General features: G+C 61.8%; 47 protein-coding genes (2 of these 47 cut by a window edge). 15 read left to right on the top strand and 32 right to left on the bottom strand.

All coding sequences use genetic code 11. From position 1 onward, the window contains the following. Positions 1-253, top strand: the end of a protein-coding gene (locus AC07OV_RS03405) for a glycerate kinase (RefSeq protein WP_495091547.1). 893 nt of this gene lie to the left of the window's left edge; the window shows 253 of its 1,146 coding nt (coding positions 894-1,146); the start codon falls outside the window, past its left edge; it ends in the stop codon at positions 251-253. 49 nt (positions 254-302) lie between these two features. Beyond that, the gene (locus AC07OV_RS03400) at positions 303-815 is read left to right on the top strand and encodes a GNAT family N-acetyltransferase (RefSeq protein WP_495091546.1); all 513 of its coding nucleotides are present in this window, start codon (positions 303-305) and stop codon (positions 813-815) included. Here AC07OV_RS03400 and AC07OV_RS03395 read toward each other — a convergent pair. Next, complete coding sequence (locus AC07OV_RS03395) at positions 812-1,504, bottom strand: aspartate/glutamate racemase family protein (RefSeq protein ID WP_495091545.1); 693 nt, start codon at positions 1,502-1,504, stop codon at positions 812-814. The genes AC07OV_RS03400 and AC07OV_RS03395 overlap by 4 nt on opposite strands. A 208-nt stretch (positions 1,505-1,712) precedes the next feature. Between AC07OV_RS03395 and AC07OV_RS03390 the strand changes: the two genes are divergently transcribed. Beyond that, complete coding sequence (locus tag AC07OV_RS03390) at positions 1,713-2,207, top strand: hypothetical protein (protein WP_494995823.1); 495 nt, start codon at positions 1,713-1,715, stop codon at positions 2,205-2,207. 263 nt (positions 2,208-2,470) lie between these two features. On the opposite strand, the gene AC07OV_RS03385 is transcribed toward AC07OV_RS03390, so the two are convergent. After that, positions 2,471-4,681 (bottom strand): tetratricopeptide repeat protein, encoded by a 2,211-nt coding sequence (locus AC07OV_RS03385; protein WP_494995822.1) that lies wholly within the window; start codon positions 4,679-4,681, stop codon positions 2,471-2,473. A 174-nt stretch (positions 4,682-4,855) separates the two neighbouring features. Between AC07OV_RS03385 and AC07OV_RS03380 the strand changes: the two genes are divergently transcribed. Continuing rightward, positions 4,856-5,527, top strand: coding sequence for a DUF3313 domain-containing protein (locus AC07OV_RS03380; protein ID WP_259171419.1), 672 nt, complete (start codon positions 4,856-4,858; stop codon positions 5,525-5,527). A 3-nt stretch (positions 5,528-5,530) separates the two neighbouring features. Here the strand turns inward: AC07OV_RS03380 and AC07OV_RS03375 are convergent, their stop codons facing one another. The 15 genes from AC07OV_RS03375 to AC07OV_RS03305 all read right to left on the bottom strand — a co-directional run bounded on the left by AC07OV_RS03375 (position 5,531) and on the right by AC07OV_RS03305 (position 23,393). Continuing rightward, positions 5,531-6,514, bottom strand: coding sequence for a DUF3829 domain-containing protein (locus AC07OV_RS03375; protein ID WP_495091544.1), 984 nt, complete (start codon positions 6,512-6,514; stop codon positions 5,531-5,533). Then, complete coding sequence (locus tag AC07OV_RS03370) at positions 6,511-8,124, bottom strand: J domain-containing protein (protein WP_495091543.1); 1,614 nt, start codon at positions 8,122-8,124, stop codon at positions 6,511-6,513. Before AC07OV_RS03370 ends, AC07OV_RS03375 begins: the two co-directional genes overlap by 4 nt. A gap of 43 nt (positions 8,125-8,167) precedes the next feature. After that, complete coding sequence (locus AC07OV_RS03365; protein ID WP_495091542.1) at positions 8,168-10,660, bottom strand: fused MFS/spermidine synthase; 2,493 nt, start codon at positions 10,658-10,660, stop codon at positions 8,168-8,170. A 115-nt stretch (positions 10,661-10,775) separates the two neighbouring features. Beyond that, the gene (locus tag AC07OV_RS03360) at positions 10,776-12,362 is read right to left on the bottom strand and encodes an arylsulfatase (RefSeq protein ID WP_176996058.1); all 1,587 of its coding nucleotides are present in this window, start codon (positions 12,360-12,362) and stop codon (positions 10,776-10,778) included. A gap of 75 nt (positions 12,363-12,437) precedes the next feature. Next, entirely contained in the window at positions 12,438-13,439 is a 1,002-nt protein-coding gene (locus tag AC07OV_RS03355; protein ID WP_176996059.1) for an HAD family hydrolase, read from the bottom strand. Then, positions 13,436-14,485 carry a hypothetical protein gene (locus AC07OV_RS03350; protein ID WP_495091541.1) on the bottom strand — a complete coding sequence of 350 codons (1,050 nt, stop codon included), beginning with the start codon at positions 14,483-14,485 and terminating at the stop codon, positions 13,436-13,438. The genes AC07OV_RS03355 and AC07OV_RS03350 overlap by 4 nt, the downstream gene beginning before the upstream one ends. After that, positions 14,482-15,948, bottom strand: coding sequence for a vWA domain-containing protein (locus AC07OV_RS03345; RefSeq protein WP_495091540.1), 1,467 nt, complete (start codon positions 15,946-15,948; stop codon positions 14,482-14,484). Before AC07OV_RS03345 ends, AC07OV_RS03350 begins: the two co-directional genes overlap by 4 nt. Next, entirely contained in the window at positions 15,935-16,930 is a 996-nt protein-coding gene (locus tag AC07OV_RS03340) for a vWA domain-containing protein (protein ID WP_495091539.1), read from the bottom strand. Before AC07OV_RS03340 ends, AC07OV_RS03345 begins: the two co-directional genes overlap by 14 nt. Then, the gene (locus tag AC07OV_RS03335; protein WP_494995814.1) at positions 16,917-17,381 is read right to left on the bottom strand and encodes a DUF4381 domain-containing protein; all 465 of its coding nucleotides are present in this window, start codon (positions 17,379-17,381) and stop codon (positions 16,917-16,919) included. The genes AC07OV_RS03340 and AC07OV_RS03335 overlap by 14 nt, the downstream gene beginning before the upstream one ends. Beyond that, complete coding sequence (locus AC07OV_RS03330; protein WP_176996064.1) at positions 17,378-18,301, bottom strand: DUF58 domain-containing protein; 924 nt, start codon at positions 18,299-18,301, stop codon at positions 17,378-17,380. Before AC07OV_RS03330 ends, AC07OV_RS03335 begins: the two co-directional genes overlap by 4 nt. Continuing rightward, the gene (locus AC07OV_RS03325) at positions 18,298-19,272 is read right to left on the bottom strand and encodes an AAA family ATPase (RefSeq protein ID WP_176996065.1); all 975 of its coding nucleotides are present in this window, start codon (positions 19,270-19,272) and stop codon (positions 18,298-18,300) included. The genes AC07OV_RS03330 and AC07OV_RS03325 overlap by 4 nt, the downstream gene beginning before the upstream one ends. A gap of 174 nt (positions 19,273-19,446) precedes the next feature. Further along, positions 19,447-20,499 (bottom strand): transporter family protein, encoded by a 1,053-nt coding sequence (locus AC07OV_RS03320; RefSeq protein ID WP_495091538.1) that lies wholly within the window; start codon positions 20,497-20,499, stop codon positions 19,447-19,449. A gap of 80 nt (positions 20,500-20,579) precedes the next feature. Then, positions 20,580-21,980: a DUF1254 domain-containing protein gene (locus AC07OV_RS03315; RefSeq protein ID WP_495091537.1), complete on the bottom strand. Its 1,401-nt coding sequence runs from the start codon at positions 21,978-21,980 to the stop codon at positions 20,580-20,582. Positions 21,981-22,043: 63 nt separating this feature from the next. Further along, positions 22,044-22,805 (bottom strand): hypothetical protein, encoded by a 762-nt coding sequence (locus AC07OV_RS03310; protein WP_494995809.1) that lies wholly within the window; start codon positions 22,803-22,805, stop codon positions 22,044-22,046. Between the two features lie 222 nt (positions 22,806-23,027). After that, a complete protein-coding gene (locus tag AC07OV_RS03305) occupies positions 23,028-23,393 on the bottom strand; it encodes a response regulator (protein ID WP_176996069.1) in 366 nt (121 codons plus the stop codon). Positions 23,394-23,648: 255 nt separating this feature from the next. On the opposite strand from AC07OV_RS03305, the gene AC07OV_RS03300 reads away from it, so the two are divergent. The 6 genes from AC07OV_RS03300 (at position 23,649) to AC07OV_RS03275 (ending at position 34,689) form a co-directional block, all read left to right on the top strand. Beyond that, complete coding sequence (locus tag AC07OV_RS03300) at positions 23,649-27,146, top strand: response regulator (protein ID WP_495091536.1); 3,498 nt, start codon at positions 23,649-23,651, stop codon at positions 27,144-27,146. Then, on the top strand, positions 27,147-27,977 hold the full coding sequence (locus tag AC07OV_RS03295) for a CheR family methyltransferase (protein ID WP_371319340.1): 831 nt from the start codon (positions 27,147-27,149) through the stop codon (positions 27,975-27,977). It begins immediately after the preceding gene. Continuing rightward, on the top strand, positions 27,974-28,579 hold the full coding sequence (locus tag AC07OV_RS03290; protein ID WP_495091535.1) for a chemotaxis protein CheB: 606 nt from the start codon (positions 27,974-27,976) through the stop codon (positions 28,577-28,579). Before AC07OV_RS03295 ends, AC07OV_RS03290 begins: the two co-directional genes overlap by 4 nt. Continuing rightward, positions 28,573-29,766 carry a hybrid sensor histidine kinase/response regulator gene (locus AC07OV_RS03285; RefSeq protein ID WP_495091534.1) on the top strand — a complete coding sequence of 398 codons (1,194 nt, stop codon included), beginning with the start codon at positions 28,573-28,575 and terminating at the stop codon, positions 29,764-29,766. Before AC07OV_RS03290 ends, AC07OV_RS03285 begins: the two co-directional genes overlap by 7 nt. 79 nt (positions 29,767-29,845) lie before the next feature. Next, the gene (locus AC07OV_RS03280) at positions 29,846-30,223 is read left to right on the top strand and encodes a response regulator (protein WP_494995805.1); all 378 of its coding nucleotides are present in this window, start codon (positions 29,846-29,848) and stop codon (positions 30,221-30,223) included. Positions 30,224-30,366: 143 nt separating this feature from the next. Further along, complete coding sequence (locus AC07OV_RS03275) at positions 30,367-34,689, top strand: Mcf1 protease effector domain-containing protein (protein WP_495091533.1); 4,323 nt, start codon at positions 30,367-30,369, stop codon at positions 34,687-34,689. A 39-nt stretch (positions 34,690-34,728) separates the two neighbouring features. Here the strand turns inward: AC07OV_RS03275 and AC07OV_RS03270 are convergent, their stop codons facing one another. The 4 genes from AC07OV_RS03270 to AC07OV_RS03255 all read right to left on the bottom strand — a co-directional run bounded on the left by AC07OV_RS03270 (position 34,729) and on the right by AC07OV_RS03255 (position 40,070). Beyond that, positions 34,729-36,324 (bottom strand): ATP-binding protein, encoded by a 1,596-nt coding sequence (locus tag AC07OV_RS03270; RefSeq protein ID WP_494996013.1) that lies wholly within the window; start codon positions 36,322-36,324, stop codon positions 34,729-34,731. Between the two features lie 74 nt (positions 36,325-36,398). Next, positions 36,399-37,898, bottom strand: a complete 1,500-nt coding sequence (locus tag AC07OV_RS03265; RefSeq protein WP_494995803.1) for an ATPase domain-containing protein — start codon at positions 37,896-37,898, stop codon at positions 36,399-36,401. Between the two features lie 143 nt (positions 37,899-38,041). After that, on the bottom strand, positions 38,042-39,100 hold the full coding sequence (locus AC07OV_RS03260; RefSeq protein WP_494995802.1) for a tetratricopeptide repeat protein: 1,059 nt from the start codon (positions 39,098-39,100) through the stop codon (positions 38,042-38,044). Between the two features lie 76 nt (positions 39,101-39,176). Beyond that, positions 39,177-40,070 (bottom strand): bestrophin family protein, encoded by an 894-nt coding sequence (locus AC07OV_RS03255; protein ID WP_495091532.1) that lies wholly within the window; start codon positions 40,068-40,070, stop codon positions 39,177-39,179. A gap of 224 nt (positions 40,071-40,294) precedes the next feature. On the opposite strand from AC07OV_RS03255, the gene AC07OV_RS03250 reads away from it, so the two are divergent. The 5 genes from AC07OV_RS03250 to AC07OV_RS03230 are packed head-to-tail and all read left to right on the top strand — an operon-like array spanning position 40,295 to position 45,849. Beyond that, positions 40,295-41,938 carry an AMP-binding protein gene (locus AC07OV_RS03250; RefSeq protein ID WP_495091531.1) on the top strand — a complete coding sequence of 548 codons (1,644 nt, stop codon included), beginning with the start codon at positions 40,295-40,297 and terminating at the stop codon, positions 41,936-41,938. Positions 41,939-41,959: 21 nt separating this feature from the next. Continuing rightward, entirely contained in the window at positions 41,960-42,727 is a 768-nt protein-coding gene (locus AC07OV_RS03245) for an SDR family NAD(P)-dependent oxidoreductase (RefSeq protein ID WP_495091530.1), read from the top strand. Positions 42,728-42,739: 12 nt separating this feature from the next. Further along, positions 42,740-43,924, top strand: a complete 1,185-nt coding sequence (locus tag AC07OV_RS03240; RefSeq protein WP_494995798.1) for an acetyl-CoA C-acyltransferase — start codon at positions 42,740-42,742, stop codon at positions 43,922-43,924. A 12-nt stretch (positions 43,925-43,936) separates the two neighbouring features. After that, positions 43,937-45,064, top strand: coding sequence for an acyl-CoA dehydrogenase (locus tag AC07OV_RS03235; RefSeq protein WP_495091529.1), 1,128 nt, complete (start codon positions 43,937-43,939; stop codon positions 45,062-45,064). Positions 45,065-45,075: 11 nt separating this feature from the next. Then, a complete protein-coding gene (locus tag AC07OV_RS03230) occupies positions 45,076-45,849 on the top strand; it encodes an enoyl-CoA hydratase (protein WP_176996084.1) in 774 nt (257 codons plus the stop codon). Between the two features lie 219 nt (positions 45,850-46,068). On the opposite strand, the gene AC07OV_RS03225 is transcribed toward AC07OV_RS03230, so the two are convergent. The 11 genes from AC07OV_RS03225 to arnA form a co-directional block, all read right to left on the bottom strand. Then, positions 46,069-47,220: an acyl-CoA dehydrogenase family protein gene (locus AC07OV_RS03225; RefSeq protein WP_495091528.1), complete on the bottom strand. Its 1,152-nt coding sequence runs from the start codon at positions 47,218-47,220 to the stop codon at positions 46,069-46,071. Between the two features lie 3 nt (positions 47,221-47,223). Then, positions 47,224-48,327 carry an enoyl-CoA hydratase/isomerase family protein gene (locus AC07OV_RS03220; protein WP_495091527.1) on the bottom strand — a complete coding sequence of 368 codons (1,104 nt, stop codon included), beginning with the start codon at positions 48,325-48,327 and terminating at the stop codon, positions 47,224-47,226. A gap of 131 nt (positions 48,328-48,458) precedes the next feature. Then, positions 48,459-49,169, bottom strand: a complete 711-nt coding sequence (locus AC07OV_RS03215) for an HPP family protein (protein WP_494995793.1) — start codon at positions 49,167-49,169, stop codon at positions 48,459-48,461. Positions 49,170-49,333: 164 nt separating this feature from the next. Beyond that, the gene (locus AC07OV_RS03210; protein WP_256349841.1) at positions 49,334-49,537 is read right to left on the bottom strand and encodes a type VI secretion system contractile sheath small subunit; all 204 of its coding nucleotides are present in this window, start codon (positions 49,535-49,537) and stop codon (positions 49,334-49,336) included. Positions 49,538-49,825: 288 nt separating this feature from the next. Continuing rightward, positions 49,826-51,448, bottom strand: coding sequence for an ArnT family glycosyltransferase (locus AC07OV_RS03205; protein ID WP_494995792.1), 1,623 nt, complete (start codon positions 51,446-51,448; stop codon positions 49,826-49,828). A 3-nt stretch (positions 51,449-51,451) separates the two neighbouring features. Next, positions 51,452-52,831 (bottom strand): UDP-glucose dehydrogenase family protein, encoded by a 1,380-nt coding sequence (locus AC07OV_RS03200; protein WP_176996089.1) that lies wholly within the window; start codon positions 52,829-52,831, stop codon positions 51,452-51,454. Next, entirely contained in the window at positions 52,828-53,241 is a 414-nt protein-coding gene (arnF, locus tag AC07OV_RS03195) for a 4-amino-4-deoxy-L-arabinose-phosphoundecaprenol flippase subunit ArnF (RefSeq protein WP_176996090.1), read from the bottom strand. Before arnF ends, AC07OV_RS03200 begins: the two co-directional genes overlap by 4 nt. Continuing rightward, positions 53,238-53,585, bottom strand: coding sequence for a 4-amino-4-deoxy-L-arabinose-phosphoundecaprenol flippase subunit ArnE (arnE, locus tag AC07OV_RS03190; RefSeq protein ID WP_495091526.1), 348 nt, complete (start codon positions 53,583-53,585; stop codon positions 53,238-53,240). Before arnE ends, arnF begins: the two co-directional genes overlap by 4 nt. Next, positions 53,582-55,237, bottom strand: coding sequence for a lipid IV(A) 4-amino-4-deoxy-L-arabinosyltransferase (arnT, locus tag AC07OV_RS03185; protein WP_495091525.1), 1,656 nt, complete (start codon positions 55,235-55,237; stop codon positions 53,582-53,584). The genes arnE and arnT overlap by 4 nt, the downstream gene beginning before the upstream one ends. Next, on the bottom strand, positions 55,234-56,118 hold the full coding sequence (arnD, locus tag AC07OV_RS03180) for a 4-deoxy-4-formamido-L-arabinose-phosphoundecaprenol deformylase (protein ID WP_495091524.1): 885 nt from the start codon (positions 56,116-56,118) through the stop codon (positions 55,234-55,236). The genes arnT and arnD overlap by 4 nt, the downstream gene beginning before the upstream one ends. Continuing rightward, positions 56,118-57,671, bottom strand: the 3' portion of a protein-coding gene (gene arnA / locus AC07OV_RS03175) for a bifunctional UDP-4-amino-4-deoxy-L-arabinose formyltransferase/UDP-glucuronic acid oxidase ArnA (RefSeq protein ID WP_494995789.1). The gene runs 438 nt beyond the window's last position; only the last 1,554 of its 1,992 coding nucleotides appear in the window; its start codon lies off the right edge, out of view; the stop codon is at positions 56,118-56,120. The genes arnD and arnA overlap by 1 nt, the downstream gene beginning before the upstream one ends.

The following is a 57,671-nucleotide window of genomic DNA, read 5'->3' as shown; positions in this document are numbered from 1 at the left end:
GACCCTGCGCGGTAAAACCCCGTTTGGCGTAGCGCGTATTGCCAGGCAGCACGGCGTGCCCGTGATCGTGATCGCCGGTACCCTGGGTGACGGCTACGAGCAGATGTATGCCCATGGCGTGGATGCGGCTGTTGCCTTGCCGTCTGGCCCGATGAGCCTGGAACAGGCGTGCAGCGAAGCACCGCGCCTGTTGCGTGAGCGCGCGGCGGATATCGCGCGGGTGTGGCGTGTGGCTGTGTTGCGCGCTCGATAGACGCGCCCCTACACTGGCCCGCCACGTGTCTTTCAAAGGATGAAACACAATGCACGCACCTGAACCCCACATCGTCATCCAGCGTTTTACCGAGGCCCATCTTGAAGGCGTCGCTGCGCTTTATAACGACCCGGCCGTGTGCCGTCAGGTGCTGCAGATGCCTTTCCAGGCCGTGGAGATGTGGCGCAAGCGCTTGGTGATGGACAACGAGCGGCGGCTACAACTGGTGGCGGTGCATGGCGGTGAAGTGATCGGCCAGTTGGGCCTGGAGCAGTACCTGCGGGTGCGCCAGAGCCATGTCGGTTCGTTCGGCATGGGCGTGGCGACGGCCTGGCAGGGCAAGGGCGTGGGTTCGCGCTTGCTGGCGGCCGCGCTGGACGTGGCCGACAACTGGATGAACCTGCACCGCGTGGAGTTGACGGTGTTTGCCGACAACGAGGCCGCGCAAAGCCTGTACCGCAAGTTCGGCTTTGAAGTCGAAGGCCGGCTGCGCGACTACGCGGTGCGTGATGGCAAGTATGTCGACACCGTGAGCATGGCGCGCCTGCGCCGGCCGGTTTAATCCTCCAGAGCAAACGCCACCGCAGCCTGCGCATGCAGCTCGGTGGTGTCCAGCAGCGGCAGGTCGCTGTGTTCCGGCTTGATCAGCAAGCCGATTTCCGTGCACCCCAGGATGATCGCCTGGGCGCCACGTGCGGCGAGGGACTCGATCACGCGTTGATAGACTTGGCGCGACGCGTCACTGATCACGCCCACACACAATTCCTCGTAGATGATCCGGTGTACCGCCTGGCGTTCGTCCGCCTCGGGCACCAGCACGGTCAGGCCCTGGGCGGCCAGGCGGGATTTAAGAAAGTCCTGCTCCATAGTGAACGCCGTGCCCAGCAAACCAACCGTCAGCGTGCCCGCTTCGACGGCCGCCGCACCCGCCGCATCGGCAATGTGCAGGAACGGAATCGACACCGCTGCCTCGATACGTGGCGCCACCAAATGCATGGTGTTGGTACACAGCACCACACACTCTGCGCCCCCGGCTTGCAGGCGCCGGGCGGCGTCTTCGAGGATCAGCGCGGTGTCGTCCCAGCGGCCAGCGTGCTGCGCCTGTTCCACCGGGCCGAAGTCCACGCTGTACATCAACAGCTGCGCCGAACGCAGCGGCCCCAGTTGGTCGCGCACGCGCTGATTGATGATGCGGTAATACTCGGCGCTGGACTCCCAGCTCATGCCGCCGATAAGGCCGATGGTGCGCATGCGATGCTCCTGACATGGAATGTCGCCTCACCTTACCCATTGGCCACGGATTAGTCATACGCAGTTGCCGAGCAAATGAACGGAGCAGTTCCTTCCTCCAGGCACCCTCTGTTCGGTGTTGTGCACTTGCACAGCGTTAACCGCACGCAGCACCCGCGTATCTGCCATGATCGACACTCGCAACCTGGCTCACCGGAGGACATTCGCAATGGACGACGTACAGCAACTGGGCGAGATGCTTCGTCATTACGCCGAGAGCGAAGCGCACAAAAAGCAGCAATTCGACGTGCAGTCGGCCCGTTGGGCGCAAAAGCTCAACGAGTTGTTCGGGCAGATCGAGCACTGGCTGGCGCCGGTCAAGACGGTGGGCTTGCTCGAAGTGCAGCGTGAAGCCTATGTGGCCAGTGGCCCGAGCGTGCCGGTGGAAGCCTCGATCTTCAAGACCGAGAAGCTGAATGTACAGATCACCGGAAAAACCGTGGAGTTCGTGCCGGATGTGATGGGCGCGGGTGGGTTGATTACGGTGGCGGTGATCGGTCTCACCGCCGCGCGCCACGGCAGCGTCTCGCTGGTACTGCCGGCGGATAAAAATGATTGGCTCTGGAAGAAAACCAACGGCCTCAAAGACCCGGACACCTTCGCCTTCGACGCCAACTTCCTCGCCGCCCAGCTCCAGAGCCTGATCCCGCGGGAACGTATTTAAGGCAACGGTTGCCATCGCCGGCAAGCCAGCTCCCACAGGTGACCGAGTACACCCGCTGACCTGTCCTCACTGTAGGAGCCGGCTTGCCGGCGATAGCGATCCATCAGCCAGCAGAGTTGCAGCTGACCCACCGCCATCGCTGGCAAGCCAGCTCCTACAGTAGATCTTCGTCGTTACGCAGCCCCCTGTGGGAGCAAGCTGTCGAGCTTTAGCGAGGCTGCGAAGACGGAGGTATTGGCGTTAAAGAGTGTTCAGACAAGCGCTTATTTCAGTGCCGGGTCGCCTGGGTTGAGGTTTTTCCAGGCTTGCATCACGACCTGGGCCTTGGGCTCCTGGCCGTTTTCCAGGTAGTACTGGATCAGTGACAGTCGTGCGTTACGGCTGTACGGCTGGCGCTGCAACAGCGACTCCAATTGTTGGCAGGCCTCATCAACCTTTCCACTGTCGTGCAACGCCACCGCCAGTACGTAGGCGTACTGGGCGTTCGCCGGGTCGAGGCGAGCGGCGTTGCGCAGGTGCGGCATCGCTTGGGCAGTGTCTCCTGCGCGGATCAACATCAACCCCTGGGTGTGTTGCAGCAGCGGTGCCTCAGGGTGCAGGACCAACTGATCGCCGATCAACGTGCGCGCCTCGTCCGCACGGCCATTGGCCTCCAGCCACTGAATCAGCGTTACCAATGCCGGGAAAAAGTCCGGATCACGCAGCAAGGCCGTGCGCAGTTGCGCCTCGACCTTGTCGCCACGGCCGCTGGCCTGGTAGAGCATCGCCAGGTTGAGGTTCGCTTCGGCACGCTCCAGCAGGCTCAATTGCACTTGTTCGTATTCGGCGATGGCGCTGTCCCACGCCGGCCCCAAGCCCTGGCTGGAGACACTCAATAAATCCCGCGCAGCAATGATGCGCACGGCGCGCACCGGGTCCTTGAGCAATGGCGTATACAGCGCAACCCGCTCTGGCGGCGGCAGCAACGCACTCACCGCACGCACGGCACTTTCGCGCACGTGTGGGGCAGGGTGACCCAGGTCCCGGGTGGCCAGCTTGAGCGCCTGCTCGCTGGGATAGTTGGGCAACTCCACCAGCAAGGTCGCTCGCTGGATGGCCGGCAGGTTGCTGCGTGCCAATTGGTCATACAGCGCTTGTGCCGCCCCCGGTTGGCCGCCGCGAATCAACAGCATGCTCTCGGCATAAGTAGGCGCCTTCAACGCGTCCCGTGCGCCGGCGGGGATGCTGAAACTATGGTCATGGCGCAAGTCATTGCCCATGTACACCTTGCCCGGCATATGGCAGTCGACACAGAACGAACCCGGCTGGCCCACCGGTTTGCCGGTGTGTTCGGGAGCATCGTAATTTTTGGCCTGCAGCCCACGCCCGTCCACCGTAGTAAACGGGGTTTTGCCGGCGCTGTTGTGACACTGTAAGCACACCGCATTGCCCGGCGCCTTGAGTTCGTTGCTGTGGGGGTTGTGGCAGTTGCTGCAGCGCACGCCTTTTTCGGCCATTTTGCTTTGGGCGAAGGAGCCATGTTCAAACACTTCGTCCTTGATCTTGCCGTCCAAGGCATACAGCTCGCGGGTCAGCACGCTGGGCAGGTAGTCATCCATCAAACGCTTGCCGACGGTAAACCCGTCACCCAACGGTGCGCGCCGGGCATGGCAGCGCGCGCAGGTTTCCAGCTCGACGGTGGCGTCCTTATCGTTGAGGTCCACGGCAAACCCGGCGTGCAGCAGGTCGCCTTTTTTAGCCGCCCATTGCAGGTGGTTGGAGGCCGGGCCATGGCAGGCCTGGCAGCCCACACCGAGGCTGTTCCATTGGCTGTTGAAGCTGTTTTTTACCGGATCGAAGTTGCGGGTGTAGCCGGTGGTGTGGCATTCGACGCACATGAAATTGGCGTTCTGGTTGGGCTTGCTCCAATGCAGCGGGTTCTTGAAGGTCACGCCTTGGCCTGGGTAGAGGTGAAACCAGCGATTTTTTTGCGTATCCCAGGCCACGCCCAGCGCCTGCAAGCGACCATCGCCCACGTCGATCAGGTATTGCTGTAGCGGCGCGATGCCAAAGGTGTAGGCCACCTTGAAGTCAGCAGGCTTGCCGTCGCTGCCGGGCGTATTGACCCAGAACGCATCGTCCCGGCGAAAGAACCGCGTGGTTTCACCCTCGCCGGTAAACGTGGCGTCATTGAAGTCGGCCGGCACCGTCTGTGGCGTGGCCTGCTGCATCGCCAACTGGTGGTGGGAGCCTTGCCAATCCTTGACCTGAGCCTGGTGACAGCCCTGGCATTGCTGTTCATCCACCATCGTCGCCGGTGCGATGGCCACCGGTTTTATCGCCACCACGGGCGCGGGCAGCCGAGGCGCGCTCGCCTGCAGGTAAAACCAGATCCCGGCCATGGCCAACAGCAACAACACAATCAGAATGGGGTACAGGTAACGACGGGGTGATTCACGGCGGGGTGCAGCTTTTTTGGTTTTGGGCGCTGGCATTCCGACTTCCGTTGTCTTGATGCAGGGACGCTCTACGGCGTGCTTTAAGCTCCGTGCAGCTTTGACGCTGGGGGCGGGTCTGTCAAACGCCGGGCAGGAAATAACGGCTATTTCCCCAGAGTTGGCTATACCTACAGCTCAGTGTTTCAGTGATGACTGCCAGGGAGTTCAATGATGAAACTAAGGCTAATGATCAGCACGCTGTGCCTCGCTTCAATTGGAATGACAGGCTGCGCCAGCAAAGTCACACAACCGGAGGAGTACTCCGGCTTTCTCTCGGACTACAGCCAACTCAAGCAAGCCAAGTCGCCTTCGGGCGCGGATGTGATGCGCTGGGTGGACCCCAAGCTGGACCTGAGCCGCTACACCGCGGTGTATGTCGAGCCGACCCAGTTCTACCCCAAGCCCCAGGCCACCGCGAAGATCCCTGAGAGCACCCTTAACGGTATCAACACCTACTACAACCAGGCGCTCAAGCGTGAGCTGGAAAAATCCCTGCCGCTGGCCAATGCGCCGGGCCCGGGTGTGATCGTCGTGCGGGCGGCAATCACCGCCGTGAGCAGCAAGACCGAAGCGCTCGCGCCCTATGAGTACATTCCGGTAGCGCTGGTCGTCGCGGCCGCGAGTACCGCCACCGGCCACCGCGACCAGGAAACCACCCTGGGCACCGAGGCGCAGTTCCTCGACGGTGCCAGCGGCAAGGTGATCGCCCAAGTGGTGCGCAAAGGTACCGGCAAGCCGCTGTCCAACGACGCGCAGGTGATGAAGGCCGACGATGTGAAGGGCGTTATCGATGGCTGGGCGTCAGACCTGCATCAGTCCTACGTGAAACTGAAAAAACACTAAGCCTCAAAACGCGTTGCGTGCCGGCCGGTTGTAATAGCTGAGCAGGGCGTCGTAGCGGCGGGTGACGAGGTAATAGTCGTCACTCAGTTGCTGCGGCGCGGCATGGTGCAGCCAGTCCTGGTGCAACGTGCCCAGCGCGGCCAGGTAGGCATCGGCGGCCGGGGTGATCGTGTACCAGAGGTGGCGCGCCTCCTCATCCAGGTGCTCGTTGGGGTGGGTGCGCAGGTAGGCTTTGCCAGCGTCGGCAGCCTGTTGCAAGGCCGCTGCCTGGCTGGCGACGGCCTGGGGTGTCAGGCGTGTGTCGCGCATCCCTTGCTCAAGCGTGTTCACAGCCTGGCGCGCGACGATCATGTAGTTGAGCACGTGCCAATGCAGATCGCGGCCGAAGCGCGACTCCAGCAGCGCCAATTGCGCCGGGCGTATGTTCAGGTCCTGCTCTTCCAGCTGTTGACGCAGTTGGGTGGAAACCCTCAGGTAGTCGTCGCCTTCTTGCACCAGCTCCTGCCTCAACGATTCTGTGACGGGCAGCACCACGGCTTGCCGGCCGCTCAGCGAGAGCCGTTCGGCCTGGGTCGGCGTGACCCGGTCGGCCACGGACGTGAACCTGTGCAGCCTGTACGCATACTCCGAGGCCAGGCCGACCAATTGGCTCCCGGGCTGTTGGCGCTCCAGCTTCAGGGTGTACAGCTGGGAGCAGACAGCCGCCTGGATAACGCGCGGTTCAGGCTCGCTGCTGTCGCCAAACTGATCGTGGTCCGGCGCTTCGGGTTCTGTTGAACGCATGCGGTAAAAGGCCAGGCGCGTGTCGCGGTCGATGCGGTTCGCGCAATCGATGATCGGCGCCAGGGCGCTCGCTGCTGCGGTATGGGGGCTGTCACGTTGGTCCAGCCAGAACTGAATCCGCTGCAGGGGTTTGGTGGCGCCGGCCAGGCCGAGCAAGGCCAGGCCCAGGATCAGGCCGATGGGTAACAACCATTTGGGGTTCATTGCGCGGCCTCCTGGCCATACCACTGTTTCTGGGTGGCAGGCGCCTGGCACTCGGCATCGCTGCGCGGCATGCGGCTGCACAGGCGCTCGGTCCACTGTTGCAGGCCCTGGTTACGCACGACCCGGTGGCCGTTGTCGAGCAACACCAAGCCCGCGTAGAGCGCAATCACACCGACCACGCCGAGGGCCGCACCCAGCAGGGCCCAGCGCGGGTGGCTTGCGGTCCAGGGCGTGTGACGGTTCATGCCGGGGCGCTTGATTACGCCGATCAGTGCCAAGGCCGCGATCAGCGTCACGCTGGCCAGCGGGCCGAATAGGTAGCCGAGGGCTGCCACCAGGACCAGACCGGGCACCAGGTCACGTACCGGCAGCAGCGGTAGGTGGGTAGGGCTGAACCCGCCGGGCAGGCGCTGGCTGAACGCTTCGTCCTGCACACGGTAGTGATGGGCGAGGGGGCGCCAGCCTTGCCAGGCCAGCCCGGCGCCGACCACGAAGGCCAGCGACCACAAGAGCCCGTGGCCCAGCGTCGGCACCACATTGCCGGCCAGGAACTCGGCTTTCTCCAGCACGCCCACCAGGCAGCTCACGACCAGCGCGACGACCCAGGGCCAGGTGTCCATGGCCTTGTCCCAGTCTTGCCAGAAATACACGGTGCCGCCGGGCATGGCTTCAGCGACGACCACGTGGTCGGCATAGATGTCTGCGCTGAGGCTTTGGCAGGCCTTCCAGTCGTCTTCGTTCAAGCGCTGGGCGAAAGCCCGACGCTGGCCCAGGCTCATCGGCGCCAGCAGTAAACGTGCCGCGCGTTGCTGAGGGCTGTAGGGCGGTTCAGCGGCCAATGCCCGCTGGCGTGCGAGGAAGGCTGGCCCTTGCTGGCGCTTCAACAGCAGCGTCCAATCGCTGGCAGGGCAGTTGTGGTCGGCACCGCCGTGCCAGCCTTGGCCGGCACAGACGGCATCGAACACGGCACTGGACCAGAAATGGCTCTGGGCAAGCAGCTTGGCCAGCCATTCGTTGAACCACTCGCCGTGGGGATGATTGTGCACCCACGGGTATTCATCGCGCGCGGCATAGGCGACAAGGAACGCCGCTTCATCTTTTTGCTCAAGGGCCACACGCAACGGTTGCTGCAAGGCGACGCGCTGCTGGCGTTCGAGCCGCTCGATCAGCTCGGCTGGCAGTTCGAGGCGTTGCCAGGCCGTGAGCCAGTTGAAAGCCTGGAACGCCCAGCGGGCGTCTTCGGCGCTGAGTTCGCCGTCAACGCAGCGATGCAACAGGTGGATTTCGAAAAACAACGCCGTGCCGTTGGCCATTGCCGCTTGATAGCGTTGTTCCAGGGTTTCCTCCACGTGTTCGGTGACGACCTCAACGGCTTCACCCACGTGCGCGATGACCACCTCTGCGGTTTCCCCCACATGCTCGATGACCACCTCAACAGTTTCCCGCTGCTCCTGACTCCACCGCAGAGCCTGCTCGTAGGCTTCGCGCAGGCGCTGGAACCCCTCGGGATCATCGTCCGGCCGGGTTTTCTTCAGCAGCGCAGCGTATTGGCGCTTGATCGCGCGGCTGTCGGCGTCAGGCGTGAGGCCCAGGATATTCCAGCAGGTCATGTGCGGCGCAACTCCCTAAACAATCGCGCGCACATTACCTGTTTTAGGGGCTGATAAACCAGCGGTAGTAGGGGTTGGCACTGTCTTGTTGCAGCACGTCACGAATATCCCGGCCCCAGGCGTCGCGGTCACCGTCGTAGGCATGCAGGCTGGCGCGGTAGAACTGCATCAAGCGTTGTTGTTCAGCGGCCAGGGTGCGGGCAAAAGACGCCTCTGCGTTGATCAGCGGCGCCGGTACACGCAGGTCCAGCAGGGCCGGCAATACCCGGGTGATTTCCTTGCTGCGCACCCATGGGGCGTATTCGATGCGCGGCCTGTCGTCGGTGACCGGCAGCGCATCTGCGGCAAACCGCTCCAGGCCCTGGCGGTCAGTGACCCAGGTGGCGAGCAGTGTGGCCGCCGAATCGATGCCGACCTCAGCCAACGCCGAACGCACCTGGGGCTGTTCAAAGCGCTGGCGAATACGCTCGGCGTCCAGCGCCATAGGCTCCAGGGAGCCCACTAGCAACATCTCGTGGAACTCGCTGGTCCATAGCGAGGCGTGGGGGAATACATTGAGGAAACTGCGTACCAACGCGCGGGAGTCATCGATGTTTTGCGTGGGCAGCGGCAGCCACTGAGCCAGCAGCCCATGTTTTTCCAGCCGTGTTGCAGCCAACGCATAGAAGTCCTGGGAATACAGGTTGACCACCCCTGCAGCAGACGGCGGCGGTGGTTCCAGGGTGATCAGGTCATAGCGCTGGGCATTGCGCAGCAGTTCCTGGCGGCCATCGCGCAGGCGCAGGTCGATGGCCGGGTCCTGGGCAGCATTGAAGTTGCCCTTGAACAGCGACGCAGCCTGCACCACCGACGGCAGCAACTCAGCCACCACCCGATGCTCCAGCCCCGGGTAACGCAACAGCGCACCCGCTGTGATCCCGGTGCCAAAGCCAATCACCAGCGCCGACTTGGGCTCGGCATTGTGGATCAGCAATGGCAGCAACGCCTGGACGCGCATGTAGCGCAACGACGGCATCGCATCACCGGTATTGGAAACACCCTGGATATACAGACGCTGAAAAGCCCGCGCCCCTTGACCCTGGGTGACCACGGCCACCGTCGCGCCGCGACCTTCCTGGTAAAACGCCAGGCTGGCATTGCGTGCGCCGGGCAGCAACTTGGCCAGGCGATCGACTGGCGTCAGCAGCGCTACCGCCAACGACAGCAGCCCGAGCGCGACCACTGCCTGGCGCCGCGACTTCTTCACCCCGTGGCCCCGGCGCACCGCCAAATAGCCCACGCCACCAGCAACCACCGCCAGCAGGCCGAGGGTACGCACCAGGCCCAACCAGGGAATCAGCACAAACCCGCAAAGCATTACCCCGACGATCCCGCCCAGTGTGTTGAATGCCACCACCGCGCCGACATCCCGGCCGACATGGCGATTACCCACGCTCAAGCGCAACGCCAACGGAAATGCCGCCCCCAGCAGCAAGGTCGGAACTAACACAATGCACAGTGCCGCCACGGCGAACCGTGCACTCATGCCCGGCAACTCACTGCCCCCCAAGCTCAGCACCAACGCTTCAGCCTGGGTTTGCAGCAGAATCAGCCAGCGCCCCAGCACCGCGATTTCCAACAGCGCCACCAAGCCGGCGCCCGCAATCAGCAGGCCAAACACCCCCCAGGGATCGCGAATGCGCTCAACCCGCTGTGACATCAATTGGCTGCCGATAAACAAGCCGGTCAGATAGGTGGCCAGCACCACGGCGAACGCGTAGGTGCGCGTGCTCATGAACTGCACGATGGACTGCGACCACACCACTTCATAACCGAGGGCGACCCCCCCCGCGATGGCATACAGCACCAGCGCCAGGCGGGCCGGTTGAACGCTGCGCGCAGGGGCGACAACGACGGGAGCGTGATGACGCACAGACAACAACGCGCCGGTCGCTGCGACCAGGTTCAACGTCGCCGCCACCACCGCGCTGCCACGCACGCCGAACTGCGCGATCAACACAAACGCCGTGAGCAGGGTGCCGGCAATAGCCCCTGCGGTGTTGGCCGCGTACAAACGGCCACCGGCCTGGCTCAGGCCCTTGGCATTGATATCCAGTGCACGCACCAGTACCGGCAGCGTGCCTCCCATCAACAGCGCAGGCAGGCCCACCAACGCAAAAGGCAGCGCCCAGGCCGCAAGGCCGATGCGGTGTTCCAACCAGGCAAACGGCTCGGCCGCCATACCCAGCGCCACGGTGGCGCCCACGCCGAACGCGGCGACCAATAATTCCAGGGCGGCATACAACAGCAGCGGCCGCGAAAAGCGGTCTGCCAGCCGTCCAAACAACACACCACCCAGGGCCAGCCCGGCAAAAAACGCGCTGATGCCCGTGGTGATCGCATACACCTCCACGCCCACCACCAGCGACAGTTGCTTGATCCACAGCACCTGATAGACCAGCGCCGCGCCACCTGAGACAAACAGGAGCAGGGCAGGGATCAGGGTCGAGGTGGCATTGCCGATTTCAACAGGCTTGCTGGCGGTGCGAGAGGTCATTACAAAATTCCAGAACGTACAAAGAACCCCTGTAGGAGCCGGCTTGCCGGCGATAGCGGTGTGTCAGGGTAAATCGCTATCGCCGGCAAGCCGGCTCCTACACAGGGTGTTTGAATCAGGACGCCGGGACGGCCTTCATCTTCTCTTCAATCTTCTTGTCCACCGCCCCACGGATCTGGTCGATGCTGAAGCTCGCCGGTTTCTGGCTGGGTGGGTACTCGATAAAGGTCTGGAGGAACTTCGCGGATTTGGTCACGGCAACCGCCACGAGGTAGACGTTTTTGGTACTCCAGTCGTAATACTGGTCAGAGACCACGTCCGCCCGTTCATAAGGGTCCATGCGCAGGTTGAAGATCTTCGGCACCCGCAGGCACACGAAGGGCTCGCTCCACACGGCAAAACCACCCGGAGCACGCTGCTCGCAGTACACGGCTTTCCAATTGCCGAAGCGCGCCGACACCAGCACACCGTCATCGTTGAAGTAGTAAAACTCGTCACGAGCGCCCTTAGGTTGCTGGCCTGTCAGGTAGGGCAACTGGTTGAAGCCATCCAGGTGCACCTTGAAGCTCTGCCCGCCGGATGTCGGGGCCCAGCCCTTGAGCAGCTTGTCCTTGACGTCGGCGTCACCCGCTGCCGCCAACAGGGTCGGGAACCAGTCCATGCCCGAGAACATTTCGTTGGAGACCTCGGCCGGCTTGATCTTGCCCGGCCAGCGGATCATCGCCGGCACGCGATAGGCGCCTTCCCAGTTGGAGTTCTTCTCGTTACGGAACGGTGTCGTCGCCGCGTCCGGCCAGGAGAACTGGTTCGGCCCGTTATCGGTGGTGTAGACCACGATGGTGTTGTCGGCGATTTTCAGGTCGTCGAGGGTCTGCAGCAGTTTGCCCACATCGCCGTCGTGTTCCAGCATGCCGTCGGCGTACTCGTTGCCGGGCATGCCGCTCTGGCCCTTCATCGAGTCACGTACATGGGTGAACAGGTGCATGCGCGTGGTATTCATCCACACGAAGAACGGCTTGTTGGCCTCGGCCTGTTTCTTGATAAAGGCTTGGGCCGCCGCAGTGGTTTCGTCGTCGATGGTCTCCATGCGCTTGGTGGTCAAGGCGCCGGTGTCCTCGATCTTGCCGTCCGCGAAGCTGTGGATGACACCGCGGGGTGAGTTGGCCTTGACGAACTCGGGGTCGTCCTTGGGCCAGTAGGGGCGTTCGGGTTCCTCTTCGGCATTGAGGTGATAGAGGTTGCCGAAGAACTCGTCGAAACCGTGATTGGTCGGCAGGTATTCGTCTTTATCACCCAGGTGATTCTTGCCGAACTGCCCGGTGGCATAACCCAGAGACTTCAGCGCCTGGGCAATGGTGATGTCGCGCTTTTGCAGGCCGACCGAGGCCCCTGGCGCACCGACCTTCGACAGGCCCGTGCGCAACGGCGTCTGGCCGGTGATGAAGGACGAACGCCCAGCCGTGCAGCTGTTCTCCGCGTAGTAGTCGGTGAACATCATGCCTTCTTTGGCGATCCGGTCGATATTGGGCGTCTTGTAGCCCACCACGCCCATGGAATAGGCGCTGATGTTGGTTTGCCCGATGTCATCGCCGAATATCACCAGGATATTCGGCTTCTCGGCGGCCAGGGCGGATGCCGAGGCGCCTATTACCGACACCGCCACCAGGGCGAGTTTCGGCAGCCACTTACGTATGCGAGTCATAAGACTTGCTCCTTTTAGGGCTTGAGTCGCATTGCCTGCGACCAACGTTTTTGTACAGTCCGTCGTGACGTTTTGTTATTGCACCTTTGCTTGCACAGCGGGCTCGAAGGGGTAGATACGGCGCCAGTCGCTCGCCATGTCCACCACGATCCAGCCGTTTGCCCTGGCCAGGTCCAACGCCTTGTCGAGGCGCCCCACCTGAGAGTTTCGGTCATAGGCCCACTCGCGCTGGGCGTCGGTGTGGTGCACCAGGCCCATCAAGCGCTTGCCACTGCCAGCGGCGGTCCACTGCAGCATTTGCAGGTCGCCGTCGGAGTTGCCGAAGGCCAGCAGGGGCCGCCGGCCGATAATCGCGTCGATGCTTTCCGGCTTGCCCGGGCCATCGTCGTTGTGCGCCAGCTTGGCGGTGCGCAGGATCTGGGGTTTGCCGTCCTTGAGCTGGTACTGGGTGACAAAGTTGGTGCCGATCACCTGTTCCGGTGGTACGCCATACACCACCTCGGCAAAGGCGCGCATGAAGGCCGTGTCGCCGCCCGAGACGATGTAGGTCTTGAATTGCTGGCTGCGCAGGTAGTCGAGCATTTCCAGCATCGGCTGGTAGATCATCTGGTCGAAGGGCTTGCCCGTCTTGGGGTGGCGCGCCTGCTTCAGCCAGGCTTTCGCGTTGTCGATGAAGGCTTCGGTGCTGATGCCGGTGTGGGTGGCGCCGATGATCTTCAGCAAGCCCTGCATGCCCGTGGCCGCGAGGGCCTGGTGGTCGCCTTCGAGTACCGCCTGGAATGGCTGGGTGGTTTTCCACTCGGGGTGCTGGGGCGCCATGCGCTTGATTTCATCGAAGGCGAACAACACCTCGAAATAGGCCGGTTGTTCGGTCCACAGGGTGCCGTCATTGTCGAAGACGGCGATGCGTTCGGCGGGTTTGACATAGTCCCTGGAGCCTTCGACGGTGACCGCCTGCACGAAGTCGACAATCTGTTTTTTGCTGGGGCCATCGTTCCATGACGGCAGTGGATCAGCGGCCAGGGCCGGCAGGCTGAGGAGAAAAAGCAGGGGCAGGGCAGAACGCAGCGACGTCATGGGAAGTCCTTTTCGTGACGAGGGTTCAGTGGAACCAAGCGTAGTTGACGACACACCCAGCGCAATGTTGTGCACACGTTTCGCCACAGTGGCGGCAGGCGTGGCCACAGCGCATGGAGCAGGTAACCGGCAAGAATCAGCATGGTCACCGCGGCAATCCAGGCAAACAGGTGCCGCGAGACTGACCAGCGGCTGTGCTGCCCGAGGGCCTTGAGGTCGTCGGCAATGGAGAAGGTGGGCGTGTAGACGCTGCCCGCCTGGGCCTCGAACGTGAGGGCGGGCAACTGGGCGGTTTGCTCGCGCCGGTTGCGGCTGTCCCACCATTTCACACTGACCGATGGCAAGGTGTAATGACCCCCTTGCTCGACGCGATACACCAGCCGATCGATGCGCTGGCCACCGGTGATTACGCCGCGACCGTCGTCCAGGTTGCTGATGCTCGGCGCTTGCGGGTACAACCGCAGGCCCTGGATGGGCGCGGAGGCGGGCGGTGGCAGGGAAAGTCCCGGCGTGTCGTCGGCTTGCAGCGTGAAGGTGCGGGTCAGGCTGTCGCCTACCTTGAGGTCGGTGGCTGACAGCGTCTGGCTCAGGCGCAGGCCACTGGCGACCAGCACCGGCTCCCCGGGGGCGAACCCCGGTGGTTGGGTGGCGGTGAACGACAGCGGCGTGCTCTGGGCACTCAAGGGCGCAGTGGCCTGGCCCGGCTGGGCGCTGACGGTCAGTGCCGGCACCGTGAATGCCTGGGCGACATTCGGCGTGATGCGGTAGCGGTAGCGCATGCCGTAGAACATCTGCCCGCCAATCTCTTGGGTGGTGTGTTCAGCTTCGCCACCCGGGGGCTGTACCCGTGCACCGGCCAGTCTCAGCACCGGCAGGCTGGCGCCGGAGGTAAACCAGGTGTCGGTGAGCACATCCACCTGCACTTGCAGTTGTTCACCCACTACCACCGCAGCGCCGGGCAGCAGGTGTGCCTGCACCTTGAGCTGCGGCTCGGCCGCCCACAACGGCCCGGAAAGCAACAACAGCACGCCGCAGTAGCGGTTCATCGCTTCGCCTCCTGATCCTGCAGGCTGAATTTGCGCCGCAGGAAGTTGGCCGGTGAGGTCGTCAGGTTCTGCAACCAGAGGGCATCGTTGTTGGCTTGTTCGGTCTGGATCGCCTTGCTTTGGCCCTTGCCCGGTGCCATGTCGAACTTGATCTCATCGGGCTTGACCTCGGGGGTGTTGTTCGCTGCGCTCTCAGTGTCCTTTTTCAGCGCAATGGCCAGGGCCAGGTTGGCGCTGGCCTCGGGAAACGTCGGTTGCAGCTGCAATGCACGCTGATAGGCCACGATGGCGTCGTCGAACTTGAAGCGGCGCACATGGATATTGCCCAGGTAGAACGCCGCCTGTGCGGTGTCGAGGGTGGTGAAGGTGGTTTCGGCCAACGCGTAGTCAGCCGCGTTATAGGCGGCAATGCCTTTCCAGTACGGGTCCTGGAACAGGGAGGCCGCCTCGGGGTAATGATGATGCTCGAACGCCCAGCGGCCTTGCTGGTCGGGGGTGAGGAACGGGTTGGCTTCGGCGTGCAGCGGTTGCAGCAACAGGCCGAGCAGTACCGTCGCCACCCAGTTCAGGCTCCAGCCGCGCCGCAGGCTCAGCAGCGCCACCACCAACAGCGGCCAGCACAGCCAGTAACCGGCGTCCTTCCACTGCAACAGGCGCTGTTGCTCATCGGCATTTTGGAAGTGCTGCTGGGCGTGCAGCTCGATCCAGTCCAGATCGTCGTCATTGAGGGTCAGGCTGCCCAGTGGCGCGTCGGTGGCCGAGGCCAGTTGCTTGAGGGCGGGATTGCTGCCCAGTGCCAGCACCAGCACTTGCAGCGGGCTGTCGGCCAGGTGTTGCTTGAGGCTTGGCAATTGCGTGCTGTCGGCGCCATCGGTGACCAGCAACAACGTGCCGGGCGACTGTGCCAACAACCGCTTGGCCTGGTCGATGACGCCGGCGACATCCTTGCCGGCTGTGCTGATCAAGTCGGTGCCAAGCGCCTGGATGAAGGTGTCGAGCAGCGCCGGGTCATCGGTCGGCGGCAACACCAGATGGGCACTGCCGGCATACACCAGCAGCGCAGTGCGCGCCCCTTTGCGCCCCTGTACCAGGTCCTGGAGCTTGTGCTTGGCGGCGGTCAGGCGGGTCGGTGGCACATCGGCGGTGTCCATGGACGGCGACAGGTCCACGGCGATGATCAACGGCGCGCGGTTTTCCAGGAAATCCGGACGGTCCTGCTCCCACGTCGGCCCTGCAGCGGCGACTGCGCCGAGCATCAACAGCACGCTCGCCAGGTGCACCGGGCGTAGACGGTGCGAATCCGTCGGGGTGAGCAACAAATGCGGCAGCAGGTGTGGGGCGATATTGCCACGCAGACGACGTTGCAGGTCGCGGCTGCGTTGCCAGGCCAGTGGCAATAAAGCCCCCAGTAAGGCCAGCAATAGCCACGCGGGGCGCAGGAAGTGGAAGTCACTGAAGTCCATCGGCGACCTCCCGTTTGATCCGGTGGGGCCATAACGCCGCCAACAGGTGGTACAGCGCAAACAGCCCAAGCGCCGCGCACAGCGGCCACCAGAACAGGTCGCGCTTGGGTTGGTGGCTCAAGGTCTTCACTTGATGCGGGGTGATCTGGTCGAGCGTTGTATACACCTGGTTCAGGCTGTCGCGGTCTTCGGCACGGAAATAGCGGCCGCCGGTGGCGCTGGCGATATCTTGCAATGCGCTGAGGTTGACCTTGGCTTCGCCGCTGGCCTGCGGGTCGCCAATGCCGATGGTATGGATGACCACGCCCTTGGCGGCCGCCATGTCGGCGGCATGGTCGGGGGTGATGGCGCTGCTGGTGTCGTTGCCATCGGTGAGCAGAATCAGCACTTTCTCGGGTTCATGGGCCTGGTCCAGCAGCTTGAGCCCCAGGCCGATGGCATCGCCAATGGCGGTGTTCGGCCCGGCCATGCCGATACCGCTGTCATCCAGCAGCAGCGACAGGCTGCTGTGATCAAGGGTCAACGGCGCCTGGGGGTAGGCGCCGCTGCCAAACAGAATCAGGCCGATGCGATCGTCTTTGCGGCGCGCGATAAAGTCATGGACCACCTGTTTGACGGCGGCGAGACGGTCGATCTTGTGCCCGGTTGCGTCGGTAAAGTCCTGGGTTTGCATGGACTGGGAGATATCGATGGCGAGCATCAGGTCGCGCACCGGCTGCTGGCGTTCGATGGGTTTTTCCACCCACACCGGGCGGGCAACCGCCAGCACCAGCAGTACCCAGACCATCAGGTTGAGCACGAGCTGGCTGCGATTATTACGCCCGCCACTCGCAGCGGGCGCGCCACCGACGGCCTGGCTCATGCCGGTGAAAAACGGCACCCGCACGGCGCTGCGAGCTTCGAGGTAGGCAGGCAGATACCGGTACGCCAGCCAGGGCAGCGGCAGCAGTAGCAACAGCCACGGGTTATCAAGCTGCCACATGGTGCTGCTCCACCCAGGCTTTGCACTGGGCCAGTAGTTGCGTGTGTTGGGCGTTGGGCAAGGACGCGGCGTAAGCCAGCTCAGCCAGTTGCTGGCTCAAGTCCTCGGGGATCGGTGCGCCTGCGTGGCGCTGCAAAAACGCTTGCCAATCAGCCCCCGTCAACGTCGGGATGGAGGCGTGTTCCTGCGCCGGGAGTGGCATCGACAGCGCCACACGCTTGAGCAGTTCGGGCAATTCACGCAGGTCGGTCAGCGCGTCCAGGCGTGCCACGGCCTCACGTCGATAGGCATCGCGGCGCCAGTGCAGCCAGTTGCGTACCACCAGCACCAGCAGAGCCAGCACCACCAGGCCAAGGACTACCGCCCACCCCCAGGTTTGCGGCCAGTAACTGACGGGCGCGGGCAAGCCCAACTCCTGCAGTTGTTCGATGCTCGGCACAGGGGTACTCACTGGCGTCTACCCAGTTCGCTGCGCAGTTGGTCGGCAGCTGGCAGGGCGGTGCTGATCATCAGCAACGGCACCTGGCTGCGGCGCAGCAGGGTCGCGACGTCCTTGATCCGCCCGCCCAGATAGTCCCCCAAGGGCTGGCGAACCTGGCGTTTGTTCACGGCCAGCTCCACTTGCAACTGGCCCTGGGTGACCATCAGTTGCCCGCTGTCGGGCACGTTGAGGGCCAGGGGGTCGTACACCTGCAACGCCACCACGTCGTTATGCGTTGACAGTTCGCGCAGCAGTTGCAGGGTGCGCGGGCCGGCACCGGCGAAGTCACTGACCAGGCAGATCAAATGATCATGCCCGGCTACTGCGCGACACTGCTGCAGCACGCGGTCAAGCTGGCTGTCGCCTTCGTGGTCAGGGCAGGTGGCGTTCAGTTCGCCGTTTTGCTGGGCGATACGACTGCACAAGGCTTCAACGCGTTTGCGACTGCGCAGCGGTGCCACGCTGTCGATGCGCGTGTCATTGAACACCAGGCCGCCGACCCGATCCCCGGCGTTGAACACCATCCACGCGGCGAGGGCGCCCAGTTCGGCGGCAACCGCCGATTTGAAGCTGCGCACCGAGCCAAAAAACATCGACATGCGTTGGTCCACCACGATCAAGGCCGGGCGGTCGCGTTCTTCGGTGAAGGTGCGCACCACCGGTTTGCCGGTGCGCAACGAGGCGCGCCAATCCAGGTGGCGCAGGTCATCGCCGGGCTGGTAGCGCCGCAGTTCGTCGAAATTCAGCCCACGCCCGCGCAGCCTTGAGGCGTGGTTGCCGGCCAGGACGCTGCCCTGGGGTTGGCGCGCAACAAAACTCAAGTCCCGCGCCTGGAACTGCAAGGCCATCAGCTGCGCCAGGCTGATGTAGACGAAGCCGTCGGCGTTCATGCCGGGATCGCCACTGTGCTGAGCAGGCGGTCGAGCACCTGGTCGGCCGTCACGCCGTCTGCCACCGCGTCATAGCTTAATTGCAGGCGGTGGCGCAGCACCGGGTGCACCACCGCCTGCACGTTGTCCGGGGTCACGAAGGTTTGGCCTCGCAACCAGGCGTCCGCCCGCGCACAGCGATCCAGCCCGATGCCGCCCCGTGGGCTGGCACCCAGGCTGATCCAGCGGGCCAGGTCGGGATCGTAGTCGGCGGGGTGGCGCGTGGCGTTGATCAGGTCGATCAGGTAGCGGTCGATGGCCGGCGACACCTGGATCGCGCTGACCTCCTTGCGGGCGGCAAAGATCACCTCCTGTTGAAGGGTAAAGCCCTGAGTCGCCTGGGCGGCGTCGGCCTGTTCTTCCTCGCGTAACAGCCGCAGTACCTGGCTTTCGTTGTCGGCACTGGGGTAATCCAGCAGCACCTTCATCACGAAGCGGTCCATCTGCGCTTCCGGAAGTGGGTAGGTGCCTTCCTGCTCGATGGGGTTTTGTGTGGCCACCACGATAAACAACGCAGGCAGCGGATGGCTGGCCCCGGCGACGGTGATTTGCCGTTCTTCCATGGCCTCCAGCAATGCGGCCTGAACCTTGGCCGGTGCCCGGTTGATCTCATCGGCCAGGATCAAGTTGCCGAACAGCGGGCCGGGCTGGAAGCGGATCTGGTTCTGGCCGTCGACCTGGTGCAGCACTTCGGCGCCGGTGATGTCCGAGGGCAACAGGTCGGGGGTGAACTGGATGCGGCTCATCTTCGCCTCCAGGTGCCGCGCCAGGGCCTTGACCGTGCGGGTCTTGGCCAGTCCCGGCAAGCTTTCCAGCAACAGGTGACCATTGGCCAGGAGGCCCAGCAGGATCTGGCGGATCACCTGGTCCTGGCCGAGTACGCTTTCAGCCATGCTGGCCTGCAGGGCATTCACATCGTTGAGTGCTGTCATACCAATCGTCCTTGAAGCAGTGGGTCACCAGGGCGCGGCGACCACGGTGTATTGCACGGCATCGCCGATATAACGCGGCGGGTACAAAGTGGGCCCGCAGTGCTGGCGCCGATGCGAAAGGCCAAGGATTACGACCCTGCGTGTGCGATGAAAACGCGACATGGCGCACCTCGTTCACAGCATGAAAGTGGGGATCACCGGGATAAACGACACGCGGAAATTCCAGCGGCTGCTGATCAGGTCGTCAGCGTGGATCACCGAGTACTGCACTTCACCGGAAATGCGCACCGGCAACTTGCCGAAATTGACGATGCGTCCGGCGCCGATGCCGATGGGGAAGTTGACCTTGTTGCCACCTTCGGCTTTCCAGTTGACGGTGACATTGGGCGTCATGCCCACCCGCCATTGCCCCGGGCCAGGAATGGCGCGTTGGATGAAGTACTGGATGTTGGTCAGGCTGACGTCCTTGCGTCGCGCATCGCCACCCACAGACCACCAATGCTGGGGGAATACGCCCAGGGTCCAGTCTTCGCCCAGGTAGGCCGCGACAAAGGCAGGGCCAAGTGAGTATTTGCCGGTGCCCAGCACGTCTTTCTCGGCCGTCGGGAACATGGCCGTGGGGCCGAAGCCCCAGACCATCTTGCCGCCATTGGCAAAACGCACCGGCTGCTTGGGCGAGAACACCCCCACGTACGCCAGGTCGCCGAAGCCCGTAGTGCGGTCGAACGGGTCGTTGACCACCGAGGGGAAGTCGCGGTCAGTCAGCACGCCATAGGGGCTCATGCCGATCAGGTCACCGGCCTTGGAATTGACCGGCGCGCTGACATAGCTGACCGGAAGGCGGTTGATCAGGTTCCAGTCGTCCCCCAGTGAGATGGGAAAGGTCGGCATGAAGCTGTATTTGCCCAGGTAGCGCGTGCCGTTGCTATGGGGGCCTTTGAGGGCGCTGTAGTCGAACTGGTTGAACAGCAACACCAGGTTGCCCACCGGGTTGTCCATCAACTTGGCGATCTGCTCGGTTGACGGCTCGCAACCGGCCTTGACCACTTGCTTGAGGTCGATATCGAAGTCTTGCTGGAGGCGATGGCAGGTTTCGGTATCGGCCTTGGGGGGCGGTGTGGGGCTGCCCAGTTGCGGCAGGTTGGCCGCCGACACACCGCAGCTGGTGAGCAGGCTGAAAACCAGAGGCGTAGCGCGGAACCCTTGCGCACGAGCAGGTGAAATCATGGCGTCATCCATCCTTGTATCGGCCTGATATCAGGGGGTTACATGCCCGGCCTAACCCTGTAGCGGCCGGGCATGCGGCGTTACTTGAGCGGCGTCAACGGCGGCAGTTTCCATTGACCATTACCCACCTCAGGCTTGGGCAGGTAAATCCGCAGTACGGCGTAAAACGGGCCGGGAGGTGCCGGCAGCCAGTTGCTCTGTTCGGCTTTCGGCGGCTCGTGGTGCTGCAACGCCAGGGTCAGGCCTCCGTCGGCGTCCAGTTTGAGGTTGGGCAGCATCCGCGAGTTGATCAGGTAGCGTTTCTTCAGGTTCGGCGCCAGTAGCTTGGTCTTGGCGTCGTACATGGTCAGCGACCAGAAGGCGTCGGCGGGCGGCAGTTGGTCCTTGGCGAAATGCACGGTGTAGCTGTGGCGTGCGCCGTTGGCCGGTTTACCTTCGCTGTCGACGAAGTAGGTCATGTAGATCGCTTCGTCGGTGGAATTGCCGAAAATGCCCAGGTCGGCACCGGCGTAGCGGTACAGGTAGTTGTTTTTCAGGCGGTCACGGCTGCCGAACAGGTCGCCGCTGGACACCTGACGAGTGTCGATTTTGTCTTTCTTGAAGGCCGCAAATTCAGCTCGGGCGTCGGCGATACCGTCTTCCAGGGCCTTGCGTTGCTCAACCGTCAGCTCTTTGACCTTGAATGGCGCGCCCGGGGCGATGCCAATCTTGGCGAAGCGGGCCAGCAGGTCTTTTTCACTGTCCTGAGGTGCAGCAAACGCCAGCATGAAGTTGAGGTAGCGGAACAGCTGTGGACCTTCGGTCATGGTGGCCATCGGCTTGGGCCATTCAATCTTCGGCACGGCGGCCGGGGCCGGCTGTTTCACATAGCTGCTCAGCGACTGCACTTTGTAGCCGTTCTGGATCTGCTTGACCTTGTTCAGGTCCTTTTCATCAAACAACTGCGTGCGGTACAGGGCGTAGGCGATGTTGCTTTCGCTGTAGATCACGCGGTCGACGTCTACCGGCTGCTGACCTTTCCAGTCCGGGCCGGCGATCATGTAGTGGCCGCCATTGTTGCCGGTGCTGCGGGTGCCCAGGTAGGCGATGTTCTGGGTATACAGGTCGATCAGTTGCACCGAGTAGTAACGGTTGTCTTCGATCTTCGGCAGGGTCAGGACCAGGGGTTCCTTACGCAGGTCCATCCACACGAAGGAGTAGGGCGTGTCCGAGTTCGGGGTGACGAACGCGGTGTCCTTGGGGCTGAACACCTGGGCGGTGTTGCCGATATGGTTGAACGGGGCCTTGAAGTTGGCACCGCCTTTATCAACGGCCTGGGTGTAGAGCGTCTTGTACATCGCCACGACCGGGTAGCCATACAGGTACGCCTCCTTGGCAATGGCCCGGGCTTCGGCGGGGGTGGCCGTGAAGTCGGCCAGGGCGCCGGTACTCATCAGTATCGAGAGGCTCGCCAACAGCAGGCGCGTCGGTTTTCCAATCATGTTGTTGCGTCCTTCCAGAGATCTTTTTAAAGGGCGTGGGATGAAAGCGCCGAGTTTCCAGTTTTATTTGCCGAACGTCACGTTAATCCCTGCAAACAAGGTGAACTGGGGCAGGCCATCGCCTTTGCGCGCCACGGTCCATTGCGGCTCGACATAAGCGTTCACGATGTTGGTGCCGGCTTTCCAGGCTTTGCCCGCGCCGAAACCGACAGGAATGTAGTGGGTGTCGTTCTTCAAATCGAAGGTCCAGGTGCCGGTGGAACGCAGGTACCAGCCCTTCGGCAGGTTATGAATGATAAACGGCTGAAAAGTTGCACTCTCCACGTGCGCTCGGTCACGGTCGCCGGCAAATGAACGTTGGTATTGCACCAGCGCACCCAGCAACCCTCGGGGTGACGCATCGATGGCAATGGCCGCCAGCCCGGCCTGCCATTTGCCGGTACCCAGCTCATCGTGCTCAGCGGTGGGCGCGGTGATTTGCGGGCCGATGCCCAGTTGCACGCCTTCGGTCTTGAGCAAGAAGATATCGAACAGGTTCAGGTCGCCGATGCCGGTGCTGTAGCCGCTGTGTGGTTCGGGTCGAGTACTGATGGGCAACGTGGCACGCAGCAGTTGCGGCACGCCGATGAAGTCCGAGGGCGCGACCGGCAACGTGCCGCGCAGTAACAGGTCGTTGGTGTGGGCGTTGGTGTCGAAGAGCCTGGGGGTGTAGTAGTCCTGCAGGTTGGCACCCGGCGCGAGGTTGAGGGGGTTGTTGCTCTTGTTCGCCGTCTCGGCGTTGTCGGCCAGGGCGCTGGCGCCGGGCAGTGTCAAAATGGCCAGCATCCATGCCGACCTGTGCGGCGACTTGAACATGCGCGCTCCCCCCATACCTGGGCGACTATTCCTTGTGATTAATACCTGTAGAGCATGTCGATTGAAGCTAGCAGCTAAATCCGGACGCGCTAGGCAAAACGGCGAATTAGTGCAGGAGTGAGGGGGCTGTCACAGGTGTGTCATAAGGTGCCAGGCGCCGCCCAGACTGGGCGGCGAGGGGCAAGGCGGGCGTCAGGCGCTGGGCAGCATCGATTTGACTTTGTCGCGCAATTGATCGATCGAGAAAGGTTTGCCGATCACCTGCATACCGGGCGGTACATCGATATTTTCGGCATAACCGCTGGCGAACAGGATGGGCAGGGCGGGGCGCAGTTCGCGCACGTTGGTTGCCAGTTGCTTGCCGTCCATGTCAGGCAGGCCGACGTCGGTCATCATCAGGTCGATGGCCTGGGCCGAGTCCTGCACGATCGCCAGGGCCTCCTCGGCATCAGCGGCTTCAAGCACCCGAAACTCCAGTTCTTCGAGGACATCGACGATCAGCATGCGCACGATGGCGTCGTCTTCGACTACAAGGATGGTGGAATCAGCGGCGGACATAAGTAGGGTTCCCGAGAAGTGGAGGTGCAGGTCTTGATCGGATAAAGACCATCCTCTAATGAGTCATGACAATCTCGGCAAGTTCCCGGCCTGGGGATGGCATTGTGAAGGCATTCGTAGGGAATGTCTCGCTCGAACCGCTCTTGCTCCGTACGAATCGGCAGGCATTTGCCCCAAGTTGTCGCGTAAACATAGCCCTGGCCATGGACTTTGGGGCAAACTCCCGGTTTTTCCACACTTGGCCAAGGCATGCCCATGACTCCTGCGTCGTCCGTCGATGAAAAGAGCTTTCGTAACCTACTGAGCCGAAATGTGGCCTTGCCCCTGGGTGTGGGCGTGCTCAGCGCGGTGTTTTTCGTCTGCCTGATCACCTACTTGCTGACGGTGATCCAGTGGGTGGAGCACACCGACCGCGTCATCAATAACCTCAATGAATCGTCCAAACTGACGGTCGACCTGGAAACCGGCATGCGCGGCTTCCTGATCACGGGCGACGAGCATTTCCTCGACCCTTACGAAGTGGCCAAGCCGCGGATCATTGCCGACCTGCGCAATTTGCAGGACCTGGTGGCGGACAATCCCCAGCAGGTCGACCGCCTCAAACGCCTGGAAGCCTTGCAGATCGAGTGGAACAAGTACGCCCAGTCGATGATTGATATGCAGCGAGAAAGCGGTGACTACCGCAGCGCAGTCAAGGCGGGGCGAGGCAAGCGCCTCACCGATGAGATCCGCAAGGAATACGACGATGCGGTGGCGATGGAGCAGCAGTTCCGTATCACCCGTAACGAAGAGGTCACCCGTGCAACGGTGGTCAGTGTCACGTTGTACTTGGCCTTTGTGCTCGGCCTGAGCGGTTTTCTGGCCTATATTGGTCGGAAAAATCTTTTAGCATTATCAGAGAGTTACAACGCAAACCTCGCGTCACAGCAGAGGATTGCAGGGCGCCTGGAACAGCAGGCCTGGCTGCGTAATGGCCAGACTGAACTGGCTGAACAGGTGCTGGGGCAACTGACCCTTAACATGCTCGGCCGCAATATCCTGCAGTTTTTTGCCCAGTACATGGGCTCGGCCGTGGCCGCGCTGTATGTGCGCGAAGAGCATGGCGGCCTGCGGCGCGTGGCCACTTATGGCTTCTCCCGTGAACAGGAGCAGATGGAACAGTCGATCTACAGCGATGAAGGCATCGTCGGCCAGGCTGCCCAGCTGGATCGCCTGATCCGCCTGGACGATGTGCCAGTGGATTACTTCAAGGTCAGCTCCGGCCTGGGCGAAGGTTCGACTCGTAGCGTGCTGGTGATGCCCACCAGTGATGATGACCGCGTCAACGGCGTGATCGAGCTTGGCTTCCTGCGCCCGTTGCAGGAGCGTGACGTGGAACTGCTGGAGCTGATCGCCGGCAATATCGGCACCTCCATCGAGGCCGCCCGCTATCGCCAGCGCCTGCAGGAAGTCTTGGCCGAGACCCAGCAGCTCAACGAAGAGCTGCAAGTGCAGCAGGAAGAGCTCAAGACCGCCAACGAAGAGCTGGAAGAACAGTCGCGCATCCTCAAGGAATCCCAGGCCCACCTGGAAACCCAGCAGGCCGAGCTGGAGCAGACCAACGAGCAACTGGCCGAGCAGACCCAGACCCTGGCCGAGCAGCGCGACGCCATGGACCGCAAGAACGTCGAGCTCAACCAGGCCCAGATGGAGCTGGAAGACCGCGCCGACGAACTGCAGCGCTCGAGCAAGTACAAGTCTGAATTCCTTGCCAACATGTCCCACGAGTTGCGCACACCGCTGAACAGCTCGCTGATCCTGGCCAAGTTGCTGGCCGAGAACCCCCAGGAAAACCTCAGCGCCGAGCAGGTCAAGTTTGCCGAGTCGATCTATTCGGCCGGCAACGACCTGCTGAACCTGATCAACGACATCCTGGATATTTCCAAGGTAGAAGCCGGCAAACTGGAAATGCGTCCGGAGAACTCCAGCGTCGCACGGCTGGTGGATGGGCTGCGCGGCATGTTCGAGCCGCTGGCGGCCGATCGCAAGCTGGGCTTCCAGGTACAGGTCCAGGCAGACGCGCCGGCGATGCTGTTCACCGACCGCCAGCGCCTGGAGCAGATCCTCAAGAACCTGCTGTCCAACGCGGTCAAGTTCACCGAGCAAGGCGATGTGAGCCTGTCGGTATCCCGTGCGCCGGGGGAGGGCATTGCCTTTACCGTGCGCGACTCCGGCATCGGCATTGCGCCGGATCAGCAGGAAAGTATTTTCGAAGCCTTCCGCCAGGCCGATGGCACCACCAACCGCCGCTATGGCGGCACCGGGCTGGGCCTGTCGATCTCCCGCGACCTGGCCACCTTGCTCGGCGGCTACATCAGCGTGACCAGTGAACCGGGCAAGGGCAGCGTATTCACGCTGGTCATGCCCGAGCAGTACGTGGAGCGCGTAGAGGATGCGCCGGCCATTGAGCAACCGCGTCAGGTGGTGACGGCGCCCGCGCCGACGCCAATCAAGGTGTCACCGTTGCCGATGGCCGACACGGCCGCCATCCCACGCTTTGCCGACGACCGCGACAAGGCACCGTTCACCAATCGCTGCATCCTAGTGGTGGAGGATGAGCCCAACTTTGCGCGCATCCTGTTCGACCTGGCCCATGAGCTGGGTTACCACTGCCTGGTGGCCCATGGTGCGGATGAAGGCTACAGCCTGGCGGAAGAATTCATCCCGGACGCGATCCTGCTGGACATGCGCCTGCCCGACCATTCGGGCCTGACCGTGCTGCAACGCCTCAAGGAGCATGCCGATACCCGACACATTCCGGTGCACGTGATTTCCGTGGAAGACCGCGTCGAGGCCGCCATGCACATGGGGGCGGTGGGTTATGCGGTCAAACCCACCACCCGCGAAGAACTCAAGGACGTGTTCGCACGCCTGGAAGCCAAGCTGACCCAGAAGGTCAAGCGTGTGCTGCTGGTGGAGGACGATGACTTGCAGCGCGACAGCATTGCCCGCCTGATCGGCGACGATGACATCGAAATCACCGACGTCGGCTATGCCCAGGCCGCACTCGACCTGCTGCGCACCAACGTCTACGACTGCATGATCATCGACCTCAAGCTGCCGGACATGCTCGGCAACGAGCTGCTCAAGCGCATGGCTACCGAGGACATCTGCTCGTTCCCGCCGGTGATCGTCTACACCGGGCGCAACCTGACCCGGGATGAAGAGGCCGAGCTACGCAAGTATTCGCGCTCGATCATCATCAAGGGCGCGCGCTCGCCGGAACGCTTGCTGGACGAAGTGACACTCTTTCTGCACAAAGTCGAATCCCAGCTGTCCCATGACCGCCAGAAGATGCTCAAGACCGCGCGCAGCCGCGACAAGGTCTTCGAGGGGCGCAAAATCCTGCTGGTGGACGACGATGTGCGCAACATCTTTGCCCTGACCAGCGCCCTGGAGCACAAAGGCGCCGTGGTGGTGATCGGGCGTAACGGCCGTGAAGCCATCGACAAACTCAATGAAGTCGACGATATCGACCTGGTGTTGATGGACGTGATGATGCCGGAAATGGACGGTTACGAGGCCACCGCCTTGATTCGCCAAGACCCGCGCTGGAAAAAGCTGCCGATCATCGCGGTGACGGCCAAGGCCATGAAGGACGATCAGGAGCGCTGCCTGGCAGCCGGCTCCAATGATTACCTGGCCAAGCCGATTGATCTGGACCGTCTGTTCTCACTGATTCGCGTGTGGCTACCCAAGATGGAACGCATTTAAGTGGAGCGAAGTTTTTTGGACAAAAGCAGCGATATTGAGCTGCGCCTGTTGATCGAGGCGATTTACCTCAAGTACAGCTACGATTTTCGCGACTACTCCGGCGCGTCGGTCAAGCGCCGGGTGGCGCATGCCCTGCGCCAGTTCGACTGTGCGACGATTTCGGCGCTGCAGGAGCGGGTGCTGCATGACCCGGCGGCGTTCATGCAATTGCTGCAGTTTTTGACGATTCCGGTGAGCGAGATGTTTCGCGACCCGTCGCACTTCCTGGCGATCCGCCAGGAGGTGGTGCCGCTGCTCAAGACGTACCCGTCGATCAAGATCTGGATCGCCGGCTGCAGCACGGGCGAGGAGGTGTACTCCATGGCCATCCTGCTGCGTGAGGAAGGGTTGCTGGAGCGCACGATCATCTACGCCACGGATATCAACCCGGCGTCGCTGGACAAGGCCAAACAGGGGATCTTCTCCCTGGAGAACGTTCGCGCCTACACCGCCAACTATCAGCAAGCCGGTGGGCAACGTTCATTTGCCGACTACTACACCGCGGCATACGATTACGCGATCTTCGACAAGACGTTGCGCGAGAACGTGACCTTCGCCGACCACAGCCTGGCAACCGACAGCGTATTCTCAGAAACTCAATTAATTTCGTGTCGCAACGTATTGATTTACTTCAATAAGAAATTGCAGGATCGTGCGTTCGGGTTGTTTCATGAGTCGCTGTGTCACCGCGGCTTCCTGGTGCTGGGCAGCAAGGAAACCCTGGATTTTTCCGCGTTCGGCAAACAATTCGAACCCTTGGTCAAGCAAGAACGGATCTACCGAAAACTATGAACACAGTGGCGGCCGGCCCGGCACGTATCCCGGGGATAGAGGCGATTGTGATTGGCGCATCCGCAGGCGGCGTCGAGGCCTTGTTGACGGTGTTTGGCGAGCTGCCGAGCGATTTCGGCTTGCCGATCATCACCGTGCTGCACTTGCCGGACGAGCGCCGCAGCCAACTGGCCGAGGTGTTCGACCGCCGTGTGGCGATGCCGGTGGTCGAGGCGCGTGACAAGGAAGCGATCTGCCCTGGCACCCTGTATTTTGCCGGCCCGGGTTATCACCTGTCGGTGGAGCATGACCGCAGCCTGTCGTTGAGCCAGGAAGACCGGGTGCACCATTCGCGGCCGGCCATCGATTACCTGTTCGAGTCCGCCGCCGATACGTATGGCCCAGGCCTGATGGCCATCCTGCTGACCGGCGCCAACCACGACGGCGCCCGTGGCCTGGCCCACGTCAAGCAGCAGGGCGGAACCACCGTGGTGCAAGACCCTGCCGAAGCACGGGTGGCCGTGATGCCCCGGGCGGCCCTGGCACTGCATACACCTGACCACATTCTTTCTTTGAGCCGCATCGGCTCATTGCTGGCTTCCCTGGAATATTCCCCATGTTAAGTACTGTCCAGGCCAAACTGCTGATCGTTGACGATCTGCCGGAAAACCTGCTGGCCCTCGAAGCGCTGATCAAGCGCGAGGACCGCCAGGTGTTCAAGGCATTGAGCGCCGACGAGGCCTTGTCACTGTTGCTGGAGCACGAGTTCGCCATGGCGATTCTCGACGTGCAGATGCCCGGCATGAACGGTTTCGAGCTGGCCGAACTGATGCGCGGCACCGAAAAGACCAAGAACATCCCGATCGTGTTCGTCAGCGCCGCAGGCCGCGAACTCAACTACGCGTTCAAAGGCTACGAAAGCGGCGCCGTGGACTTCCTGCACAAGCCGCTGGATATCCATGCGGTGAAAAGCAAGGTCAACGTATTCGTCGACCTGTACCGCCAGAGCAAGGCCATGAAGCAACAGGTCGAAGCCCTGGAACGCAGCCGGCGCGAACAGGAACTGCTGCTGACGCGCCTGCAGGCCACCCAGGCCGAGCTGGAGCAGGCAGTGCGCATGCGCGATGACTTCATGTCGATCGTCGCCCATGAGGTGCGCACACCCCTCAATGGCCTGATCCTCGAAACCCAGCTGCGCAAGATGCACCTGGCCCGGGATAACGCCGCCGCGTTCACCCTCGACAAGATGCACGCCATGGTCGACCGCGATGAGCGGCAGATCCAGAGCCTGATCCGCCTGATCGAGGACATGCTCGACGTGTCGCGCATCCGAACCGGCAAGCTGTCGATCCGGCCTGCGCGGTTTGACCTGGCGCAGCTGGTGCACAACCTGGTGGAAAACTTCGCGCCGCAAGTGGCCGCCGCCGGGTCGTCGATGCAACTGACCGTCGAAGGGCCTGTGGAAGGCAACTGGGATGAGTTCCGCATCGAACAGGTCATCACCAACCTGCTGACCAACGCCCTGCGCTACGGGGCCAAGAGCCCGGTGGATGTGCGGGTGTACACCGAACACGGTGAAGCACGGGTGGAAGTGCGTGACCGGGGGATTGGTATCAGCGAAGAAAACCAGAAGCGCATTTTCCAGCAGTTCGAGCGGGTCTCGGCCAGCCACGTCGCGGCCGGGCTGGGCCTGGGGCTGTTTATTTCAGAGCAGATCGTCGCGGCCCATGGCGGCACTATCGAAGTCGAAAGCCAGATAGGCGAGGGCGCCCTGTTCCGGGTGTGCCTGCCCCTTGAAGCGTCGGTATGAAATCAATCGTCAGCTTGACGCAACCTTCTGCGTGACCCCATGGTCGTAATTGCAGCTATTGACCGGACAAAGGCTTCCCATGAGTGAAGATGCACAAGATGTCGTCCTGATCGTTGAGGACGACGAATCCATTATGTTTGTGCTGGGTGAATACCTGGCGGGCCAGGGTTATCGGGTCTTGAAAGCCATCGACGGCGAACAGGCCTTCAAAATCCTGGCGACCAAACCGCACCTGGACCTGATGGTCACTGATTACCGCTTGCCGGGCGGCATTTCCGGGGTACAGATCGCCGAGCCCGCGATCAAGCTGCGCCCGGAGCTGAAAGTCATCTTTATCAGCGGTTATCCGCAGGAAATTCTGGAATGCAACAGCCCGATTACGCGCAATGCGCCGATTCTGGCCAAGCCGTTTGATCTGGATACATTGCAGGAGCATATCCAGCGTTTGTTGGCGTAGCGTTCTTCCCGTCAGAACATCTGCTCATACTTTGACAGGCTGCCCCGTGGAATCCTGCGGGGAGTTTCCACACTCAGATAATGCTATTTCCGACCTTCTACGCTCTGAAGGCCTGATGAAGATATCTAACTACGGAAACCCAGATGATCCCTACACATACGGCTTCGCACAGGCTTTTGACGCCCCCTCCAAGCAGGCTGGTTCCTCCCGTTTCGCCGAACGCCCAATTCGGTACGGCATCCGCGCTCAATAACGATTTTGCCTCCCGCACCAAACGTAGCATTGATGCTCCCCTGAGTACGCCGTTGCTGGCAGCGCGCCTGCAACGCGTTGCTGCCGAGACGCCAGAGGCAGCATCGGGAGACAGTAAAAATATCGAGTACTTTCGCCAAGCAATGATTGAGGGTATCCGGCAAGACATCCCACTGTTCAAAGAGCAAAAGAGCCGAAACCCTGCTGGGATGACACAGGAACAGTTGGACGAGCAGGCCAGCGAGCGCATAGCGAACCTTCTTCAAACAATTCAAATGAAGGTCGAACCGAACTCTACCTACGCGCATTTGTACAAGTTGGGGGCAGCGGGCACGGTCAGTCTCAAGCAATTCATTCTCGACCATGGCTGGATTCTGCCATCGAGCAGCAACGAGTTGAGAAACCTACTGAATTACCTCCAGCGCCCCATGCTCCCGGTGCAAGTATTTGGCGATTGCGGCGGCGCGATGTCATGGCCGCAACCGACTCCTCATGAGCAGCTGTTGGGCGCCTATTACCATCCGGTGCAGACACTGGAAATGCCTGATGGCTCCGAACTGTTCGGTTTGTTGACATCAAAGCTGTCGCTCAGCCAAACCGAAGCCGTTGATCCGAAACAGGTGATCCGTGCCTTGCTTGATTCTCCGGCCGGCCAGGAGGTCGGGCGCGTGCTGCACGATAAATTTGGCACCGTGCCGATGCCCGATGGTGACACCGACTGGCTCCTGACGGCATTGCAGGTTTCTCTAGACCGAGAGAGTGTTCTGGGTCAACAGCCTCCACCCCGCAACCGAGTGGCCGGGTTCGATCTGGCGGATAGCCGCTTCTGGGGCAAGCCGCCTTCGGTGGTCGTGGCCGGACTCACCGAACATCTCAAGAAGTTGAACCGCGCGAGCGAATCCATGGCGCCAACGGCAGCCTATCTACTGCTCGCCCGCAAAGCCCCGCAGTTTCTGGTCAAGGGCGTCCCGCCTGGCGTGGTGTATGGTTCCCACAGTTGGGCCAGCCTGTGCACGGCGGTTGCACGTATCGAAGCACAGGCTCCGGGGAGCGCCGCCGCCATGAACTACGGGCAGGTTATGGCCTTCGACAACGTAGCCCCCGTCACTCTGGCTGATCAAATAGTAGAGCGACATGCGCAGAATGAGGCGATCATCGACTGGGCCGTATGTCATAGCATCATTCCTGCCAATCCCTCTGGTCACTACACGCCAGAACAAATGCTGCGGATCAGGAGCGCCTTCGACGAAGAGGTAAGCCGACTGGCCCAGGCATCGGCGGTCCAGCGGGCCGACATCCCCAGCCGCAAACAGGTCGCCGTGGATTGGCTAAAAGAAGCGTTTGGCGCCGATACGGATTACGAGAAAAAATGTATTTACCCCGAGCCATCGCTCAATGACTTCCCCGGTCCTTACTCGGTGGCAGACCTGGTTATTGAAGGCAAGTTATTGTACGCACCTGTTATAACCCTACCCAGGCATTCGTTCAGAGCGGCGGTGTTCCGCGAGGTGACCGTTCAGTGGAAGTCAACGGATCCGGGCGTGCCCATCGCCCAGATTGTCAGCCAGGCGAAAACCCTGACGTTGCCTGACCTCAATCAACGGTTCGAGGCTAAGGCCAACGAGCATCTGGATCAGCTCGAAGTCAGCTCCTTTGACGCCATCGTACACATGCTGACCAACTTGCCCCTGGAAGACCGGGAGTTCATCGAATATGGCAAGGTCGAGGTCTACCGTGAGGAGTTGATCCATCATCAGCCCTTGTCCTTTCCCTATTGGCGCCGTGGGCAGCCGGACGGGCAAAAGCCGTTGCTCGTCCGTGCCGAACGCGAGGGCAACATCAGGTTTTACGAAGTAAATCCCAATCAACACAAGATTATCCCGAGACCCGACCTTGAGCGCGATTTCAGGGTGGGACACAGCGCGTTCAAGTACCGCTACGAACTGCATCCCAAGCCAATCGATGATGACAAGATCAAGGTGACGAACTATGCGGATATTCCGCGGGATCGACGCTATATCGAAAAGGTGTCGATTGCTCCAGAGGACGAGCAGCGTTTCGCCGAACGCCCGGGTATTTCTGACATTCCCAAGACGTCCGGCAGTACTCGAACCTTTCGTATCGCCCAACTGGTGCGGGACAATATGTACGATCAGGTACGCGAGAAGCTCCTCAAAGAGGCTAAAGGCCTGACGACCTTTGAAAGTGAAGTCCCGTTCATTCGCAAATTTCGCGATTTTTTGCTCAATCTCATCCCCCTGCGCTCGGCCATTGTCAACTTCAGTCGTGGCAATATTGGCGGCGGGATTCAGGATCTGTTTTTCGATACGTTGGGGTTTGTCATCGCCGGCGCGTCAGCGGCGGGGCAGGCCGGGCGAGTTATCAACACTGCCGGTTCGGCGACCTCCAAGGCCTGGCGCGTGGGCTCCATTATCGGGCGCGGTGCCATCGGCGCACTGAGTCCGATTCCCGGCGTCGAGAACGCTGTCGCGGGGGTGGGCCGCTCGGGAATCGCCAGCGCGTCTCGCGCCCGAGCTGTGATTAATCGCGTTCGTGGCGCTACGGGGCACTATGACCTGCTCAAAACCAGCAAGCATTTCGATGCCGCGGCAACAGGCACTTATAAGGTAGGAGGGGAAATCGTCGAGGGCTCTGCCGTTCTGCACCACGGCAAATGGTATCCCTACTCTCCCGCATCCGGGCGCCCCTATGGCGCGGCGATAGACGATTTCACCCCCTCGTTGCGCGCCGGTGGCGAGCACCTGGAAAGCTGGCAAGGCGCCGCACCTGTATTGTCCGAGCAGTCCAGGCGCATTCGCGAAAGCTTCAAATCCCTCAGCCAAAAACTTAAGGAGGGGCCCCACAATGCAGAATTCAGCCACGGCTACGGCAAGGGTGACCCACACAGCATCAAGGGGTTTTCACCCAAGCTGAACTCTGAGCAGGTCATGAAGCTGGCACAGACCCAGGGGCTGACGCCTGCGCAGGTGGGCACGCTGGTGCGCCAGCAGGAACGCCTTGCGGTGCAGCATGCGTTCAGTGGCGTAAAACAGGCGCAGTCGCTCATTGATGCGGCCGGCGGTACTTTCACCCCCAACCCACAGCTGTTTTACTTCAGCCAAGTCGATTCGCTTTCGCAAGGCCAATGTGCGGCGCTTTCAAGAATCATGGCCTCTGCAATGGAACAGGGAAAAGCTCAAACGCTGGTTGAAAACATGTTCAGCGTCGCTGCGCACCCCACACATCCGGCGTCCACGGCATTTACTAAAACGCTGTACGACGCACAAAAACAACTGGGTAGCCCGACGGTTTTCCATGCCGGTAACCCCGTACGGCAAATCTCCCATCATGAACTGATCGCCGAGCTGGGCCGTGCCGACACGTCCATGACCCTGATGATCGATTCGCCAGGACACGCGATGATGGCTGGGGTGAAGGTTGAGGGTAGCCACAAGCAGTTCTTCTTCTATGACCCCAACCTGGGTATTGCCAGTTTTCCAACCCAAGAGGCCATGGAACAGGGCTTGAAAGCGTTGTTTACCCAGAAAAAACCGGCCGTCCCTTACCGCACCTATAGCAACAACCCTGACCGGCTCGAATTCAAGGTCAGTCGCCATGATGAGGGTTGGACGAGCAAGGCGAGCATTCATGAAACGTCGATCAAGCAGTTGTACGAGAAACCTGTCGATACGTCGGTAACGAACACCGGCCAGCAAGTGACCAAGACCATTCCAGTGGAACCCGCTCGCATTTACGTACCCGTCACGGAAGCGGCTCAAAGCCAAGATGCCCATTCGGTGCTGTATACCCGTGGTATCAGCGATTGCACGGCATTGGTGGTGCTGACCGATCTGAAAGACGGGATTTATCACAAGCGCACCCTGATACACCTGCAAGGCGGCGTGGCCGATCCACAGATGCTGCCGTTGTTGAAACAGCTGGATGCATCGCTGGCAGGCGGTGGCAAAGTTATCTTCATCGGTGGTGATAGCGCACGCAGTGCCCAGGGCCTGGCCAGTTCCTTGAAGCAAACACTCGGAGATAGCCAGCCGCTGCTGGACATCATCAACAGGCAGCCTCAATCGACGGTATTGGCCACCGCATCCGGTATCGATGTGAAACCCGATGGGACGTTTGATCTGATAGAAGGCCTGCACCCCACGCAGGTGCTGGATGCCGCGGCGAAAAAACAGGTCTACGATCGAATCGATTGATTCGGAAAGAGGCGTGGGCTGGATTAATCAGCCCACGCGTCAGGTTCTGATCATTTCTCGGACTTTGGCGGTCAGCAGGTCGAAGGTGAAGGGCTTGGTGATCAACTGCATCCCCGGGTCGAGAAAACCGCCGCGTACCGCCGCATGTTCGGCGTATCCGGTAATGAACAGCACCTTGAGTTCCGGGCGGATCTGCCGGCCGATTTCCGCCAGTTGCCGGCCGTTCATACCGGGTAAGCCAACATCGCTGATCAACAGGTCAATACGCTGGTCCGACTCGATGATCGGCACTGCCGTATCGGCGTCGCCGGCTTCGACAAACCCATACCCCAGCTCCTTGAGCACCGCACTGACCAGCACCCGTACCGCCGGGTCATCCTCGACAATCAGCACAGTTTCACCGGCATTGGCAAACGGCAGCAGCGCAGGGTTGGCCGCCTCGACCTGAGCGATTTCGCCGAGGAAGCGCGGCAGGAACAGGCTCACGGTGGTGCCTTTGCCGACTTCACTGTGAATCGTCACATGCCCATGGGACTGGCGGGCAAAACCGTAAATCATCGATAAGCCCAGCCCGGTGCCCTGGCCGATCGGCTTGGTGGTAAAAAACGGGTCGAACACCCGGCTCAAGAGGGTTTCCGGAATGCCGCAGCCTGTGTCGCTGACGCTCAGCTCCACGTAATCACCGGGTCTCAACGTGCCATAAGCGGCAGTAAACACGCTGTCGAGGTGACGATTGGTGGTTTCGACCATCAACTGACCGCCATTAGGCATGGCATCCCGGGCATTGATCACCAGGTTGAGAAGGGCGCTTTCCAATTGGTTGGGGTCCGCTTCAGCGGTCCACAGTTCATGGGTCAGGCGCATGTCCAGGGCGATGCTTTCGTTGATGCTGCGCTGCAACAACTCACCCATGGAACTGACCAGTTGGTTGATCTCCACAGGCTTGGAGTCCAACGACTGGCGACGGGAAAAGGCCAGTAGGCGATGGGTCAGGCCGGCAGCGCGGTTGGCCGAGGTCACGCCCAAGTCGATCAGGCTGTCGAGGTCGTCCAGCTTGCCCCGTGCCACGCGACGTCGCAGCAGCTCCAGGCTGCCGATGATGCCGGTGAGCATGTTGTTGAAGTCATGGGCGATGCCGCCGGTCAATTGGCCCACCGCTTCCATTTTCTGCGACTGGCGCAATGCATCCTCGTTATAACGCAGCTGGGCGGTACGTTCTTCGACCTGCTGTTCCAGGGTTTCCAGGGTACTTTGCAGGCGCCGTTCGCTTTCGCTCAAGTCGATCAGGCGGTCGCGCGCTTCGTATTGCCGGCGTCGACCGCGCAGGGCGGCGCTGACCATACTGATCAGGGTGACCGGATGAAACGGCCGCTCCAGGAAAGTTACGTTGCCCAGCAGGCCGCTCAGGTGTGACGAGCCGTTCTGCTCGCTGCCACCGTGATGGGTCATCAGCACGATCGGCAGGTCAGACCAGGCCGGCTGTTGGTGCAGATACTCCAGCAGCGGGTCCAGCTCAACGCCGCGTAAGGCTTCGGCCGCGATCACCAGCAAGCCGGCACCTTGCTCCAGCGCGTCGCACAGGTGGGCCAGGTTGTTGGCAACGATTCCGCTGTAGCCGGCTTCGTTGAGCATCATCAGCGCCAGGGTGCTGTCGCGTCCCAAAGGCGCGAGGATAATCGCGCGCTCGGAGACCGGGTTCGGGTCGGCCACTAGCCCTCATCCTTGAGCAGAGGCGAACCGGCACCCAGGTAGGTGGGAATGCCGCGCAGTACGCCCTGGAAGTTGTCCAGCGGTTCGCCTACGGTCATGCCACGGCTACCGATACGGTATTCACGGATGGTCGATTCATGGGAGCCGGTGCGCTTCTTGATGATCGAGATCGCCCGGCGCACTTTGCCCAGCGCTTCGAAGTAGCGCAGCAAAATCACAGTGTCGGCCAGATAAGTGATGTCCACCGGCGCCTGCATGTCGCCGACCAGGCCATGCTGGGCCACGGTCATGAAGGTGGCTGCGCCGCGTCGGTTGAGGTACAGCAGCAACTCGTGCATGTGCAGGATCAGCGCATTTTCTTCCGGCATCGCGGCCTGGTAGCCGTTGACGCTGTCGATCACCACGGTCTTGATCCCGCGCTCATCCACACAGCGCCGTACGCGGTGGGAGAACTCGCCGGGCGACAACTCCGCGGCGTCCACCTGTTCGATCAGCAGGTTACCGGTAGCTTGCAGCGCCGCCAGGTCGATGCCCATGTTTTTCATGCGTTCGAACAGCAGGCCCAGTTCTTCATCAAAGATGAAGAGGGCGGCTTTCTCGCCACGGGCCACGGCGGCGGCAGCGAAAATCATCGAGATCAGCGATTTACCCGTACCGGCCGGGCCGAGAATCAGGCTGCTGGAGCCGGTCTCGATACCGCCGCCCAACAGCGAGTCCAGTTCCCTGATGCCACTGGTCAAGGTTTGACGGCTGTAGCCACCCCGATGTTCGGCAGCGACGAGGCGCGGGAACACCTGCACGCCGCCTTGCATGATGGTGAAGTCATGGAAGCCGCCGCGGTATTTCTGGCCACGGTACTTCACCACCCGCACCCGACGCCGTTCAGCGCCGTAGTTGGGGGTCAGTTCTTCCAGTCTAATCACCCCGTGGGCCACGCTGTGCACGGTTTTGTCGAGGGATTCGGTGGTCAGGTCGTCCAGTAGCAGGACGGTGGCGTCGTAGCGCACGAAGTAATGCTTGATGGCCAGGATCTGCCGGCGATAGCGCAGGGAGCTTTGGGCCAGCAGGCGTATCTCGGACAGGCTATCGACCACCACGCGGGTGGGCTTGACCCGTTCCACCACTTCGAAGATCTGCCGGGTCGCTTCGCCCAGTTCCAGGTCCGAGGAATACAGCAGGCTCTGCTGGTGCTCGGCGTTGAGCAAACTCTCGGGTGGGGTCAGTTCGAAGATATGGATGTTGTCATCCAGGTCCCAGCCGTGGGACTTGGCGCCCTGGCGCAATTCGCGCTCGGTCTCGGACAAGGTGATGTACAGCGAACGCTCACCGTTTTTGGCTCCGGCCTGCAGGAAGTGAAGGGCCACGGTGGTCTTGCCGGTCCCCGGCTCACCTTCCAGCAGGAACAGGTGGCTACGCGATAGCCCCCCGGAAAGAATGTCATCAAGACCTTCGATCCCGGTGGCGGCTTTGTCGTTTAACAGCGCATTGGATGTAGACAAGAAGTACCCTCAAGTCACGTACAAGTAGAGGTGCGCGCCGCTCGGGGCGCGCCATATTTACTTGACCGTAGTGGCACGTGGCGGTTCAACGCTTGTTGAGATTTGTACAACGAGAATTTGGTTTTACAAGTTTTTGGAGTCGACTACAGGCCTTGCTGCAACGCGGGGTCGTCCGGATTCTGCTGTTCAAGCTGCGCCAGCAACACCTGCACATTCTGCAACTGACCGGTTTCTTTCCAGTAGTTGATCAGCAACACCCGGGCTTTGCGATTGGCGGGGTGGCGCTGGACGATCTCTTCCAACTGGCGTTGGGCGGCTTCCAGTTCTTCCTGGGCATGCAGGGTGGTGGCCAGGTCGTAGCGGTAATCCTGATTGTCCGGCTCCAGTTCCACAGCCTTGGACAATCCGAGCAGTGCGTACGGGCGTTCACCATGGTGCAGCAGCCACATGCCCAGGGCGTGTTGCAGGTAGGCCGACTCCGGGTGAGCCGCCAATTGGCGCGCCAGCAGTTGGCGGGATTCTTCGGTCTTGCCTTGTTTATCCAGCAGCTCAATTTGCGCGACCACCGCTTGCAGGTTGTCCGGCTGCAGGCGGATGGCTTGCTCCAAGGCGTTTTGTGCGTCTGGCAACAGGGCGCTGTGAATATAGAGGCGCGCCAGTTGAATCCAGCCCTCGGCGGTTTCGGGTTGGCCCTTGAGCTTTTTCACGAATTCATCGAGTACTTGCTGCAAGGGCCCAAAGTACAAGCCCAGGGTGTCCGGCGAGAGGCCGAGCAACGCGTTGGCGGCGGCGAAGCGCACGTCTTGTTCCGGGTCATCCAATACAGGGCCAAGCAACAAAGTGCGCTGGCCGGTGGGCACCAGGCCGACAATGCTGTGGATCGCGGCTTCGCGTACCAGCGGGGCATCGTTGGCCAGGTCTTTATCCGCCAGTTTCAACGCCTGGGGGCTTGGGTAGTTGGGCAATTCGGCGTGCAGCGCGGCGCGGCGCTCGGGCGAAAGGTCGGGGCGGCCCAACTGTTGATACAGCACGCGAGCGGCTCCCGGCTCACCGTTATGCGCCTGGCGCAGGGCCTTGGCGTAACCATGGGCAATCGCCGGTGGCACGGTCACTTGGGGGGAGCGGGAGAAAAACCAGGTGATGAGCACAATAGACAACAGGGCGCACAGGCCGATGAGGGCGTAACGGCGTGACTTTGACATGCAGGCGTCCAAAAGCTGGGGCAGCTATCGCAAAGCCACCAGCTTCGGTCAGACCACGGCGAGTGTCAAACCCGCATCAGGTGAGCACGTACTCAACGGGTTCCAGGGGCGGGGGCAGGTCGGTTTCGCCCAAGGCGGCGCGGACCTCCCGTTCCAGCGTGCGCAAGATGGCGTTGCACGGCAGGTCGTTCTCGTCGAAACCGAAGGGGTCTTCCAGGTCATCGCCAATTTCGTCCAGGCCAAAAAACGTGTAGCTGACGATGGCGGTGAACACCGGCGTCAACCAGCCCAGCGGCTCGGCCATGGCAAACGGCAGCAGGATGCAGAACAGGTAGATGGTGCGGTGCAGCAGCAGGGTGTAAGGGAAGGGCAGCGGCGTGTGCTTGATCCGCTCGCACGAAGCCTGCACTTGGCTGAGGCTGACCAGCCGGGCTTCCAGTTGGGTGTAGCGCCACTCACTGATCACGCCTTGCTCGGTCAACTCCGAAAAGCGTGCGCCGAGCCTTTGCAAGACCTGATCGGGCAGGTTCGGATGCCCTTGATCGACCGGGGTCCAGGGCGTGATAGCACGGGTTTCATCCTCCAGGCGCAAGCGCGCGATCAGCCCATGGGCAAACCCGCAGAGCCCGCGCAAAACGCCGGCACGCTCAGGCGTATCACCAAGCACCTGAGTCTCGCGGATCAACGAGCGCACATCGATGATCATTTGCCCCAATTGCTTGCGCCCCTCCCACCAGCGGTCATAGCAGGCGTTGTTGCGAAAGCTCATGAAGATCGACAGCGACAGGCCCAGCAACGTGAACGGCGTGGCGTTGACCTTGGAAAAGTAGGCCGGGTGCCAGGTTTCTACCAGCACGATCACCGAAGCCAGCAGGGTCACCAGCAGGCTGCGCAGGGCAATGCGCTTGGCAATTGAACCCTTGAGGGAAAACAGGATACCCAGGAGGTTGGGTTTGGGACGGACAATCATCGAGGGGCTTCTTATGTGGCGCAGGCCCTCAGGTTAGAAGCTGGCACTCGCGACGTCCAATCGCTTGGGCCAACCCATTGATAAGCGCGCTCAATGATTGGCCAAACCAGTCAGCCATGTTGAAAGCTTTGACCATTGCCGCTGCGCCGCTCTAGAGCGACTATTTCCGCGATTCGTGTGATGCAAAATGTCCTGAAAATAAAAATACAGAAGGATTTGAAGCAATGCGTGAGTATTTGGCTGCCACTACCGAGTTCGATTACCAGCACACCGTCGACGCCGCGCTGGCCGGCACCCTGCAGGGCCTCAATGCCTGCGTGGAGTGTTGCGATCGCCACGCGCTGCCGGGGCGCATCGCCTTGTTCTGGGAGGGCAAGGACGGCCGCAGCGCCACGTCCACCTTCACCGAGTTACAGGACCAGGCCTCACGTTTTGCCAATTTCCTCCTGGCCCAAGGCGTCAAGCGCGGCGACAAGGTGGCCGGCCTGCTGCCGCGCACGGCCGAACTGCTGGTGGTGGTGTTGGCCACTTGGCGCATCGGTGCCGTGTATCAACCGCTGTTTACCGCCTTTGGCCCCAAGGCCATCGAACACCGCCTGGGCAGCTCGGGGGCCAAGTTGGTGGTCAGCGACGCGGTGAACCGGCCCAAGCTCGCCGAAGTCGAGGGCTGCCCGACCATCGTCACCGTCGCCGGGCCCAAAGGCGAAGGCATCGTGCGCGGCGACTACAGTTTCTGGGCCGAGTTGCCCAACCATTCCAACGATTGCGCGCCGGTGCTGCTGGGCGCCGATGACCCGTTTCTGCTGATGTTCACCTCGGGCACCACCGGCCCGTCGAAGGCGCTGTCGGTGCCGCTCAAGGCGATCGTTGCGTTCCAGAGCTACACCCGCGACGCCGTGGACCTGCGCCCCGAAGACGCGTTCTGGAACGTTGCCGACCCGGGCTGGGCCTATGGCATTTATTTCGGCGTGACCGGCCCACTGTCCATGGGCCACCCGATTACGTTCTACGATGGCCCGTTCACCCTGGAAAGCACTTGCCGGGTGATCAACAAATACGGGATCACCAACCTTACCGGCTCGCCGACCGCGTACCGCCTGCTGATTGCCGGTGGCGAGCAGTTCGCTCAGTCGATCAAGGGCAAGCTGCGTATCGTCAGCAGCGCCGGCGAACCCCTGAACCCGGAAGTGATCCGCTGGTTTGCCGACAACCTCGGCGTGACCATCCACGACCACTACGGCCAGACCGAACTGGGCATGGTGCTGTGCAATCACCATGGGCTGGAGCACCCGGTGCACGTTGGTTCGGCGGGTTTTGCCTCGCCGGGCCATCGCATCGTGGTACTGGACGACGACTATCAAGAACTGCCGGCCGGGGTGCCCGGCATCCTGGCCATCGACCGTGAGCAATCACCGATGTGCTGGTTCGCCGGCTACGACGGCGTGAAGACCAAGGCCTTCGTCGGCAAGTACTACCTCAGCGGCGACACCGTGGAGCTGAACCCCAACGGCAGCATCAGCTTTGTAGGGCGCAGCGATGACGTGATCACCACCTCCGGCTACCGGGTCGGCCCGTTCGACGTGGAAAGCGCCCTGGTGGAGCACCCAGCGGTGATCGAAGCGGCCGTGGTAGGCAAACCCTGCCCGCAACGCACCGAGCTGGTGAAAGCCTTTGTGGTGATCAATGCGCACTACCGCGCCTCCGAGGAACTCGCCGAAGAGCTGCGCCAACACGTGCGCAAGCGCCTGGCGGCGCACGCGTATCCCCGCGAAATCGAATTCGTCAGCGACTTGCCCAAGACCCCGAGCGGCAAGCTGCAACGCTTTATTTTACGCAATCAGGAAATCGCCAAGGCGGCGGTGGCCTGACCTTTTTTCAAGGACACTATGATGCAAATCCAAAACAAGGTTTTTCTGGTCAGCGGCGGTGCTTCGGGCCTCGGCGCGGCAACTGCCGAGATGCTGGTCGCGGCCGGCGCCAAGGTGATGCTGGTGGACATGAACGCCGACGCAGTAGCGGCCAAGGCCAAACAGCTGGGGGATAACGCACGCAGTGCAGTCGCCGATATCAGCCAGGAAGCCGCTGCCGAAGCCGCCGTGCAGGCCACTGTCGCCGCCTTTGGTGGGCTGCACGGCCTGGTCAACTGCGCCGGCGTGGTGCGCGGCGAAAAAATCCTCGGCAAGAACGGCCCCCACGGGCTGACCAGCTTTGCCCAGGTGATCAACGTGAACCTGATCGGCAGTTTCAACCTGTTGCGGCTGGCTGCTGCTGCCATCGCGGAAACCGAAGCGAATGCCGATGGCGAGCGCGGCGTGATCATCAACACCGCCTCGGTGGCCGCGTTCGACGGGCAGATCGGCCAGGCGGCGTATTCGGCCTCCAAAGGCGCGATTGCCAGCCTGACCCTGCCTGCTGCCCGCGAGCTGGCGCGCTTCGGCATCCGCGTCATGACCATCGCTCCGGGTATCTTTGAAACGCCGATGATGGCCGGCATGACCCCTGAGGTACGTGACTCCCTGGCGGCCGGCGTGCCATTTCCGCCACGCCTGGGCAAGCCTGCCGAGTACGCCGCGCTGGTGCGACACATCATTGAAAACAGCATGCTCAATGGCGAGGTGATCCGTCTCGACGGTGCCTTGCGCATGGCAGCCAAGTAAGGAGCACACCCCATGAGCGATCCGATTGTTATTGTCAGCGCCGTCCGCACGCCAATGGGCGGTTTCCAGGGCGACCTCAAGGGCCTGACCGCGCCGCAGTTGGGTGCTGCGGCCATCCGTGCGGCGGTCGAGCGCGCCGGAATTGCCAGCGACGCGGTCGATGAAGTGCTGTTCGGCTGCGTACTGCCAGCGGGCCTCGGCCAGGCACCGGCGCGGCAAGCCGCGTTGGGCGCCGGCCTGGATAAATCCACGCGCTGCACCACCCTCAACAAAATGTGCGGCTCAGGCATGGAGGCGGCGATCCTGGCCCACGACTCGCTGCTGGCCGGCAGTGTCGAGGTGGTAATTGCCGGTGGCATGGAGAGCATGTCCAACGCGCCGTATCTGCTCGACCGCGCGCGCAGCGGCTACCGCATGGGCCACGGCAAGGTGCTGGACCATATGTTCCTCGACGGACTGGAAGACGCCTACGACAAGGGCCGCCTGATGGGCACCTTTGCCGAGGACTGCGCGGTGCACAACGGCTTCAGTCGCGAAGCCCAGGACGCGTTTGCCATTGCCTCCCTGACCCGTGCACAGGAGGCGATCAACCACGGCAGCTTCGCCGCCGAAATCGTGCCCGTGCAGGTCACCGTGGGCAAAGAGCAAAAAACCATCCTGCATGACGAGCAGCCGCCCAAAGCCAAGATCGACAAGATCGCCAGCTTGAAGCCGGCCTTTCGCGAAGGCGGTACGGTCACGGCAGCCAACTCAAGCTCGATTTCCGACGGTGCGGCGGCTTTGCTGCTGATGCGTCAGTCCGAGGCGCAAAAGCGTGGCCTCAAGCCGCTGGCGGTGATTCATGGGCACGCCGCATTTGCCGATGAGCCAGGGCTGTTCCCGGTGGCGCCGGTGGGCGCGATCCGCAAGCTGATGAGCAAGACTGGCTGGAACCTGGGTGAAGTGGACCTGTTTGAGATCAACGAAGCCTTCGCCGTGGTCAGCCTGGTGACCATGAGCAAGCTGGAAATCCCTCACGCCAAGGTCAATATCCACGGTGGCGCCTGCGCCCTGGGCCATCCGATCGGCGCCTCAGGCGCACGCATTCTGGTGACGCTGCTCTCGGCCTTGCGCCAAAAAGGCCTCAAACGCGGCGTTGCCGCCATCTGCATCGGCGGTGGTGAAGCCACGGCCATGGCCGTCGAATGCCTGTATTAAGGACTCACCCCCATGCTGCCCAATGACGAACAACTGCAAATCAGCGACGCGGCCCGGCAATTTGCCCAGGAACGCCTCAAACCCTTCGCCGCGGAGTGGGACCGTGAGCACCGCTTTCCCAAGGAGGCCATCGGCGAGATGGCCGAACTGGGCTTTTTCGGCATGCTGGTGCCGGAACAGTGGGGCGGTTGCGATACCGGCTACCTGGCCTATGCCATGGCCCTGGAAGAAATCGCGGCCGGTGACGGGGCGTGCTCGACCATCATGAGCGTGCACAACTCGGTGGGGTGTGTGCCGATCCTCACGTTCGGCAACGACTACCAGAAAGAGCACTTCCTCAAGCCCCTGGCCAGCGGTGCCATGCTCGGCGCCTTCGCGTTGACCGAGCCGCAAGCCGGTTCCGATGCCAGCAGCCTGAAAACCCGCGCGCGCCTGGACGGCGAGCACTACGTGCTCAACGGCTGCAAGCAGTTCATCACCTCCGGGCAGAACGCCGGCATCGTGATTGTGTTTGCCGTGACCGACCCTGCGGCGGGTAAGCGCGGGATCAGCGCGTTTATCGTGCCTACCGATTCGCCGGGTTATACCGTGGCGCGGGTCGAAGACAAGCTCGGCCAGCATGCGTCCGACACTTGCCAGATCCTGTTCGAGGACGTGAAGGTGCCGGTGGCCAACCGCCTGGGCGAAGAGGGCGAAGGCTACAAGATCGCCCTGGCCAACCTGGAAGGCGGCCGCGTCGGTATCGCCTCGCAATCGGTGGGCATGGCCCGCGCCGCCTTTGAAGCAGCCCGCGACTACGCCCGTGAGCGCGAAAGTTTCGGCAAGGCGCTGATCGAACACCAGGCCGTGGCCTTTCGCCTGGCGGACATGGCCACGCAAATCGCCGTGGCCCGGCAGATGGTGCACTACGCCGCCGCCCTGCGTGACAGTGGCCGGCCGGCGCTGGTGGAAGCCTCCATGGCCAAGCTGTTTGCCTCGGAAATGGCCGAGAAAGTCTGTTCGGCCGCCTTGCAAACCCTGGGCGGTTACGGTTACCTGAGCGACTTCCCGTTGGAGCGCATCTACCGCGATGTGCGGGTTTGCCAGATCTACGAAGGCACCAGCGATATTCAACGCATGGTCATCTCACGCAATCTCTAAGGAGCCGATACATGAGTTACGAGACCATCCTGCTTGACGTCCAGGGCCGTGTCGGCCTGATCACCCTCAACCGTCCGCAGGCGCTGAACGCCCTCAACGCGCAACTGGTCAGCGAACTGAACCAGGCGCTGGACGGCCTGGAAGCCGACCCGCAAATCGGCTGCATCGTGTTGACCGGTTCGAAGAAGGCCTTTGCCGCCGGTGCCGACATCAAGGAAATGGCCGAGCTGACGTACCCGCAGATCTACCTCGACGACCTGTTCAGCGACAGCGACCGCGTGGCTAACCGCCGCAAGCCGATCATTGCCGCCGTCAACGGTTTTGCCCTGGGCGGCGGCTGTGAACTGGCGTTGATGTGTGACTTTATCCTCGCAGGCGACGGCGCCAAGTTCGGCCAGCCGGAAATCAACCTCGGCGTGCTGCCGGGCATGGGCGGCACCCAGCGCCTGACCCGCGCCGTGGGCAAGGCCAAGGCCATGGAAATGTGCCTGACCGGGCGCTTTATCGATGCAGTGGAAGCAGAGCGTTGCGGCATCGTGGCCCGTATCGTGCCAGCCGATGAGCTGTTGGACGAAGCGTTGAAAGTTGCCACCCTGATCGCCGGCAAATCGGTGCCGATCAGCATGATGGTCAAGGAAAGCGTGAACCGTGCCTTTGAGGTGAGCCTGTCTGAAGGCGTTCGCTTTGAACGCCGCGTGTTCCATGCCGCGTTCGCGACCCAGGACCAGAAGGAAGGCATGGCCGCATTCGTTGCCAAGCGCGCGCCCGACTTCAAAGACCAATAACCCGCCCCACCCACATAGTAGGAGCTGGCTTGCCGGCGATGCAGACACCTCGGTTTATCAGGGATACCGAGGCGATTCCATCGCAGGCAAGCCAGCTCCCACAGTGGAGAGTGGTTTTCCAGGCCCCGCAATTCTCCTGTAGGAGCCGGCTTGCCGGCGATGCAGACACCTCGGTTTATCAGGGACACCGAGGCGATTCAATCGCCGGCAAGCCGGCTCCTACAGTTGGTAGTGTTTGAGCTCCCGGGCAATCACCATCCGCTGAATCTCGCTGGTGCCTTCGTATATCTGCGTGATCCGCGCATCCCGGTAGTAGCGCTCCACCGGGTAATCCTCCAGATACCCATAGCCGCCATGAATCTGCATCGCCGAGGAGCAGACCTTTTCGGCCATCTCTGAAGCAAACAATTTGGCCTGGGACGCTTCCGACAGGCACGGCTTGCCAGCACTGCGTAGGCGCGCAGCATGCAGGATCAGCAGGCGTGCGGCATTGAGTCGGGTCTGCATGTCGGCCAACAGGTTGGCGACGCTCTGGTGTTCGATGATCGCCTGGTTGAACTGCACACGGTCGCGGGCGTAAGCCAACGCAGCCTCGAAGGCCGCGCGAGCGATGCCCAGGGCCTGGGCGGCAATGCCGATACGACCACCTTCCAGGTTGGACAGGGCGATGGCCAGGCCTTTGCCACGCTCACCCAGCAGGTTGGCTTCCGGCACGGTGCATTGGTTGAGGGTGACGGCGCAGGTGTCTGACGCCCGAATACCCATCTTGTGTTCCGTGCGGTCGACCACAAAACCTGGGGTGTTGGTCGGCACCAGGAACGCCGAGATACCTTTCTTGCCCAGGTCCGGGTCGGTGACCGCAAACACGATGGCCAGCTTGGCGCGCTTGCCGTTGCTGACAAACTGCTTGGCGCCGTTGATCACCCATTGGCCGTCGCGCAATTCGGCGCGGGTGCGCAGGTTATGCGCCTCGGAACCGGCTTGGGGCTCAGTGAGGCAAAAGCAGCCAATGGCCTGGCCACTGGCGAGGTCGGCCAGCCAAGTCTGTTTCTGTTCGGTGGTGCCGTAGTTGAGGATCGGCCCGCAACCCACTGAATTATGGATACTCATGAGGGCGCCGGTAGCACCGTCGCCGGCTGAAATCTCTTCCACCGCCAGGGCATACGCCACGTAGTCGACATAGGTGCCGCCCCATTCTTCAGGGACCACCATGCCCAACAGGCCCAGCTCCCCCATCTTGGCGACCAGCCCATCGTCGATCCAGCCGGCTTTTTCCCAGGCCTGGGCGTGAGGGGCGATTTCGCCACGGGCAAAGTCGCGCGCCATGTCGCGGATCATCACTTGTTCTTCTGTGTATTCAATGTCTTGCATGGCTTAGTGAACCTTCTGCGCGAAGTCGTGAAAGAAGCTCTCGACGTGGGTGGCGTCCAATCCGTGCAGCGTGGGCGGATTCCAGTGCGGGGTTTTGTCCTTGTCGATGATCAAGGCGCGAACGCCTTCGATCAGGTCGCCACGCTCGAACCACTGGCGATCCAGGTGCAGTTCCAGGGCAAAACAGTGTTCCAGCGGCAGGCGGCGGCCACGGCGCAGCATTTCCAGGGTGACGGCCATGGCCAAGGGGGAGCGGGTTTGCATCAGGTCGGCGGTGGCCAGTGCCCACTCATGGCTGTCGGCGATGGTGACGGCGCGCAATTGCTCAACGATGCTCGGCACGTCCGGCAAGGCGAAAAAATGGTCGATGACGGGGCGCAGCGCGGCCAGCGGCGCGTCCGGCAGTTGTTGCACGGCAAGCTTGGCGAGTACGCCTTGCAGGTCTTTTAGGGGAGAGTCGTGCCACTGCAGGCGGTCGAGCTTCTGGTCCAACTCGGCGAGCCTGGCGCTTTCCAGGTACCAGTCGGCCAACCCGCAATACAGGGCATCTGCGGCACGAATCTGCACGCCGGTCACGCCCAGGTAAATGCCCAGCTCACCCGGAATGCGCGGCAGGAAGTAGCTGCCGCCCACGTCAGGGAAATACCCGATGGCCACTTCCGGCATCGCCAGGCGGCTGCGCTCGGTGACAACGCGCAGGTCGGCGCCTTGCACCAGGCCCATGCCGCCGCCGAGGACAAACCCGTCCATCAGGGCCAGCACCGGTTTGCGGTAATGGTGGATAGCCAGGTCGAGGGCGTATTCCTCGACGAAGAAGTCTTGGTGCAGGGTGTCGCCACCTTTGAAACTGTCGTACAACGAGCGAATATCGCCCCCGGCACAGAAGGCTTTTTCGCCGGCACCGCGCAGGACCACGGCGTACACCTGCGGGTCATCGGCCCAGGCCTGCAACTGCTGGGTCAGGCTGCGCACCATCTCCAGGGTGATGGCGTTCAAGCCTGCCGGGCGATTGAGGGTGAGGTGGCCGATATGGTTGCGAACGTCGGCCAGTACCTCGTCTTGAAGAATGTCGGCGCGGCTTGCTTCGGATGAAACCTGAGCAGTCATCTCTAACTCCCTGCTTTTATTGTTCTTTATCAAGATGTTCGTAGGCGAACGCTCTCGCGATCGTACCAGTGCAAATTTGCCCCGTACAACCTTGAATCATGCAGGTCGTTTTTGCATTTTTGCAGAGGAACTCAAGCCGCCCGATGGGCCAGCACCTCACCGATGCTGCGTCGTCGCGCATGGCCTTCAGCCGCGTGGATCAGCTGCTCAAGCTCAGTGGGTTCGATGTCGTAGAACTGCTCCATTTCGGCCAACGCCAGCTTCAGGTCGGCGGCCGTGATCGTGGGGTCGGTGGCGGGCGTCGGGGTGCCCATCACCACGGCAGGCGATTCGGCAGCGCCCTTGGGATAACGCGTGCGGGTGGCATTGTTGTAGGCCAGTGCACACAGCAACAGCGCACTGGCGCCGAACATGACCGGCGCCATTTCGTACCAGCCCAGGCTGATGGAAGCCGGATCGGCCAGCACCAGGCTCATGGCCAGGCCGCCGGCGGGTGGATGCAGGCAACGCAGCCAGCAAATCAGCACCACCGTGATGCCCGCCGCAAGGCAGGCGCTGCCCAAGGTTCGCCCCAACACCCGCGCCACCAACAGCGCGACGACACTGGCACACAAGTAGCTGCCAATAATCGACCAAGGCTGCGCCAGGGCGCCCGACGACACGGCAAACAACAGCACCGCCGAGGCCCCGAGAGGGCCGAGCAGATGCAGCGCCACGTCCATGCCAAACACGTGGGCACAGGTCCAGACACTGAGCATCGTGCCCAGGGCCATGCCGATGGCGGCGCGGCTCCATTCGGCGGGGCGCGTGTTGATTGCAGCGGGTAAAAAACGAGCGAGCATTAAAAAGGGTCCATAAACAGCGGGCGAAAAAAAAGGCTTGCCTGGTTTCCCGGAAAAGCCCTTTGAAAGTTCCAACATTTGGGGGAGGAACCTGTGCAGTGTGCCGATCTGAGTGAGCGGCCACCAGTGCATATTAATGAGGGTTGAGTGCAATAATAATGAAGTTAAAGGACGGCGCCAAAGGGAATCTGACGCACGCTATGCAGATCGGGGATGTTGACCTTGCCGAGTACGCGGCAATCGGTCTCTTCGTTGAACAGGTGTTTTTGCAGGTTTTTCTTCAGCTCAGGGTCGTCAGCCAGCGGCCCTTTCAACGCCACCAGGGCGTCCCGCAAGCCCATCAGTCGTTCCAGTGCCGGCAGGGGCAAGGTCACTCGATCATCTCGCACAAAATTCTCCTCTCAGTGAAAGAGGCCATCACGGTGGGGATGGCCTACAGCATCCTTGTCGTTATGCGTTTAAAAACCTTCGGGCCTGGTGGTAGATAGTTAAGGCACTTGGTGAGCGAGTCTACATTTGGGGTCTGAGCGCCGGAAGAGGTGAGTGCCCCAGGCATTACGCATTGGGCTGTAGGATGTTTCTTGGCGATAAGAATGCAAAACGCCCACTCTTTGAGGAGTGGGCGTTCTTTCGTACAGAACCACGCAACAGCGCTATCAATGCGGCGTGGATTTGGCCAGGTGCAGCAGCACGTAAGGGTTCTTGTCGAACTCCCCGGTGAGCGTGGGAGTAATGGAGCGCAACCGAGGGTCTTGCAGCCCCTCGTAATCTTCCTGGCTCATCACCAGCCAGGCGGGACCTTGCACCGGGGCCAGCTCGGCTGGCAACTGGGTGAACAGGGGCACCCGGTCGCAGTCGAGGTTGACCATCAACTTGATGGCTTTCGCGTCTTTGCCCAGTGCATGCAGCACCACGGGCGCCGGTTGCTGGTTGATCTGTGCCTTGACCGCCAGGCTGAAGGTACGGGTGTCATACAGGCTACGCTCAAGCGGCTCAACCACCACGATGTACGTCGTCCAAATCGCCAACACGGCCGCCAGCGCAGGGCCTGCCGGGCGTAACCGCACGTTGAACACCGCCAGCAACGCGAGCACTTGAAGCACACCCAGCACGACAAACATCAGCGTCAGGCTACCCAACTGCTCTGCATAGCGGCGGCGCGCCACCAGCAAACCGATGGCCAACAGGGCAGGGAACAACGTCCAGATGCCCAGCATCAGGCCGCGCAACCCGGCAAACAAACGTCCCTGGGTGACCTGGAACGGGTACGCCGCAATGATTGCCGCCATGGGCAGCATCGGCAGTATGTAGCGGGCTTTCTTCGCCTGGGGAACCGACAGGCCGAGCATCACCAGCAAACCTGCCGCTGCGCAGTACAACACCAACTGCAGCGCAGGATCCGGCACACGTCGCCCGTTCAGCGCCACCGCCAGCAGCACCAGCAACGCCACCGGGTACGCCAGCGCGTAATTGCCGATGGAGCTGGTGAAGTAGTACAGCACGCCGCTGGAACCTTCGGTGCCATCCATGCGCCCCAGGAACTGCATGCGAATCACATCCCGCATGAAGTCTTCACCGCCGCTGAGCTTGGCCAACAGCAACAACAGGCCGACACACGCCGCCAGCAACGCCAGGGCCAGCAAGCCGAAGCTGAACAACTGGCGCCATTGGCGGTTGATGAGGTAATAGCTGCACAGCACGCCGGTGGGGATCACCAGGCCAATGGGCCCACGGATCGCAAAGCCGATGATCAGCAGCAAGAACAGCCAGTGCAGGCGCTTGCCCGCACCGAAGTGGTCGTGGGCGTAACCCAGGTAGAACACCGCCAACGCCACGGCCGCGAGCATCTGGTCAAGAGACACCGCGCGGGTTTCGCTGATGAAGGTACTGCTGAGCAGCAACATCGCCACACTCAGCAGGCCCCAACGCTGGGAGTAGGGCGCCGTGAGGCGGTACACCAGGGTGACGATCACCGCCGAAGCAATGGCCGTCGGCAGCCAGGCCGTGAAGCTGGTCACCTGCCCCAAGGGCAGGGAAAACAGCCACGTCAGCAGGGTCGAGGTGGCCAGGTAGTCGGCATAGGGCTGCCCGTACGTGGTGGGGAAAAAGCTGGGCCCATGGCGCAGCATTTCCTGGGCGAACACCACGAAACGCGAGTCGAAGCCGATGATTGCCTGGTGCCAGTTACCGGCAACGAACAGCACCAGCGCCAGGAGCCCGAGCCCCAGCGACTGGTGTCGAATCGTTGCATTGAGCAGCGGCGGATGAGCTTTGTTCACGTATCAGGCTTCCTGACCCTGCGGCACCCACTGTTGCTGAGGGATTGGCAATTCACAGGAGTCACCACGCCCAATCGGGAAGTACTTGAAGCCTTTGCGCGATAGACGCTCGCCATCGTACAGGTTGCGGCCGTCGAAGATCACCGGGGTTTTCAGGCGCTGGTGGATCAGGTCGAAGTCCGGGGCCTTGAACTGCTGCCATTCGGTGCAGACGATCAATGCATCGGCGCCGCTCAGGGCCGATTCCGGAGTGCCCAGCAGCGTCAGGCGCGATTCATCGCCGTAGATGCGCTGGGTTTCCTGCATGGCTTCAGGGTCGAAGGCACGTACATTGGCGCCGGCGGCCCACAGGGCTTCCATCAGCACGCGGCTGGGCGCATCACGCATGTCATCGGTGTTGGGCTTGAACGCCAGGCCCCACAACGCGAAGGTCTTGCCCTTCAACTCGCCTTTGAAATAGGCGTTGATGCGTTCGAACAGCTTGCTCTTCTGGCGCTGGTTGATGGCTTCGACGGCTTCCAGCAGGTCGCTGGAGCAGTTGGCCTCTTTAGCGCTGTGGATCAGGGCGCGCATGTCTTTGGGGAAGCACGAGCCGCCGTAGCCGCAGCCCGGGTAGATAAAGTGGTAGCCGATGCGCGAGTCGGCACCGATGCCCAGGCGCACGGCTTCGATGTCGGCGCCCAGGTGCTCGGCCAGTTCGGCGATCTGGTTGATAAAGCTGATCTTGGTGGCCAGCATGCAGTTGGCGGCGTACTTGGTCAGTTCGGCGCTGCGCAGGTCCATAAAGATGATGCGGTCGTGGTTGCGGTTGAACGGCGCGTACAGGTCGCGCATCACTTCGCGCACTTCTTCACGCTCGCAACCGATGATGATGCGGTCCGGGCGGCGGCAGTCGGCAACGGCCGAGCCTTCCTTGAGGAATTCCGGGTTGGAGACGATATCGAAGTCCAGGTGACGGCCGGCCACGCGCAGGTTCTTCTCGATGTGCGCGCGCAGGGTGTCGCCAGTGCCCACGGGTACGGTGGATTTTTCCACCAGGATCACCGGCTCTACACGATGACGGGACACCGCGTCGCCGACCGACAGCACGTACTTCAGGTCGGCCGAGCCGTCTTCGTCGGACGGCGTGCCCACGGCGATGAACAGCACTTCACCGTGTTCCACGGCGAGTTTTTCGTCGTGGGTGAAATGCAGGCGTCCGCTTTCCAGATTCTCTTTCACCATCGCGGCCAGCCCCGGCTCGAAGATGGTCACATGGCCTTTTTGCAGCGATTCGACCTTGTTCTTGTCTACGTCCATGCAGATGACATCGTGACCGACTTCGGCCAATACGGTGGCCTGCACCAGACCGACGTAACCACTACCAAATACACTGATTTTCATGGGGCATTCCTGGGACTTGTGGTGCTAGCACGACGAGAGTTAATAACCAGTACACCGAGGATGACCAGCGCCACCCCCAGGGTTTTCGAAAGCGAGAAATGTTCGTTGAACACCGGCAGGCTGGCAGCCAACAGGTACACCAGCGCGTAGCTGATGCTGAGCAGCGAATACGCACGGCCGAGGGGCAGATCCTTGAGCGCGCCGAGCCAGCAGAGCATCGACAGCGCATAGGCGATGATCGCCAGGATCACCACGCCCAGGGCGCCAAGGTCGATGGCATTGCTGTTGAAGGCTGTGAGCCATTCAGTCGGCAGCGGCAGGCGCGTCATGCTCCAGCGCATGCCCAACTGGGCGGCGCTGACCAGGCCGACGCTGCCCAGGGCCAGGGCAAAACCACGCGCCCGGCTCATACCTGGCGCCCCAGCAGCACGACACCAGCGATCACCAGCACCACGCCCAGCCAGTGGCGGCCATCGATGTGTTCGTGGAACACAAAGCGCGCCATCAGCGTGACCAGCACAAAGTTCAGGCTGAGCATGGGGTAGGCGATGCCCACTTCCAGGCGCTGCAATACCAGCAGCCACACCAGCAGGCCCAGGCCCAGGCAAATCAGTGCCGACCACAGCCACGGCGAGCGCAGTTTCAGCGCCAAGCCGTCGGGCTGGTCACGCCAGCTTTCTACGGCAAATTTTTGCGAAACCTGGCCCATGCAGGTGAGCAGGCAGGCACCGAGTAATAGAAGCAGGGTGATCATGGAGCGGCCTTGGGGAAGATCAGGATCACGATGTTGCCTTGCTCGTAACGCTTGCCATCCTGGGGCAGCAAGTTCACTTCAGCGACCTCATCGTCACCCTTGACGCGCATCACCACACCGACCGGGCCTTGTTTGCGCGCATCGCTCATCCATTGCTGGACCTGGCTGATGTCCACCTTGCGATGGGCCGTGTCTGCGAAAGCAAGACCGTATTTCACTTCACCGACGGTGTTGTAGAGGGTCACGTCCGGGCGGTGCAGGCGCCACGCCAGGGCCGACGCGGCGCCCAGGTCATTGCTCAGCAGTGCGGTGGTCGGTTGCAGTTCCTGCAGGTGGTCGATGATGAACTGGTCCGGGGTCTTGTTGTACACCACCGAGTGGGGCAGTGCGGCCGGCACCAGGGCCACCAGCAGCCAGCTGCCGATCGCCGGTGCTGCCCAGAGTTTCAAGGGGCGCGCCGCTTGCAACAGATTGACCAGGATCCAGCCGAACAAGAAGGTAAACACCAGCACCAGGCTGAGGGTTTCCTGGCCATGCTCGTACACCGGCTTCTTCATTTGGAACCAGCTGAGGGCCAACATCGCCACCAAACCCATCACCAGGTTCAGCCAGCCGTTGATGCGCAGCGCACGCCCACGGTTTTGGGCCAGCTTGTCGGCCAGGGTCGAACCCATCAGCAGGGCCAGGGGCAACAGGCACGGCATGATGTAGGACGGCAGCTTGCCTTTGGCCAGGCTGAAGAACGCCAGGGGCATCAGCAGCCACAGCAGCAGGAACGCGGTTTTCGGCAGGCGCTTGTCTAGCCAGGCCTGTTTGACCGTGGACGGCAGCAGCGCCACCCAAGGCAACGAGAATGCAATCAACAACGGCAGGTAGTACCAGAACGGTTCGGCGTGCTGGGCGTCGTCACCGGCAAAGCGTTGGATATGCTCGTGCCAGAAGAAGAAGTTCCAGTAGTCCGGCTCCTGCAGGTGCACGGCCAGCGCCCACGGCAGGCTCACGACAATCGCCACGACCACCGCCACCAGGCCGTAGCCGAGCAATTCACGAAAGCGTTTTTGCCAAATGGCGTAGGGCAGGGCGATGAGCACCGGCAACAACCAGGCCAGGAACCCTTTGGTCATGAAGCCCATGCCACAGGCAAAACCCAGCAAGGCCCAGGCGCCCAGGCGGCCACGGCGCGTGGTGTTGTCGAAGCAGAACCACAAGGCGACGCCGGTCAGGTTGACCCAGAAGGTGAACTGCGGGTCGAGGTTCGCATAGCCGCCCAGCAGGGCCACACTGGCGAAACTCATGTAGAGTACGGTGCTGACCAGGCTCTTGCGCGGGTCATTCCACAACCGGCGCGACACCAGGTACACCAGCAGGATGCTCAGGCCGGTGCTCAAGGCGGAGGCAAAGCGCACGCCGAACAGGTTCTGTCCGAAGATCGCCTGGCCCAGCGCGATCATCCAGTAGCCGGCGGCGGGTTTTTCAAAGTAGCGGATGCCCATGAAATGCGGCGAGGCCCACTTGCCGGTCAACAGCATTTCCTGGCTGATCTGCGCGTAGCGGGTCTCATCCGGGATCCACAGGCCATGGGTGGCCAGCGGCAACAGGTAGAACACGCCAAACGCCAACAGGAGCAGGGGCAATGCCAGGCGCCGGATCATGCTTGTTGCACTCCGAGCCAACCCTCGCGCCCAGGCAGGGCGCCACGCACCAGCTGTTGCTGGGGCAAGGTGGTCACATCGGCGGGCAACAGGTCGCCCAGCGGTTTGAAATCGATGCCGCGCTGCCCAGCCTGGGCAAGCAACTGGCGAAAATCATTAGCCATCAGAATCCCTTCTACTTCGGCATGAATCGTGTAGACGTTCAGCTTGGACTCGGCAAAGCGGTCCAGAATGAAGCCGTTGAAGTCTTTGGCAGCCACTACCGGCCCGACGACTTCGTCGAAGGTCGGCAGGTCTACCGGAATTTGTGGGGTGCCCGCGCTGCCATCGGCCAAGGTTGGACGAAACAGGCTGGTGCCCCGGCAATCACTGTTGTAGCGAAAGTTGAAACCTTGCTTGGCTTGCACCACGCGTTCATCGGCACGCCAGCCGGCCGCCGCTGAACAATCGATACGCTCGCCGAGGATGTCGCTGAGGGTGTCGACGCCACGGCGGATCTGCTCGATCAGCTGTGCCTCGCTCCAGCGCCGGGTGTTGGCCTGCCAGCCGTGGTGGTCCCACGCGTGCAGGCCCACTTCATGCCCGGCAGCCTTGGCCTGGCGCATCAAATGCCCCAGGTCGCGGCCAATCGGCTTGCCTGGCCAGGCGGTGCCAGCCAGCAAGATGTCCAGGCCATACAGACCGACGGCGTTGGAGCGCAGCATCTTCCACAGGAACTGCGGGCGGATGAGGCGCCACAAGTGGCGCCCCATGTTGTCCGGCCCAACGCTGAAGAAGAAGGTTGCCTTGACCCCGGCTTCATCCAGGGATTCAAGCAACCGCGGCACACCTTCACGGGTGCCACGGTAGGTGTCGACGTCGATGCGAAGGCCTGCCTGCATTACTTCTTGTCCGCGATTTCGAGCATGGCTTCTTTCAGGAAGAAGTCCAGAGTGTTACCGATGGTCTCGCTCATCTCGACGGTCGGCTCCCAGTTCAGCAGGCGCTTGGCGTTTTCGATGCTTGGCTTGCGGTGCGCCACGTCCTGGTAACCGGTACCGTAGAACGCCTTGCTTTCCACGTCGCGGAAACCGGCGAACGGAGGGAAGTTGCTACGCAGCGGGTGCGCTTCGAACTGACGCAGCAGTTCTTCGCCCAGCTGACGAATGCTGGCTTCGTTTTCCGGGTTGCCGATGTTGACGATCTGGCCGTCGCACACGCCGTTTTCGTTATCAATGATGCGTGCCAGCGCTTCGATACCGTCGGCGATGTCAGTGAAGCAACGTTTTTGCTCGCCGCCGTCGAACAGACGGATCGGGGTGCCTTCCACCAGGTTCAGGATCAGTTGGGTGATTGCACGGGAGCTGCCGATACGCGCCGAATCCAGGCGATCCAGGCGCGGGCCCATCCAGTTGAACGGACGGAACAGGGTGAATTTCAGGCCTTTGTCGCCGTAGGCCCAGATCACGCGGTCCAGCAGTTGCTTGGAGACCGAGTAGATCCAGCGCTGCTTGTTGACCGGGCCGACCACCAGGTTGGAGGTGTCTTCGTCGAAGTACTGGTCCTGGCACATGCCATACACTTCGGAGGTCGACGGGAAGATCACGCGCTTGTTGTACTTCACGCAGTAGCGAACCAGTTTCAGGTTCTCTTCGAAGTCGAGCTCGAACACGCGCAGCGGGTTACGGGTGTATTCGATTGGGGTGGCGATGGCCACCAGCGGCAGCACCACGTCGCACTTCTTGATGTGGTACTCGATCCACTCGGTGTGGATGCTGATGTCGCCTTCCACGTAGTGGAAGTTCGGGTGGCTGCGCAGGCGCTCGATAGCGTCGGAACCGATGTCCAGACCGTAGATTTCGTAGCGGTCGTCACGCAGCAGGCGTTCGGACAGGTGGTTACCGATAAAGCCGTTCACACCCAGGATCAGTACACGGGTACGACGTGGCTTGCGGCCGGACTCGGCGCCGCGCAGCACGGAACCGTCGACCAGGCCCAGTACATCGGCCAGGGCAGGGCCGGCCAGGAACAGGCCGTCGGCGTTGCGTTGGCCGAAGTTGACCACCAGGGAGTCTTCGCCGCAGGCAATGCGCAGCGGGTTAACGCTGATCACACGACCTGGCGCCAGGCCTTCGTTGCCCTTGACCACTTCGGCTTGCCACACGATCAGTTTGTGCTCGCCCACGGCGCAGAACGCGCCCGGGTACGGCTGGGTGACGGCGCGAACCAGGTTGAACAGCTCTTCAGCGGGTTTTTTCCAGTCAAGCTTGCCGTCAGCCGCGGTGCGGCGGCCGAAGTAGCTGGCCTGGCTTTCGTCCTGGGCGGTTTCGCTCAGCTTGCCAGCAACCAGTTGTGGCAGGGCATCGCGCAGCAGGTTGGCGGCGGCGTCACGCAGCTTGGCGTGCAGGGTCAGGCCGGTGTCGGTGCGGTCGATGATGACTTTTTGCTGGGCCAG

The sequence above is a fragment of the Pseudomonas sp. GW821-FHT09A09 genome, from assembly GCF_059418405.1.
Note: the sequence above shows the minus strand (reverse complement) of the source record. Positions and strands in the feature narration are given on the sequence as shown.

Coding starts and splice junctions, on each gene's coding strand:
- AC07OV_RS03365 (WP_495091542.1), bottom strand. CDS start 10,660: ATGACCTCTCGCACCGCCAGCAAGCCTGTTGAAATCGGCAATGCCACC.
- AC07OV_RS03310 (WP_494995809.1), bottom strand. CDS start 22,805: ATGCTGGCCATTTTGACACTGCCCGGCGCCAGCGCCCTGGCCGACAAC.
- AC07OV_RS03330 (WP_176996064.1), bottom strand. CDS start 18,301: ATGAACGCCGACGGCTTCGTCTACATCAGCCTGGCGCAGCTGATGGCC.
- AC07OV_RS03320 (WP_495091538.1), bottom strand. CDS start 20,499: ATGATTTCACCTGCTCGTGCGCAAGGGTTCCGCGCTACGCCTCTGGTT.
- AC07OV_RS03230 (WP_176996084.1), top strand. CDS start 45,076: ATGAGTTACGAGACCATCCTGCTTGACGTCCAGGGCCGTGTCGGCCTG.
- AC07OV_RS03255 (WP_495091532.1), bottom strand. CDS start 40,070: ATGATTGTCCGTCCCAAACCCAACCTCCTGGGTATCCTGTTTTCCCTC.
- AC07OV_RS03290 (WP_495091535.1), top strand. CDS start 27,974: ATGAACACAGTGGCGGCCGGCCCGGCACGTATCCCGGGGATAGAGGCG.
- AC07OV_RS03305 (WP_176996069.1), bottom strand. CDS start 23,393: ATGTCCGCCGCTGATTCCACCATCCTTGTAGTCGAAGACGACGCCATC.
- AC07OV_RS03260 (WP_494995802.1), bottom strand. CDS start 39,100: ATGTCAAAGTCACGCCGTTACGCCCTCATCGGCCTGTGCGCCCTGTTG.
- AC07OV_RS03360 (WP_176996058.1), bottom strand. CDS start 12,362: ATGACTCGCATACGTAAGTGGCTGCCGAAACTCGCCCTGGTGGCGGTG.
- AC07OV_RS03300 (WP_495091536.1), top strand. CDS start 23,649: ATGACTCCTGCGTCGTCCGTCGATGAAAAGAGCTTTCGTAACCTACTG.
- arnT (WP_495091525.1), bottom strand. CDS start 55,237: ATGATCCGGCGCCTGGCATTGCCCCTGCTCCTGTTGGCGTTTGGCGTG.
- AC07OV_RS03250 (WP_495091531.1), top strand. CDS start 40,295: ATGCGTGAGTATTTGGCTGCCACTACCGAGTTCGATTACCAGCACACC.
- AC07OV_RS03370 (WP_495091543.1), bottom strand. CDS start 8,124: ATGACCTGCTGGAATATCCTGGGCCTCACGCCTGACGCCGACAGCCGC.
- AC07OV_RS03270 (WP_494996013.1), bottom strand. CDS start 36,324: ATGATGCTCAACGAAGCCGGCTACAGCGGAATCGTTGCCAACAACCTG.
- AC07OV_RS03285 (WP_495091534.1), top strand. CDS start 28,573: ATGTTAAGTACTGTCCAGGCCAAACTGCTGATCGTTGACGATCTGCCG.
- AC07OV_RS03345 (WP_495091540.1), bottom strand. CDS start 15,948: ATGGACTTCAGTGACTTCCACTTCCTGCGCCCCGCGTGGCTATTGCTG.
- AC07OV_RS03400 (WP_495091546.1), top strand. CDS start 303: ATGCACGCACCTGAACCCCACATCGTCATCCAGCGTTTTACCGAGGCC.
- AC07OV_RS03245 (WP_495091530.1), top strand. CDS start 41,960: ATGCAAATCCAAAACAAGGTTTTTCTGGTCAGCGGCGGTGCTTCGGGC.
- AC07OV_RS03240 (WP_494995798.1), top strand. CDS start 42,740: ATGAGCGATCCGATTGTTATTGTCAGCGCCGTCCGCACGCCAATGGGC.
- arnE (WP_495091526.1), bottom strand. CDS start 53,585: ATGATCACCCTGCTTCTATTACTCGGTGCCTGCCTGCTCACCTGCATG.
- AC07OV_RS03215 (WP_494995793.1), bottom strand. CDS start 49,169: ATGCTCGCTCGTTTTTTACCCGCTGCAATCAACACGCGCCCCGCCGAA.
- AC07OV_RS03275 (WP_495091533.1), top strand. CDS start 30,367: ATGATCCCTACACATACGGCTTCGCACAGGCTTTTGACGCCCCCTCCA.
- arnF (WP_176996090.1), bottom strand. CDS start 53,241: ATGAGCCGGGCGCGTGGTTTTGCCCTGGCCCTGGGCAGCGTCGGCCTG.
- AC07OV_RS03315 (WP_495091537.1), bottom strand. CDS start 21,980: ATGATTGGAAAACCGACGCGCCTGCTGTTGGCGAGCCTCTCGATACTG.
- AC07OV_RS03220 (WP_495091527.1), bottom strand. CDS start 48,327: ATGACTGCTCAGGTTTCATCCGAAGCAAGCCGCGCCGACATTCTTCAA.
- AC07OV_RS03235 (WP_495091529.1), top strand. CDS start 43,937: ATGCTGCCCAATGACGAACAACTGCAAATCAGCGACGCGGCCCGGCAA.
- AC07OV_RS03280 (WP_494995805.1), top strand. CDS start 29,846: ATGAGTGAAGATGCACAAGATGTCGTCCTGATCGTTGAGGACGACGAA.
- arnD (WP_495091524.1), bottom strand. CDS start 56,118: ATGCAGGCAGGCCTTCGCATCGACGTCGACACCTACCGTGGCACCCGT.
- AC07OV_RS03200 (WP_176996089.1), bottom strand. CDS start 52,831: ATGAAAATCAGTGTATTTGGTAGTGGTTACGTCGGTCTGGTGCAGGCC.
- AC07OV_RS03325 (WP_176996065.1), bottom strand. CDS start 19,272: ATGACAGCACTCAACGATGTGAATGCCCTGCAGGCCAGCATGGCTGAA.
- AC07OV_RS03375 (WP_495091544.1), bottom strand. CDS start 6,514: ATGAACCCCAAATGGTTGTTACCCATCGGCCTGATCCTGGGCCTGGCC.
- AC07OV_RS03390 (WP_494995823.1), top strand. CDS start 1,713: ATGGACGACGTACAGCAACTGGGCGAGATGCTTCGTCATTACGCCGAG.
- AC07OV_RS03355 (WP_176996059.1), bottom strand. CDS start 13,439: ATGACGTCGCTGCGTTCTGCCCTGCCCCTGCTTTTTCTCCTCAGCCTG.
- AC07OV_RS03380 (WP_259171419.1), top strand. CDS start 4,856: ATGAAACTAAGGCTAATGATCAGCACGCTGTGCCTCGCTTCAATTGGA.
- AC07OV_RS03395 (WP_495091545.1), bottom strand. CDS start 1,504: ATGCGCACCATCGGCCTTATCGGCGGCATGAGCTGGGAGTCCAGCGCC.
- AC07OV_RS03385 (WP_494995822.1), bottom strand. CDS start 4,681: ATGCCAGCGCCCAAAACCAAAAAAGCTGCACCCCGCCGTGAATCACCC.
- AC07OV_RS03225 (WP_495091528.1), bottom strand. CDS start 47,220: ATGCAAGACATTGAATACACAGAAGAACAAGTGATGATCCGCGACATG.
- AC07OV_RS03340 (WP_495091539.1), bottom strand. CDS start 16,930: ATGTGGCAGCTTGATAACCCGTGGCTGTTGCTACTGCTGCCGCTGCCC.
- AC07OV_RS03350 (WP_495091541.1), bottom strand. CDS start 14,485: ATGAACCGCTACTGCGGCGTGCTGTTGTTGCTTTCCGGGCCGTTGTGG.